The sequence below is a fragment of the Catellatospora sp. NPDC049133 genome (assembly GCF_040648455.1).
GTDB lineage: Bacteria > Actinomycetota > Actinomycetes > Mycobacteriales > Micromonosporaceae > Catellatospora > Catellatospora aurea.
This window is the reverse complement of record NZ_JBEZDT010000022.1, coordinates 1-56796: the sequence shown is the minus strand read 5'-3', so window position 1 is coordinate 56796 and position 56796 is coordinate 1. Positions and strand designations below refer to the sequence as shown.

Here is a 56796-nt window from a genome sequence, read left to right as displayed (position 1 = left end):
ACGGGCTGTTGGCGTGGCTGGCCTTCACCGGCCGCCGGGGCTGGCGGACCGGCACGGTGCTGCTGGTCCCGCTGAACCTGCTCGGCTACGTGATCGTGCTGCTCCGGGGCGGTGAGGAGGCCGACCAGGTCGGCATCGCCGCCGCCCTGGTGGAGTTGGTCGCGTTCGGGCTGGCCGCCGTGCCGCAACGGGTTCCGGGTCGCCCGCGCCGACTGCTGCGTGGGCTGGGCTCGACGTCCACGGTCGCCGGGGTGCTGCTGACCGGTCTGGTCATCTGGCTGTCGACGCTCCAGGCACACCAGTCGGCCGGGTCGGCGGCGAGCGCGGAAGAGGCCCCGGCGGTGGGGCACAGCCACGCGGGCGGTCACGAGCACCTGGCCCGTGCCCAGGCCGGGGTCATCATGCGCCCGCTGCCGGGTGACCACCACCCGACCGCCGCGCAGTCGGCGGCCGCCGCCCGCCTGGCGTCGGCGACCAGGGAGTCGATGCGCCGGTTCGCCCGCCTGGCAGACGCCCTGGCCGCCGGATACCGGCTGCCGATCACCGGCCGGACCGGCACCGATGTGCACCTGGAGCATCCGGGGTTCAAGGCCGACGGAGCCGTGCTCGATCCGGCCCGCCCGGAGATGCTGGTGTTCGCCATCGAGGACGGGCGGGCAAGCCTGCTCGGTGTGGTGTTCGTGATGGAGCGCGCCGGTGCGGCGGGCCCCGATCCGGGCGGGCCGGTGACCCGCTGGCACGCGCACAACCTGTGCCTGTCGGTCGCGCCGCCGGGCATCGGCGTGGTCACCCCGTACGGCGGCTGCCCGGCGCTGGCCGTGGCGGTCACCGTGCCGGAGATGATGCACGTCTGGACCTCCGACCCGCCCGGTGGCGCGTTCGCCGAAGGAGTCGAGCAGGTTTGGGCGCGGGACTACCTCCACAGGAACGGTCTGCCCACTTAAGGTGATCGCCATGGGGAGGATCTTCACCGCTCGTATGACGACGGTCGCCGTGCTCACCCTGGCCCTGGCCGGGTGCGGCACGTCCGAGCAGCCCGAACAGCCGCAGTTCCAGCAGGCCGCGTCGCCGCAGGCGATGCCGTCCGCGGAGCCCTCGGCCGCGGAGCCGTCGCCGTCGGTGAAGCCGTCGCCGAAGCCGACGAAGAACGCCGCGGTGCTGGAGCGGGGCGAGGGCACGTTCGTCACCGCGGCGGGCAGCTCGCCGATCGTCGGCGACGCCGGCACGCTGCGCCGGTATCAGGTGCAGGTGGAGGAGGGCATCACCGCGTTCGAACCGGACGGGTTCGCGGCTGTGGTCGAGGAGGTGCTGGCCGACGAGCACAGCTGGATCGCCTCGAAGAAGTGGCGCTTCCAGCGGGTCGCGCCGGGCGCCGCCTCGAACTTCCGGATCATGCTGTCCACCCCGGGCACCACCGACCGGCTCTGCGCCAAGGCGGGTCTGCAGACCAACGGCATCTTCTCCTGCCGGTACGGCGACAACGTCGTGATCAATCTGCGGCGCTGGACCAACGGCGCGGACGGGTTCACCGACATGGAGGTGTACCGCCACATGGTGATCAACCATGAGGTCGGTCACTTTCTCGGCAAGGGCCACGTCAACTGTCCGGGCAGCGGCAAGCTCGCGCCGGTGATGCAGCAGCAGACCAAGTCGTTGCAGGGCTGCAAGCCCAACCCGTACCCGTACCCGGACGGGGTCCACTACGTGGGGTGACCTGCGTCGCACCCTAAGATTGACGTCATGACGACGCCTCGCCCCGTCCTGGTGGTTGACTACGGTGCCCAGTACGCCCAGCTGATCGCCCGTCGGGTGCGGGAGGCGCGGGTCTACTCCGAGATCGTGCCGCACTCCATGCCGGTCGAGGAGATGATGCGCAAGAACCCTGCCGCGATCATCCTGTCCGGCGGCCCGTCCAGCGTGTACGAGCGCGGCGCTCCGCAGGTCGACGCGACGCTGTTCGAGCAGGGTGTGCCGGTGTTCGGCATCTGCTACGGCTTCCAGGCGATGGCCGCCGCGCTGGGCGGCACGGTCAGCCACACCGGCCTGCGCGAGTTCGGCGGCACCGTGGTCGAGGCGCAGCCCGAGGCGGGCGTGCTCTTCGCGGGCCTGCCCGCGCGCCAGGACGTGTGGATGAGCCACGGCGACTGCGTGAGCGCCGCTCCGGCCGGGTTCACCGTCACCGCCGCCTCGCCGGGCGCCCCGGTCGCCGCGTTCGAGGACGTCAGCCGCGGTTTCGCCGGGGTGCAGTTCCACCCCGAGGTGGCGCACACCCCGTACGGCCAGCGCCTGCTGGAGAAGTTCCTGCACGAGGTGGCCGGCATCGAGCCGGTCTGGACCATGGGCAACGTCATCGACGACCAGGTCGCCGCGATCCGCGCCCAGGTCGGCGATGCCGAGGTGATCTGCGGCCTCTCCGGCGGCGTCGACTCGGCCGTGGCCGCGGCGCTCGTGCACAAGGCCGTCGGTGACCAGCTGACCTGCGTCTTCGTCGACCACGGCCTGCTGCGCGCGGGCGAGGCGGAGCAGGTCGAGCGCGACTACGTGGCCGCGACCGGCATCAAGCTCAAGGTCGTCGACGCGACCGAGCGCTTCCTGGGCGCGCTGGCCGGGGTCACCGACCCCGAGCAGAAGCGCAAGATCATCGGTCGGGAGTTCATCCGGGTCTTCGAGGCGGCGGCCCGCGAGATCGCCACCGCCGGCGACGTGCGCTTCCTGGTCCAGGGCACGCTCTACCCGGACGTGGTGGAGTCCGGCGGCGGCACCGGCACCGCCAACATCAAGAGCCACCACAACGTGGGCGGCCTGCCCGACGACCTCAAGTTCGACCTGGTCGAGCCGCTGCGCATGCTGTTCAAGGACGAGGTGCGGGCGCTGGGCCAGAGCCTGGGCCTGCCCGAGGAGATGGTCTGGCGGCACCCGTTCCCGGGTCCGGGCCTGGCCATCCGCATCATCGGCGAGGTCAACCAGCACAACCTCGACATCCTGCGCGCGGCCGACCTGATCGCCCGCCAGGAGCTGAGCGCGTCGGGGCTGGACCGCGACGTGTGGCAGTTCCCGGTGGTGCTGCTGGCCGACGTGCGCTCGGTCGGCGTGCAGGGCGACGGCCGCACCTACGGCCACCCGGTGGTGCTGCGCCCGGTCTCCAGCGAGGACGCGATGACCGCCGACTGGTCGCGGCTGCCGTACGACCTCATCGCCCGGATCTCGACCCGCATCACCAACGAGGTGCGGGAGATCAACCGGGTCACCCTGGACGTGACGAGCAAGCCGCCGGGCACCATCGAATGGGAGTGAATCCCGCTTTTCTCTGATCAAGGCCTCACCCTTACCGGGTGGGGCCTTTGATCACTTCTGGGGTAGGCCGAACGGCCGGTACAAACCATCGTTTAACGGTGTAAACATGATCGTAAAATCGGACATCTTGTCGTGATCTTCGTGCCGGGGGAGAATGGTTTCTCGTGACCACCGCGCTGGAGCCGTTGCGGCGGATCGCCGCATACGCCGTCATCACCAACGAGACCGACCAGGTGCTCCTGGTCCGGGCCTCGATGCAGTCCGGAACACCGGGCGTGTGGTCCCTGCCTGGCGGGGCAGTGGACCACGGCGAGCATCCCAATGACACCGTCGTCAGGGAGACCGCCGCAGAGACCGGATTGAGCGTGGCCGTGACCGGGCTGCGCGACGTCCTGGCCGACATGCGGGCGCTGCCGCACCGCGGCGTCACCATCCACACCGACCGCGTCATCTACGCGGCCCGGGTTCGCGGCGGCGCGCTGCGGGAGCGCGTCGACCAGCCCACCGACCTGGTCGGCTGGTTCACTCCCGAGGAGGCGGCGAAGCTGCCGCTGCGGCCGTTCACGGCGGGCGCGCTGGGCATCACCGAGGCGGCGATCGACCTGCTGCCCGACGAGGTGCCCGACTTCCCGTCCTTCTTCGCCGCGCCGGGGCCCGACGGGCTGCACCGCGCGCAGCGCTTCGCGGCGTACGCCGTGGTCACCGACCGGCTGCAGCGGGTGCTGCTGACCCGGATCGCGGCCAACTATCCCGGCGCGGGCAAGTGGCACCTGCCCGGCGGCGGCACCGACTACGGCGAGCAGCCCGGGGTCGCCCTGATCCGGGAACTGGTCGAGGAGACCGGCCAGCGCGGCCGGCTCGGCGAGCTGCTCGGCGTGGCCAGCCACCGCGACCCGGCCTCGCTGGGCCCGGAGGGCTACCCCATCGACTGGCACGGCGTGCGGGCCTTCTACCGGGTCCGCGTCGACCGGGCCACCCAGCCCAAGGTGTACGACGTCGGCGGCTCCACCGCCGAGGCCCGCTGGGTCACCTCCGACGAGCTGGGCGAACTCGGCCCGGAAGACGTCACGGAGGTCACCGCCGAGGCCCTGAAGGCGGCGTCGCTGACCCGGCACGCAGCCTGACCTGCCCCGGGCCCGCCGCTCGGCGGGTCCGGGCGGCACCGGCCGGACGTGCCACGGGGGCGGCCGTGGCACGCGGCGGTCGTGTCGGGCGCGCCCGATAGCCTGTCCTGGTGAGCGGGGGCAGCGGGCGAATCGTGACGCTCGGGCGAGCCGCCGACGAGCGCGGCAAGGAGCAGGCGTGGAGAAGCGGCGGCGTATCGGGGCCTACGGCATAGCGCACGACGAGCAGGGCCGGTTACTGCTGGTCCGCTCGTCGGCCAAGTCCAACTTCCCCGGCGTCTGGTTCCTGCCCGGCGGCGGTCTGGAGCACGGCGAGGACCCGGCCGAGGCGGTGGTCCGCGAGTTCCGGGAGGAGACCGGCCTGACCGCCCGGATCGCGGGCCTGCGCGAGGTGACCTCGGACCTGGTCGAGTTCCCGTGGCGCGGGGTGCTGCTGCACCACGACCGGATCATCTACGACATGACCGTCACCGGCGGCGACCTGACCGTGGAGGCCGACGGCACGTCCGACCTGCCCGCGTGGATCGAGCCGTCGCGCCTGGGCTCGCTGGACCTGATCCCGTTCGCGGCGCGCACGCTCGGGCTGGACGCCACCGGCCCGGCCAGCGGGCAGCGCCCCGCCCAGCCCGACGAGGCGGGGGAGACGGGACCGAACGGCCGCCACCTCGGCGGCGGGCGCAAGGTCTCCCGCTTCGGGGCGTACGGCGTGGTCACCGACCCGGCCGGCCGGGTGCTGCTGTCGCTGATCGCGGAGAACTACCCGGGCGCGGGCAAGTGGCACCTGCCCGGCGGCGGCACCGACTTCGGCGAGACCCCGGCCATCGGCCTCGTGCGCGAGATCTACGAGGAGTCGGGGCAGGTGGGCGAGGTGACCGAACTGCTCCGGGTGAACTCGGCGCACAATCCCGCCGCGATGGGCCCCGAGGGCGAGCCGTACGACTGGTACACCGTGCGGGCCGTGTTCCGGGTGGAGGTGCCGGAGCCCACAGTGCCGTCGGTCACCGAGGCGGTCGGCGGGTCGACCGCGCAGGCGCGCTGGTTCACCCCGGCTGAGCTGGACGGTATTCCGCTGACCGAGTCGGCTCACCGAGAATTGCGACATATTTCCTGATTGCCGCTGTCGGGTAGACTCGGACGCTGACAAGACGAACAGCCCCCGGAGCGCTGCTGCCCTCCGCCGGGCGGATTGCCCCCGTCAGCAGGGACGGCGCACGAAGATCGCGCCGGGTATCGCCAAGGCACGCGGACGTGTGCGATGGTGTAGGCCGCAAAAGCCGGTCGGTCCGCTGAGGCGGCGGAAAGGAACCGAAACCGGTATGGAGGGACGACACGTGCCGAGAGCCTTATGGCGTCGGCGTCGCTTGACGGACAGCCCGCGCCCTGCGGGCCGCCAGTGGACCGGCCGCTTGCGTGCCGGTGGCTCCTTCGCCCGGCAGATGCTGCTGGTGCCGGTGGGCCGCCTGCGCAAGGCCGACCCTTCCGTTGCGACGAGCACCGCGCTGCCTGGCCTTGACCCGGTCGAACTGCGTTCCATCGAGCAGGCCGCCACGGCCGAGCCGGTGGAGCAGCCGACCCCGACGACGGTCCCGCTGCTGCCGGGCGAGCGCACGCTCGACCGCCGCATCAAGTTCGCGCTCGTACAGGCCTGCACGCTGAGCAGCCTGATGCTCGGCATGACCGCGATCTTCCTCGCGGTCATCGGCCGGCCCGACGGCCGCGCCCCGATGTACGGCGCGCTGTGCCTGCTGGCCTGCATCACCTTCGACGGCCTCGACGGCGCGCTTGCCCGCAAGTTCGGCGTCGCCAGCCCGTTCGGCGTGCAGATGGACTCGCTGGGCGACATGACCTCGTTCGGCATCGCAGCGCCCGTCGTCGTGTTCGCCACACTCCGGGGCAGTGTGCCCACGCCCGTCCTGATCGCGGCCTGCGCCATGGTCGCCTGCTGCGCGGCGATCCGGCTCGCCCGGTTCAACGTCTCGCCGAAGGACGGCCGCTTCTTCTGCGGCGTGCCGACCACCATGGCGGCGACCGTGCTGGCCGTGACGGTGCTGCTCAAGACCACGATGGGCAGTGCGCTGCCGGCCGAGGCGCTGGTGTTCGGGGTGGTGCTGCTGGCCATCGCGATGGTCTCCAGCTTCCCGTACGCCAAACTCGCGAAGGTGGTCAAGCTGCCGCCGACGCTGTTCCTGCTGCCGCTGGTCGGCCTGGTCTGGAACACGCAGGTGACCTTCGGCCTGCTGGTGCTGGTCTACCTGCTGAGCGGCCCGGTCATCTGGGCCCGCCAGCGCCGCGCCACCGCCCGCATGGCCTGATCACAGCTCCACAGAGCGCCGCCCCGGTCCACTGGACCGGGGCGGCGCTCTTTTGCACCCTCCCTGTGCCGCGCCCGCCCATGGAAAACGGCCCGGGGCCCGCGCCGCGTCGTGCGGCGGGGCCCCGGGCCGGGGAAGTGCTTCAGGTCAGCGCAGGCGGGCGATGACCGTGGAGCCGCCGGAGACGCGGTCGCCGGGGGCGACCAGGGCCTCGGCCTTGTCGGCGGGCAGGTAGACGTCGGTGCGCGAGCCGAAGCGGATCAGGCCGAAGCGCTCGCCCTTGGCCAGCAGCGCGCCGATCGGGGCCCGCTGCACGATGCGCCGGGCGATCAGGCCGGTCCGCTGGGCGACCACGACCCGGCTGCGGTCGGGGGTCTCCAGCACGGTGTACGCGGCGACGTTGTGCTCGGCCTCCGGCTTCATCGCGTTGGCGTACCCGCCGTCCTCGACGAAGTAGTCCACCACCTTGCCGGCCACCGGGGCCCGGTTGACGTGCACGTCGAAGACGGACAGGAACACCGCGATGCGCAGGAACTCCTCGTCGGCGAAGCGCTCGTCGTAGATGTGCTCCACGCTGAGGACCTTGCCGTCGGCCGAGGCGACGACCGCGCTCGGGTCGGCGGGCACCTCGCGCTCGGGGTCGCGGAAGAACGCGGCCACGGGGGCGGCCAGCAGCGCCGGCAGCACCCACGCCTTCGACTTCGGGCGGGTGGCCTTGAGGAACGCGGCCGCGCCCAGCGCGATGCCGGCCGCCGCGACGCCGTTGGAGTCGATGTTCATGGTGCCGTAGAGCGGCACGCTGGACGGCCGGAACGCCGGGCTGAGCTTGGCGGCCACGGCCGGGTCGACGTCGGTGAAGCGCAGGCGGTGCACGCGTACCGGCGGGGTGTTGCGCAGCACCAGGTCGGAGCCGACACCCTGGCGGGCCGCGATGCGGTCGAGCTCGTCGGTCGCGCCGCCGGACAGGCCGGGCAGGGCCACCGCGGCGATGATCAGCAGACCGCCGTCGGCGACGTACTTGCTCAGCTGCTCGACGGTGTTGCGGGCCTCCTCGCCGGAGCCGACCACCGGCTCGGCGACGATGACCAGGTCGGCGGCCTCGGCCGCGGCCAGGTCGTCGACGACCTTGACCCGCTCGGCGAGGAAGCTGCCCAGGGTGGCCAGGTGGCCCGCGACGCCCGCGTCGGCGGCGACGACGGTGAGCTTGTCGCCGGGCAGCAGCGCGTCCAGCGCCTCGGCCAGCACCAGCGAGTCCGCGGACGCGCCGACCAGCAGGGCCGTCTTGGGGCCGGCGTGGCGGGCCAGCTCGGTGGTCAGGGTGCGGGCGGCGCGGTCGCCGATCCGGATCTGGCCGAGCGGGCCCAGCGCGGGGGCGCCGGGACGATCGGTCGGGTGCTGGCTCATTCCTTCTCCTCAGTGCGCTCTTCGGCGGCGTGACCGGGCGTCGTGGTCGGTTCGCTGCGCTCGCTCACGCCTGCTGCTCGCTGCGCTCGTCGGCAGCCTGGCCGAGCGGGTCGTGCTCGCTCACGGCGGCTGCTCCTCGTCGTCGTCGACCGGTGTGTCTCACCGGTCAGCATAGAGCGCCCCCCACCGCGGGCTCGCGCGGTGAGGGGCGCTTGGTCGGGGGATGCTCAGGCGGCGTGCTCGGGCTCGGCCCGTTCCGCCTGCTCCGCCTCGTCCGGCGCGGGCTCGACCGCGGCCGGCTCGGCGGCCCGCCGGGGCGACAGGGCCCCGAGCACGGCCAGCACACCCAGGATCATCAGGCCGCCGGCGATGAACCAGCCCAGCGAGGGCAGCTCCACGTCGATGACCTCGCGGGCCAGGAACGCACCCGCGACGAGCAGGAAGACCAGGCCGAAGAAGAGCGAGACCGAGTCGGTGCGGTGGTTCTTCACCGGATCACCTCCGCGTGACCGAGGTTGACGTCGAGTACGAGCTTGAGCTTGCCGGGGCCCGGCTTGCCGTCGTCGCCGAGGCTGGTCTGGGTGTCGCGCTGCCCGGCCCCGCTGATGCTGCGACCGAACACGTCGGCGTCGGCCAGGTTGACCTCGGTGACGACCGTGACGTCCACGTCCGGCGGCACGATCACCTTCAGGTCGCCGCCGGTGATCTGAGCGGTGACCTGGATGTCCTTACCGGTCAGGTCGAGCCCGGTGAGGTCCAGGGTGGCCTCGCCGAAGCGGTGCTCGTACCGGTCGTGCAGGTCGTCGAAGGTGGTCGGGGCCCAGGTCACGCTGCCGGCCTGGGTGCGCTCGCGGCTCCAGTCGCCGCCCGCGGCGGCCATCGGCAGCGCCAGGGCGAGCGCGATGCCGATCACGATGTAGCCGCGGGCCCGGCCGAACCACGCGCCGATGACCAGGCCGACGCCCACCACGGCCAGCGCGGCGGCGACGTAGGTGCTGCCCGGCACGGACCGGCCGGTCATGTCGATCATGGCCAGGGCGCCGAGCGTGAGCATGGCCAGCCCGAAGATCAGCCGGCCGAGGCGGGACGGCTCCCGCTTCACCTTCGGCGCCTTGAGCGGGGGCGGCGGCGGAGGCGGGGCGGCGGGGGCGTACGGCCCGTGCGGGGCGAACGGGGGCCGGTAGCCGGTGGGCTCCACCGGCGGCGCCGGCACGGTCACCGCGGCCGGCGCGGCGGCCGGCACGGTGACCGGCGCCGCCGCGTAGTCCGGGGGCAGGTAGGTCGCGCCGGGGCGGCTGCGCGGCTGCTGGCCGGCCGTGTTGCGGCTCACCACCAGCGCGGCGATGACCAGCCCGATCGCCGCGATGACGGCGACCTCGAAGCTGTTGGTCACCGCCCCGATGAGGATCACCGTCAGCACGCCGATCACCAGCGTCAGCGTGGACGAGGTGCTGGAGTAGCCGCGGCCGAACAGCGCCTCGACCGGCGAGGAGCTGTCGCCCTCGGCCGGGGTGAGCAGCCAGGCCGCCAGGTAGATGACGACGCCCACGCCGAACACGCACAGCACGCCGATCAGCACCCGCCACAGCAGCGGATCGGTCTTGGTGGCGCGGCCCAGCGCGCCGCACACGCCGGCCAGGTAGCGGCCGTGGCGCGGCCGGATCAGGCCGTACGGCGCCGCCCAGGACACGTACGGGGAGGTGGGCTCGCCCTGGGGAGGGGGCGGAGCCTGCGCCGCGGGCGGAGCCTCCGCAGAGGGCGCCGCGCCGGGGGGCGTCGGGGTCTCATCGCTCATGCTGTCGATAGTCCCGCTGAGCAGGCCTGACCTGCCTCAGGCGGCGACCCTGAGCAGACCCTGAGAATGTCGCGTGGCCCATCTCCGGGGCCTCACCCGTGGGCGATGGCGCACCGATCGTGAAACCATCGGTGCTGTGCAGCCCTCCGTGCCGGAATACCCCCGCCTGACCCGCTCCCGCTCCGACCGTCTGGTCGCCGGGGTGGCCGGGGGCATCGCCGCGAACACCCGGCTGTCGCCGACGCTGATCCGGATCGCCTTCGTGCTGCTGCTGCCGATCAACGGCCTGGGCGCGTTGCTGTACGCCGCCTTCTGGGCCGTGCTGCCGGCCGGGCCGGGGGAGACCCGGCCCCGCTCGCTGCTGCGGCTGGCCCCCTTCGTGCTGGCCGGGCTGGCGCTGATGACGGTCAGTACGTTGATCAACCACAACGGCGGGATCGGGATGACCGTCGGCTGGCTGGTCGCCCTGGTCGCGGTCGGCGCGGGCATCATCTGGCACCAGAGCGACCCGGACCGCCGCCAGCGCTGGTCCGACGAGTCGCCGTCGGCGCCCTGGCTGGCCGCGCTCTCCGACGGTGACCGCCGGATCTACCTGCTGCGCTTCCTGGCCGGCGGGGTGCTGGTCGCGGTGGGCATCCTCGGGCTGGTCTTCCTCTACTCGCCGGTCGCCAACGTCTCCTGGGCCGACATGTGGCGGGCGATCGCGTTCGCGCTGGTGGCGCTCGCCGGCGTCGGCCTGGTGGCGGCCCCGGTGCTGTGGCGCACGCTGACCGCGCTGCGCGCCGAGCGCGAGGGCCGCATCCGTGAGCAGGAACGCGCCGAACTGGCCGCCATGGTGCACGACCAGGTGCTGCACACGCTGGCGCTGATCCAGCGCAACGCGGGCGACCCGGCGGCGGTGCAGCGCATCGCCCGCGGTCAGGAGCGCAGTCTGCGCAACTGGCTCTACCAGCCCACCGGGTCGCCGACCGAGCATTTCGCCGCCGCGCTGCAGCAGGCGGCCGCGGAGGTGGAGGACACCTACGGCATCGCCGTGGAGGCGGTGGTGGTCGGCGACCGCATGGTGGACGACAAGGTGGCCGCGATCGTCGCCGCGGCGCGCGAGGCGCTGGTCAACGCGGCCCGGCACGCCAAGGTCAAGACTGTGTCGTTGTACGCCGAGGCGGAGCCGACGATGCTGAGCGTGTTCGTCCGCGACCGGGGCGTCGGGTTCGACCCCAATGGTGTCGAGGAGCGGCGGCACGGCGTCCGTGGTTCGATCATCGGGCGCATGTCGCGGCACGGCGGCCACGCGGAGATCCGTAGCGAGGTCGGTGAGGGCACCGAGGTCAGACTGACCATGACGGTCACCTCCCCGAAGGAGCCCAAGGAGACGCCGGCATGAGCGGGCAGCACGAGCTGAGCGAGGAGTGAACATGACCACCGAGGACGGGCAGCGGTTGCGGGTGTTCCTGGTCGACGACCACGGGATGTTCCGGGCGGGTGTGCGGGCCGAGCTGGGCGCGCACGTCGACGTGGTCGGCGAGGCGGCGACGGTGGCCCAGGCCGTGTCGATGATCGGGTCGGTGGTCCCGGACGTGGTGCTGCTGGACGTGCACATGCCCGACGGCGGGGGCCGCGCGGTGCTCGACGCGGTGCGCAAGACCCAGCCGCAGGTGCGTTTCCTGGCGCTGTCCGTCTCCGACGCGGCCGAGGACGTGATCGGCCTGATCCGGGCGGGCGCGCGCGGTTACGTCACCAAGACGATCTCCCCGGACGACCTGGTGGACGCGATCCGGCGGGTCGCCGACGGGGACGCGGTCTTCTCGCCGCGGCTGGCCGGCTTCGTGCTGGACGCCTTCGCGGCCCGCCCGGACGCCCCCGTGGCCGACCCGGAGCTGGACCAGCTGACCAACCGGGAGCGCGAGGTGCTGCGGCTGCTGGCGCGGGGGTACGCGTACAAGGAGATCGCCAAGGAGCTGTTCATCTCCATCAAGACGGTGGAGACCCACGTGTCCAATGTGCTCCGCAAGCTGCAGATGTCCAACAGGTATGAATTGTCGCGTTGGGCCGCAGATAGACGCCTCGTGTAACTCTCGGTATCGCCCACAGGCTGGGATGCCAGTTACCATCGTGTTTCGTTCCTCGATCGACTACGGCGCTGACCAGCACAAAAACCGCTGGTCAGGGGGCGACGTAGAGATGTGAAGCATTTCTTTGCGGGATATCGGCGTCGTCCCGTCTCGGTAACGGGTTGGTATCAGGCCCTTCCGGCGCGTGCTCGCGGGGTGCGAAAGTGTGGCCACCTCACACCCCCTCGTGAGCGCCTGAGGAGGCACACGCATGCGTGGGATTACCCCATGGAAGGTGGCAGTCGGTCTGACCGCTGTCGCCCTGGCCGCGGCTGGTTGCACCAGCACGCCTGAGCCGGAGACCCCCAAGAACGACGGCTCGTTCATCATCAGCTGGGGCGAGCCCCAGAACCCGCTGGTGCCGGCCGGTACCTCGGAGACCCAGGGCGGCGTGGTCGTCGACGCGCTCTTCACCGGTCTGACGAACTACGCGGCTGCCGACGCCAAGACCGAGATGGCGAACGCCGAGTCGATCACCTCCGCTGACGGCGGTACGACCTGGACCGTCAAGCTCAAGTCGGGCTGGAAGTGGCACGACGGCACCCCCGTCACCGCGAAGAACTACGTCGACGCGTGGAACTACGCCGCGTACACCCCGAACGGCCTCATCAACGGCACGTTCTTCGGTGACATCAAGGGCTACGCCGACGTCACCAGCGAGGACCCGGACGGCGAGGGCCCAAAGGAGGCTCCGAAGCCGGCCAAGGACAAGATGGACGGTCTGAAGGTCGTCGACGACACCACGTTCGAGGTGACCCTGGGCGGCCCGTCGAACCTGTGGCCGATCAAGGTCGGTTACTCGGCGTTCATGCCGCTGCCGGACGTGTTCTTCAAGGACCCGGCCGCCTTCGGCCAGAAGCCGGTCGGCAACGGCCCCTTCAAGCTCGAGTCGTGGACCAAGAACGTCGAGCTGAAGGTCACCCGTAACGACGACTACCAGGGCGCCGACAAGCCGAAGGTGAAGGACGTCATCTTCCGCGTCTACACCGACGACTCCGCCGCCTACGAGGACGTCAAGCAGGGCCAGATCGACTTCCAGCAGCAGGTTCCGTCGGCCAAGCTGATCGGCGACCTGTACAAGACGGACTTCCCGTCGGCGTCGAGCAACAAGCCGGTTTCGACCTCCGCGTTCATCGCGATGCCGACCTGGCTGCCGGGTTACAACGACCCGAAGGTGCGCCAGGCGCTGTCGATGGCGATCGACCGCAAGCTGATCACCGAGAAGATCTTCAACAAGACCCGTATTCCGGCCAACGGCTGGGTCAACCCGAACATGGCCGGCTACAAGGCCGACGTGTGTGGCGAGTTCTGCACCTTCGACGCCGCCAAGGCCAAGGCCCTGTTCGAGTCGGCGACCACCAAGCCGAAGGAGATCTCGCTGGCCTACAACGGCGACGCCTCCCACAAGGACTGGGTCGACGCGGTCTGCAACAGCATCCAGACCTCGCTGGGTGTGCCGTGCGTGGGCAAGCCGTTCCCGACCTTCGGTGAGTTCCGCACCCTGGTCACCACCCAGAAGATGACGGGCATGTCCCGCGCCGGCTGGCAGGCTGACTACCCGCACATCGAGAACTGGCTGAACCCGCTCCTCAAGACGGGTGCCTCGTCCAACGACGGCAAGTTCTCCGACGCCGCCTTCGACGCCAAGCTGAAGGAGGCCGACAGCACCGCCGACCTCGCGGCCGCCGAGAAGCTCTACCAGGAGGCCGAGGCGATGCTGCCGGCGCTCATGCCGACCATCCCGCTGTGGCACTCGTCGCAGCAGTCGGTGTGGTCCGCCAAGCTCGGCACCGTCACCATCAACACCTTCGGCGAGCTCGACCTGGCCACGGTCACGGTCAAGTGAGCTAGACACCGGATATGAACCGGCGTGCCGGGCCTTCGCGGGCACGGCACGCCGGCGGGTCCGACCCCAGGTGACGCGGCGGGTGACCGCTGTGGCATGTGGGGTCGGCCCTATCTCGGCGAGGCTCAGTGAGGAGTAGTCATGGGGCGATATGCCCTCCGCCGTTTGCTGCAGGCGATCCCTGTCTTCATCGGCACCACCTTTCTCATCTGGTTCCTGGTGTGGGGACTACCAGGTGACCCGTTTGCAGGACGATGCGGCGAGCGGCAGTGCCCGCAGGCGTACGTCGACTTCATGACCGACAAGTTCGGCCTGGACGACCCGCTGCCGATCCAGTACCTGAACTATCTGACCAACCTGATGCAAGGCGAGTTCGGCCAGACCTTCAACGGCACCGAGATCGGCGAGCTGCTGGCGCAGGCGTTCCCGGTGTCCATCAAGCTCGCGCTGGTGGCCGTGGCCGCGGAGGCCCTGATCGGCATCACCGCCGGTGTGCTCACCGGCCTGCGCCGGGGCAGCTTCATCGACAACCTGGTGCTGGTGTCGACGCTGGTCCTGATCGCGCTGCCGATCTTCGTCATCGGCCTCGTGGCCCGCTACTCGCTGAACCTCTCCTCGGTGTCGCCGGAGGCGCCGCTGGTGGAGCTGATCATTCCAGGACTCATCCTGGGCAGCGGGTCGCTGGCCTACATCACCCGGCTGACACGGGTGAACCTGGTCGAGAACCGGCGGGCCGACTACGTGCGGACCGCGGTGGCCAAGGGCCTGACCCCGAGCCGCGTCACCGGTGTGCACACGCTGCGCAACTCGATGATCCCGGTGGTCACCTGGCTCGGCCTCGACCTCGGCTCGCTCATGGGCGGCGCCATCGTCACCGAGGGCATCTTCAACATCCGCGGCATCGGCGGCCTGCTGTTCGACTCGATCAACCGTAGGCAGTCCGGCGTCGTGGTATCGATCGTGGCGATCCTTGTGCTCGTCTACCTCGTCGTCAACCTGCTCGTCGACCTTCTGTACGGGGTCCTGGACCCGAGGATCCGCTATGAGTAGCCCCGAAGTGGCCACCCCCACGGCCGAAGCCGTCCCGATGCCGGTGACCCCGGCCCCCGTGGAGTCGGCTCCCAAGAAAGACAAGAAGGACAAGCCCCGTAGCTTGTGGACGGACGCCTGGTACGAGCTGCGACGCAAGCCGCTGTTCGTGATCTCGGCGATCCTGATTATGATCTTCGTGCTGATGGCGGCGTTCCCGTCGCTGTTCAGCTCCGTCGACCCGGCCGCGGCGGACCTCAACCGGAGCCTGACCAAGCCCGACTTCGGGGCCTGGTTCCAGTTCGGCAAGGGTGGCCAGTTCGGCTACAACGTGCAGGGCCAGGACATCTACGCCCGCACGATCTACGGCGCCCGCGCCTCGATCGTGGTCGGTCTGTCCGCCGTCATCGGCAACATGCTGCTCGGCGGGTTCTTCGGCATCCTGAGCGGCTACCTGGGCGGGTGGACGGACACGCTGCTGGCGCGGTTCGGCGACATCTTCCTCGGCCTGCCGTTCGTGCTCGGCGCGCTGGTGATCCTGTCGACCTTCGCCCCGGTGCAGAGCAACCCGAGCGCGTTCCGCATCACCAGCCTGGTGATCGCCACGTTCATCGCGCTGGGCTGGCCGTCGTTCGCCCGCATCATGCGGGCGGCGGTGCTGTCGACCAAGCAGCTGGACTACGTGCACGCCGCGCAGGCGCTGGGCGCCCGGCCGGGCCGGGTCGTCTTCCGGCACGTCCTGCCCAACTCCGTCGCCCCGATGGTGGTCGTCGGCACGATCACGCTCGGCGCGTACATCGGCGCCGAGGCGACGCTGTCCTTCCTCGGTGTCGGCCTGCGGGAGCCGGTCGTCTCCTGGGGCATCATGATCGGGCAGAGCCGGCAGTTCATGGAGGCCGCTCCGTACATGATGGCCTTCCCGGCCGCATTCCTGGCCATCGCGGTGCTCAGCTTCGTCATGCTCGGCGACGCCGTGCGCGACGCACTCGACCCGAAGCTGCGCTAGGAGAGCGACGTGAGTGACATCAAGGTGAAGACGGCGCCGGTCCAGGGCGTCGACGGCCGCTCCGGCGGCCACCTGCTGGAGGTCGAGAACCTCCACGTGGAGTTCCGCACCCGCGACGGCGTCGCGAAGGTGATCAACGGAGTGTCGTACCACGTGGACGCGGGTGAGACGCTGGCGGTGCTCGGCGAGTCCGGGTCCGGCAAGAGCGTCACGGCGCAGACCATCATGGGCATCCTCGACACCCCGCCGGGCTTCGTGACGGGCGGTTCCATCCGCTTCCGCGGCAAGGACCTGCTCACCATGGGCAAGGACGAGCGCCGGCTGGTCCGCGGCGAGGGCATCGCGATGGTGTTCCAGGACGCGCTCTCGGCGCTGAACCCGGTCTTCACGGTCGGGTTCCAGATCGCCGAGCTGTTCCGCAAGCGGCGGGGCATGAGCCGCGCCGACGGGTACAAGCGTGCCGCGGAGCTGCTGGACCTGGTGAAGATCCCGGCAGCGAAGACGCGCCTGAAGGACTTCCCGCACCAGTTCTCCGGCGGCATGCGCCAGCGCGTCATGATCGCCATGGCGCTGGCGCTGGACCCCGAGGTGCTGATCGCGGACGAGCCCACCACGGCGCTCGACGTGACGGTGCAGGCCCAGATCATGGACCTGCTGGCGGAGATCCGCCGCGACCGGAACATGGGCATGATCCTGATCACCCACGACCTCGGCGTGGTCGCCGACGTCGCGGACCGGATCGCGGTCATGTACGCGGGCCGGATCGTGGAGCAGGCCGACGTGCACGCGCTGTACGGCAAGCCCTGCCACCCGTACACGCTGGCCCTGCTGGACTCGCTGCCGCGCCTGGACCTCAAGGGCCAGGAGCTCAACACCATCAAGGGCCTGCCGCCCAACCTGCTGCGCATCCCCTCGGGCTGCGCGTTCCACCCGCGGTGCCGGATGGCGAAGGACATCTGCTCGAGCGAGCGTCCCGCGCTGATCGAGCTGGGTGGCGTCCGGGCCAGTGCCTGTCACTTCGCAGAGGAGCTGTACGGCCGTGAGTGAAGTGATCCTCGAAGTACGCGACCTGGTCAAGCACTTCCCGATCCGCCAGGGCATCGTCTTCAAGCGCACCATCGGGCAGATCAAGGCGGTCGACGGCGTCTCGCTCGACCTGCACAAGGGTGAGACCCTGGGCATCGTCGGCGAGTCGGGCTGCGGCAAGTCGACGCTGGCCAAGCTGCTGATGAACCTGGAGAAGCCGACCTCGGGCGAGGTGCGCTACCAGGGCCGGGACGTGCTGCGGCTCAGTCCGGCGGACCAGCGCAAGCTGCGCCGCAACATCCAGCTCGTCATGCAGGACCCGTACACCTCGCTCAACCCGCGGATGACCGTGGGCGACATCATCGGGGAGCCTTTCGAGATCCACCCCGATGCCGCGCCCAAGGGCGACCGGCGGCGCAAGGTGCAGGAACTGCTCGACGTGGTCGGTCTCAACCCCGAGCACATCAACCGGTACCCGCACCAGTTCTCCGGCGGCCAGCGCCAGCGCATCGGCATCGCCCGGGCCCTGGCGCTCAAGCCGGAGGTCATCGTCTGCGACGAGCCCGTGTCGGCACTCGACGTGTCGATCCAGGCGCAGGTCATGAACCTGCTGGACCAGCTCCAGAAGGACTTCAACCTGTCGTACATCTTCATCGCCCACGACCTGTCGGTGGTGCGCCACATCGCCGACCGGGTCGGTGTGATGTACCTCGGCAAGATGGTCGAGGTCGGCACGGACGACGACATCTACACGCGGCCGACGCACCCGTACACGCAGGCTCTGCTGTCCGCGGTGCCGGTGCCGGACCCGACGGTGCGTCAGCACAAGGCGGTCATCCGGCTGGAGGGCGACGTCCCGTCGCCGGCCAACCCGCCGTCGGGCTGCCGTTTCCGCACCCGGTGCTGGAAGGCCCAGGAGATCTGCGCGACGGAGCCGCCGCTGCTGCAGATCCGCCCCACCTCGGGGCACCCGAGCGCGTGCCACTTCGCGCAGGAGAAGGACGTGGTGCACGCGGGGTAGGAGTGTCTCCCGGTGGCGAACGGTCAGGTGGGGTTGAGCCTCCGGCCGGACCGCCCGCCACCGGGTCAACATAGAGCAGGGCACCGTCCGCGTAGCGGGCGGTGCCCTGTGCATGTGGGGTCAGGCCGGGGAACAGGTCATCGTCGCCCGCGGTAGCGGCTGCTCGGCGTCATCCGGAGCGCAGCGGAGATGACGTCGATTAAGGCCGCGGTAGCCGGCGAGCATGTCACAGTGGGCCGCGGCCGGCGCGGAGGATGAGGAGGGCCAGCTGGGTGCCGTCGGGGCCGAGTTCGGCGCGGAAGCGGTCCATGATCTCGCGCTCGCGGCTGAGCACCAGGCGGGTGCCGCCGGAGGCGACGCGGGTCTTGCCGACCTGCTGCGAGATCTCGGCACGCTCCTTCCACAGCGCGATGAGGGCGGCGTCGATCTGGTCGATGCGCTCCCGCATCGAGGTGATCTCGGTGGCTGCCTCCGGCGCGGTGGTGCCGGTCTCGTGGGCGATGGCGCTCATGTGGGACTCCTCAGTGGGATTGTCGCTCACCAGTGGCCGGGACAAAGGCGAAAGCCCCGGGCTCTGGGAGCCCGGGGCTTTCGTGAGGTCTGTGTGCTCAGGCGCGACCTACGACTGCCGGGTTCCCGGAGCCATAGGTAAAGTAGAACGCCTGGTTGATCACGTTGCCAAGTATGCCACGGATACCTCGCTGCGCAAGCACGTCGACCATCATGTGAGACCTTGATCTATCCGCGCCGCGCTCAGCCGAGCTTGGTGATGCGGTTGGCCGGCCCCGGGTTGACCGGGCCCGTGGCCAGGTACGCCACCAGCGCGTCGACGTCGAAACCGGGCGCGTAGACCCGGCCCGTCCCTGCGGTCAGCGCCGTGAAGTTGTCGCCGCCGTTGGCCAGGAAGTCGTTCGTGGTGACCTTGTAGGTCGCGGCCGGGTCGATCGGCGTGCCGTTCAGCGTCAGGCCGGAGACCCGGCTGCCGAGCGGCAGAGTGCTGTCGTACGAGTACGCGAAGCCCGCCGAGATCTGAAGGATCTTGGTGGTGTTCTGCCCGGCGTGGCCTGCGAACTGCTGCTCCAGTACCGCGTCGAGCTGCGCCCCGGTCAGCGAGTAGGTCACCACCAGGTTGTTGAACGGCTGGACGGTGAACGCCTCGCCGTACGTGACCTGGCCGGGGGCTTCGCCACCGGGCGAGTTCGCGTAGGTGATCGCGGCCCGGATGCCGCCCGGGTTCATCAGCGCGAGCTGCGCCCCGGCGGAGGCGGTGTAGGCCAGCTGGGCGTCGGCGATGACATCGCCGAGCGGGCTCTCGCCGCTGGGCTGCACGTCACGCACGATGTCGGCGGAGACGCTGCCGACGACCCGGTTGGCCAGCGGCGCCACGGCGGTGCGGTACTTGTCCGCGATCACCTTGGCGGCCGGGTCGACCAGCGCGGGGTTGCGCACGAACACGCCCGGCGCGGTGGTCTGCCAGGTGCCGTCGGCGTTGCGCACACCGTTCTCGGTCACGACGTTGTGCGCCTCGATCGAGGTGAAGGTGCGGCTGCGCCGGTCCATGGTCAGCGTGATGTCGGTGACCAGCTGGCCGTTGGTGCCGGCGCTGGTGACGACGACGGGCTTGCCCGACTTGTTGGGCAGCGAGCACGAGTAGAAGCGGTGCGTGTGGCCGGAGACCACGACGCCGATCTCGTCGCGCAGGCCGGCCACGATCGGGGAGATCACGCCGGTGAACCCGTCACAGGTGGAGACGTTGCCGGTGGCGCCCTGCTGGCCGCCCTCGTGCAGCAGCAGCACCTGCGCCTTGACGCCGAGCAGGCGGAGCAGGCCGCTCCACAGGTTCGCGGTCTCGACCTCGTCGCGGAAGTCGACCGTGGTGATGCCCGCCGGGTTCACGATGCCCGGGGTGCCCTCCAGCGTCATGCCGATGAAGCCGACCGGCACGCCGTCGATGATCTTCACGTCGACCGGCGGCAGGATGGGCAGCTTGGTCCGCTTGTCGGTGACGTTCGCGGCGAGGTACTGGAACTCCGCGCCGTCGAAGCCGTCGCCGGCGAAGCAGCCCTCGACCGGGTGGCAGCCGCCGTGCTGCATGCGCTTGAGCTCGGTGACGCCCTCGTCGAACTCGTGGTTGCCGACCGAGGACACGTCCAGGCCGAGCTCGCTGAGCAGCTCGATGGTGGGCTCGTCGTGGAACGCCGCGCTGACCAGCGGGGTGGCGCCGATCATGTCGCCGGCGCCGACGGTCACGACCTCCTGGCCGGCCGCCTCGCCCTCGGCGCGCAGCTTCTTGACCCAGTGGGCCAGGTATTCGACACCGCCCGCGGGGGTGCCGAGCACCGCCGCGCCGCTGCCGGTCGGCGGGTCGATCGCGCCGTGGAAGTCGTTGAACGCGAGAAGGTTTCCGTACGCCGTGTGGCCGGCCGGAGCCGCCGCGGCCATGTTCACCGACACGGGCGTGAGGGGGTTCCACGCCGGGGTGGAAGAAGCGCTCGAACCGCTGCTCAGCGGGATCGTCGCGACTACGGCCAGCGCCAGCGCCGGTAGCGCCAGGTGCCGCATTGTGCCTGCCCAGCCCCGAGAACGGGGGTGATTCATGGGGGGCCTCCAGAGTCGGCATCGCGCGGGGGTGCGCGATGATTTATGAAGGCATCCTTGCGTATGCGTATCCGCCGCGCCACCGCCCATCGGTGACACCTGCACGACCGTCTCGCTACGGACCGGTTTCACGCTCACCGGTGGCGGGCTGGGTCGATGTCGGTGGGGGCGCATAGACTCTCCAGACGATGCATGCGCTCTTCGATCTCCCCGAGATGACGCCGTCCGAGACGACGCCCGGGGCCAGGCCCGCCACCGCGAAACCGCCCGCCGAGAAGGCCTCCGGCGGTTCCTGGCCGTCCCAGGGCGACCGCGCCCCCACCGAGTCCGGCCCGCGTGTAGCGGCGCTCCTGGAGGGCCTCAACGAGCCCCAGCGGGCGGCTGTCACCCACGAGGGCACACCGCTGCTCATCGTCGCGGGCGCGGGCTCCGGCAAGACCCGGGTCCTCACCCAGCGCATCGCCTACCTGCTGGCCGCCCGGGGCGTGCACCCCGGCGAGATCCTGGCCATCACGTTCACCAACAAGGCCGCCGGCGAGCTGCGCGAACGGGTCGCGGCGCAGGTCGGCAACCGGGCCCGGATGATGTGGGTCTCCACGTTCCACTCGGCCTGCCTGCGCATCCTGCGCGCGGAGCACGAGCACGCCGGCCTCAAGTCGTCCTTCTCGATCTACGACGCGGACGACTCGCGCCGGCTGATGCAGCTGGTCGCGCGCGAGCTGGACCTCGACCCCAAACGCTACCCGCCGCGCAGCCTCGCCGCGCAGGTGTCGAACCTGAAGAACGAGCTGGTCGACCCCGAGGCGTTCACGCCGCACGGGCCCGCCGAGCGGGTGCTCGCCGAGGCGTACACGCTTTACCAGCAGCGTCTCCAGCAGGCCCAGGCGCTCGACTTCGACGACATCATCATGCGCACCGTTCACCTGCTGCAGGCCAAGCCCGAGGTGACCGAGAAATACCGGCGGCGCTTCCGGCACGTGCTGGTCGACGAGTACCAGGACACCAACCACGCGCAGTACGTGCTGGTCAAGGAGCTGGTCGGGGACACCGGCGAGCTGTGCGTGGTGGGTGACGCGGACCAGTCGATCTACGCGTTCCGCGGCGCGACGATCCGCAACATCCTGGAGTTCGAGCGGGACTACCCGCAGGCGCGCACCATCCTGCTGGAGCAGAACTACCGCTCGACGCAGACCATTCTGTCGGCCGCCAACTCGGTCATCGACCGCAACAGCGACCGCAAGCCCAAGCGGCTGTGGAGCGACCAGGGCGCGGGCGAGCAGATCGTCGGCTACGTCGCCGACAACGAGCACGCCGAGGCCGACTGGGTGGCCCGCGAGATCGACCGGCTCACCGACGCCGAGTCGGCCCGGCCGGGCGACGTCGCGGTGTTCTACCGCACCAACGCGCAGTCCCGGGTCTTCGAGGACATCTTCATCCGGCTGGGCCTGCCCTACAAGGTCGTCGGCGGGGTGCGCTTCTACGAGCGCAAGGAGGTCCGCGACGCGCTGGCCTACCTGCGCGCGGTGTCCAACGAGGACGACACGGTCAGCATGCGCCGGATCATCAACACGCCCAAGCGCGGGCTCGGCGACCGCGCCGAGGCCGTGGTGGAGGCGCTGGCCGCCCGCGACCGGGTCTCCTTCGGGGCCGCGCTGCGCCGGGCCGCGGACGCGCCGGGCATCTCGACCCGCGCGGTCAACTCGATCGGCGAGTTCCTGACGATGATGGACTCCGCGCGTGAGCTGGCCCGCACCGCGCCGCCGGAGCAGGTGCTGGAGCTGCTGCTCACCGAGTCCGGCCTGCTGTCGGAGCTGGAGGCGAGCCTCGACCCGCAGGACGAGGGCCGGGTGGAGAACCTCCAGGAACTCGTCAGCGTGGCCCGGGAGTACGCCGAGCGCACCGCAGCGGCCGACGAGACGCCGACCCTGGCCGGGTTCCTGGAGCAGGTCGCGCTGGTCGCCGACGCCGACCAGGTGCCCTCGGACGATCCGGAGCACCAGGGCGTGGTCACGCTGATGACCCTGCACACGGCCAAGGGTTTGGAGTTCCCGGTGGTCTTCCTCACCGGCCTGGAGGACGGGGTCTTCCCGCACCTGCGCTCGCTGGGCGAGGTCAAGGAGCTGGAGGAGGAGCGGCGGTTGGCCTATGTCGGCATCACCCGCGCCCGCCGGCGGCTCTACCTGTCCCGGGCGGTGACCCGCTCGGCGTGGGGGCAGCCGCAGTACAACCCGGCCTCGCGCTTCCTGGAGGAGCTGCCGCCGGAGCTGCTCGACTGGCACCGCACCGAGGGGGCGTACACCTCCTGGGGTTCGCGCGGCGGCGGCATCGGCGGCCGGGAGCGGGCGCAGGAGCGGGGGAGCGGCAGTTTCGTCGGCGGCACCGCCCGCGCCGCGGCACTCGCCAGCAAGATCGGCATTGACCCGAGCAAGCTGGCCACCGCCAGCGATCTGGCCGCCGCGCCGTCGCTGTCGGCCGGCGACCGGGTCAACCACCAGCGCTACGGCCTGGGCCGGGTGCTGGCAGTGCAGGGTGCCGGAGCCCGCGCGCAGGTCCAGGTCGACTTCGGCGACCAGGTCCTCTGGCTGGTCCTGCGGCACGCCCCGATCGAGAAGATCTGACCCGGCCGCGCCCTGACCGGCGTTGCCCTGACTCGGCCGCGCCCTGACCGGTCCGGCCTCTGCCGGGCCCCGCCGCCCCGTGATCGGTTCGGCCCTGGTCGGGCCGCGCCCCTTGATCATTCGACTTGCCGGGCAGGTGTGCGTATCTTGATCGCGCTTTCGCACAGGTGCCTGGCAAGTCTGACGATCAAGGGGCGCCGTGTCGCGACGGGTGTGCGAATACGTGTGGCCCGGATCGCGAGATCCGGGCCACACGTATTCGGGGGGTGGGGTTACCGCTGGGGGGACGCGGTGCGCGCGTGGGCGCGCACCGGCGTCCGGGATGGGTGGGCTGGGTCAGCAGTTGATCGGCACGCCGCGGGCCTTCAGCCACGCGCTGGGCTCGATCTGGTTCCACATGCCCTTGTGCACCTCGAAGTGCAGGTGGGGGCCGGTGGAGTCGCCGGTGGAGCCCTCGTAGCCGAGCAGGTCGCCGGCCTTCACCTTCTGGCCGATCTGCACCGCGTCGCGGCTCATGTGGGCGTAGTGGGTGAAGTAGCCGTCGCCGTGGTCGATGACCACGGAGATGCCGTAGCCGCTGTAGGCCCAGCCGTTGCTGAACACGGTGCCGGGGCCGACCGCGCGGATCGGGGTGCCGGCGGGCTCGGCGAGGTCGACGCCGGCGTGCAGGACGCCCCAGCGCTGACCGAAGCAGGAGGTGACCTGGGCGCCCGGCATGGGGCTGCCCCAGACGGGGCGGACCTTGACCGGCGCGGCGGCCTTCGGCGCGGCCTTGGGCACCGAGGTGCCGGCCTTCGCCTTGGCTTGCGCGGGCTGGACCGCCTTGGGGGCGATCGCCTTGGGCGCGGCCTTCGGCGCCGCCTTGGGCGCCGCGAGCTGGGTCTTGGCGGTGGCCCGCGCGGCGCGGTCCGCGCGGTCGGCGGCCGCCTCCCGGTTGACCGTGGACGTCGCCGCCACGGGGGTGACCTCGGTGGGTCCGTTGTCGATGTTGGCTGCGACCAGGCCTACAGACGCGATGCCGGCCATCGCCGCGATGGCCACGACATGACGCGAGCGGCCGCGAAGGCCGCTTCGGATCTTGTCGTTCACCACGTCGAACTTGGCGCGGGCTGCCTTGAGGATGTCGGTACTGCTGCCTTGCATGAGGTGGGAACCTCCGGGTCTACGTTGACACGGGCTCGAGCTATGTTGCCTGGTCAAAGCAGGTATGGCCAGCCCGGCCAAAAGCCGGAACGGACATCCGGGCAGGTAGCACTCGGGAGTTATGTACCTTTTACGTCCTCGCACCGACCCTGAGTCCCGTCAGGGTCGAGTGACCTGCGCCACCGTATTCGGGTGACCGGGGCCACCGGCCGAGGTGTTCGAATACGACAAAGCCGCCCGGATCTGGCGATACCGGGCGGCTTTGCGGAGGAAAATCAGCTCACCGAGCCGTCGTAGGCCTGTTCGATCTCCAATTCGAGGTCGACGCCGTGTGCCTTGAACCACGGGAGGGGGTTCACGGCCACGTCGTTGACGTGGATCTCCAGGTGCACGTGCGGGCCGGTGGAGTGGCCGGTGCTGCCGGAGATGGCGATGATGTCGCCTGCCTTGACCCGCTGGCCTTCCTTGACCATCAGCCGGCTGTTGTGTCCGTAGGTGGTCTTGATGCCGTTGCCGTGGTCGATGATCACCTGGTTGCCGTAGCCGCCGTTGTACGCGGCCAGCACGATGATGCCCTCGTGCATCGCGGCGACCGGGGTGCCCTCGGGGACCGCGATGTCGACGCCCTTGTGCGCCTTGCCCCAGCGCTGACCGAACAGGGAGGTCAGGCGGTAGTCGTGGTTCGGCAGGACCCAGGCGTTCGGGGACTGGGCGATCGAGGTGGACAGCGAGCGGTCCTCGCCGCGGCCGGCGCGCTCGGCGGCCTCGAGGCGGGCGCTGCTGAGTTCGGAGGCGGCGGTCTCGCCGACGAGAGCGTCGGTCTTCGCGTCCTTGATGCCGGCTCCGGCACCGAAAGCGACAACCCCGGCACCTACGAAAGCGGTCGTGACTACGGCGAGGTATCTGCTCCGGGGCGGGGCGGGAGCCCGTCGGCGGCCGCGGTAGCGGTCACCCTCCCGTAACAGTGTTGGCCTGTATTGCACGTACAGCCTCCGTCATCGGTGGCGCCGCGGACTCCGACGCTCTGTCACCCATTTTTGGATGGCACTTCTGGTTGGCACTTCTGGTTGGCACTGCGGCACAACTTAACCAACCCGTAGGGGTAGGCACAAGCTCCTGTACGGCATCTCTTCGCTATGAGTGCGACTGTCCGGCCCGTAATGCCCGATAGCGCCATTAATTGTCCAGATATGCGATACATACGCTGCGTAATGGGCCCCCGGGCGGCGCGTATATATAGGTGTCGCGGACAGAGACCGCTGGACCGCTGGCGGTGACCGCCGGTGGGTGGGTTACCGTTCGTTAAGGTCAGTACGGCGGAGAGGTGAGCACTGATGGGCACTCGTATTCGCGTGGTCGTCGCCAAGCCCGGGCTCGACGGGCACGACCGCGGCGCGAAGGTGGTGGCCAGAGCCCTGCGCGACGCGGGCATGGAGGTCATCTACACCGGCCTGCACCAGACCGCCGAGCAGATCGTGGAGACCGCGATCCAGGAGGACGCCGACGCCGTCGGCCTGTCCGTGCTGTCCGGCGCGCACATGACCCTCTTCCCGCGCGTGGTCGAGCTGCTGCGCGAGCGCGGCGCCGGCGACATGGTGGTGTTCGGCGGCGGCATCATCCCCGACGCGGACATCCCCGAGCTGGAGCGGCTCGGGGTGGCCAAGGTGTTCACGCCCGGGGCGACCACGCACGCGATCGTGGACTGGGTGCGGGCCAACGTGGCGACCGCGCAGCCTGCCTGACCGCCCACCCCTGAAGACTTCCGCACCCCCGCGCCGGAACGGCTCGGGGGTGCGTGCCTTGCGGATACGCAAAAAGGGAGGAGCCGGACGCACCCCTCACACGTCCGGCTCCTCTATGCACGATGCCCCGCCGCCACCCCTCGACCGACAGGGCATCGGCCGTTTGTGTCATCCTGCCTCGGCCGTTCCGGCCTCAGCTCTCTGACATCAGACTCAACGACGCCCCGAGCCCGGGGTTACGGGCATTCGCAGGGTCACCGAAAAGAGTGACGGACTGCTAGGTTCACGCGCCATGACCAGCCCCCACACCCCGGCGGGCACACCCGCCCCCACGCCGACCATCCGGCAACTCATCCCGACCGGCCTGCCGGTCACGGTCCAGCTCTCCGGTGCCGGGCGGCACCTGCTGGCCCACCGCCGCGGCGAACTGGTGATCCTGACCCTGCTCACCCTCTTCATGGTGCCCACCGGGGTGTACATGCTGCTGCACTCCGCGGAGACGGTGCACAGCAACAGGTACGGCGACATGAACAGCGGCCTGGTCGGCGGCGCCGCGCTGCTGCTCGTGCTGGGCCTGCTGGCCTGGCTGCCGTTCTCGGTCGTGCGCCAGCTGCGCCCGGTGCAGCTCGCCGCCGACGCCGACGGGGTGTACGTGCGGCCCTTCCTCGACAAGGCCCGGGTGCTGCACCTGCCGTGGGCAGACGTCGAATCGGTGTACGTGCGGAACTGGCACGGCCCGCAGCTGTGCGTGAAGCCCCGCGACGCCCGCATCGAACCCCAGTTCAACCTCGCCAAGCAGGGCGACGCGGGCAGCCGGGCGGGTGTCGCCGTCGCGCAGAAGCGGCGCATGAAGAAGCTGGGCACCAACGTCCACGTGCCGATCGGCGCGGCGCCGGGCACCGCCGCCGACCTCCTGGCCGCGCTGCGCTACCAGTCCGCCGGCCGGGTGCCGGTCGAGACGTCCGCCTGAGCGGGGACCCGGGACGGGCGGCTGTCGAGCTACCCCGTCCCGGGCGCGGAGGTGGTGTGCAGTTGGGCACACCGGGCGGTCGTGCCGATACGTTGCGCTGACCGACCGTTAGGCTGCGCGGAAGGCCCAGCCAGCGGAGGATGGGCAATGGTCCCTACGCGTCGCAGCGGGCGTCCGGCCCGCGACGCCATGGGCTGGACACACGAAGAGGTATCGGTGGACCTGTACGAGTACCAGGGGCGCGATGTCTTCGAAAAGCACGGCCTGCCCGTGCTCGCCGGTGGCGTCGCCGAGACCCCGGAGGAGGCCCGCGCGATCGCCGAGCGACTGGGCGGCCGGGTCGTCGTCAAGGCGCAGGTGAAGGTCGGCGGACGCGGCAAGGCCGGTGGCGTCAAGCTCGCCGCCGACGCGACCGAGGCGTACGACCGCGCGAACGACATCCTCGGCATGGACATCAAGGGCCACACGGTCCACAAGGTGATGCTGGCCGAGACCGCCGACATCGTCGAGGAGTACTACTTCTCCTACCTGCTGGACCGGGCGAACCGCACCTTCCTGTGCATCGCCAGTGTCGCCGGCGGCATGGAGATCGAGACCGTCGCCGAGGAGCAGCCGGAGAAGGTCGCGAAGATCGCGATCGACGCCAACCGCGGCGTCGACGAGGCGCTGGCCCGCGAGATCGTCACCGCCGGCCACTTCCCGGCCGAGGTCGCCGACCAGGTCGTGGACATCGCCATCAAGCTGTGGCAGACCTTCCGGGCCGAGGACGCGACCCTGGTCGAGGTCAACCCGCTCGCGAAGATCAGCTCCGGCAAGGTGCTGTGCCTGGACGCGAAGGTGACGCTGGACGAGAACGCCGGCTTCCGCCACGCCGACCACGAGGCGCTGGAGGACAAGGCCGCGGTCGACCCGCTGGAGCAGGCCGCCAAGGCCAAGGACCTCAACTACGTCAAGCTCGACGGCGAGGTCGGCATCATCGGCAACGGCGCGGGCCTGGTCATGTCCACGCTCGACGTGGTCGCGTACGCGGGTGAGCAGTTCGGCGGCGTCAAGCCCGCGAACTTCCTCGACATCGGCGGCGGCGCGTCGGCCGAGGTGATGGCGAACGGTCTGGAGATCGTGCTGTCGGACCCGGCCGTGAAGAGCGTGTTCGTCAACGTCTTCGGCGGCATCACCGCGTGCGACGCGGTCGCCAACGGCATCGTGCAGGCGCTGGCCATGCTGGACAGCCGCGGCGAGACGGTGACCAAGCCGCTGGTCGTACGCCTCGACGGCAACAACGCCGAGGCCGGTCGCGCGATCCTCGACAGCGCGAACAACCCGCTCGTCGAGCGGGTGGACACCATGGACGGCGCCGCCAAGCGCGCCGCCGAGCTCGCTGCGGCTGGGAAGTGATCTGAGACATGGCTATCTGGCTCACCAAGGACTCCAAGGTCATCGTCCAGGGCATGACCGGCTCCGAGGGCTCCAAGCACACCCGGCGCATGCTGGCGGCGGGCACCCAGATCGTGGGCGGCGTGAACCCGCGCAAGGCGGGCACCTCGGTCGACTTCGACGGCACCGCGGTGCCGGTGTTCGGCTCGGTCGCCGACGCGATGAAGGAGACCGGCGCGGACGTCACGGTCATCTTCGTGCCGCCGGCGTTCACCAAGGACGCCGTCGTCGAGGCGATCGACGCGGGCATCGGCCTGGCCGTCGTGATCACCGAGGGCGTGCCGGTGCACGACACCGCCGCCTTCTGGGCGCACGCCGTCGAGACCGGCAACAAGACCCGGATCATCGGGCCGAACTGCCCCGGCGTCGCGTCCCCGGGCGCCAGCAACGCCGGCATCATCCCGGCCGACATCTCCGGCTCGGGCCGCATCGGCCTGGTGTCGAAGTCCGGCACGCTGACCTACCAGCTCATGTACGAGCTGCGGGACATCGGCTTCTCGACCGCCGTGGGCATCGGCGGCGACCCGATCATCGGCACCACCCACATCGACGCGCTCGCGGCCTTCCAGGACGACCCGGAGACCGAGGCCATCGTCATGATCGGTGAGATCGGCGGCGACGCCGAGGAGCGCGCGGCCGAGTTCATCAAGAACCACGTGACCAAGCCGGTCGTCGGCTACATCGCCGGCTTCACCGCCCCGCCCGGCAAGACGATGGGCCACGCGGGCGCGATCATCTCGGGCTCGTCCGGCACCGCCGACGCCAAGAAGGCGGCGCTGGAGGCGGCCGGGGTCAAGGTCGGCAAGACGCCGTCGGAGACCGCGCGCCTGATGCGCGAGGTCATGTCCGGCCGCTGACGCCGCACGCACACGAAACGGTGGGCGTCCTCCCGATCGGGGAGGGCGCCCACCGTTTGCGTTCGGCGTCAGTAGCCGCGGTTGACCGACATGCTTCCGCTGAACGCGCCTGCGACACAGGCCAGGATCCCGGCGATCACCTGTAGCGCGGTGAACGCGATGCCGAGCCAGAAGGCGACCTTGCCCAGCGTCTGGTCGGTGCCGCGCTCCCGGGCCTCCTTCATGGACAGCCAGCCGAACAGGATGCCCAGCGGGGCGCAGCAGAACACGGCGGTGACGATGCCGATGATGCCGTAGATCAACGGCATGTCCTTGCCGCCGCCGCCCGGCGCGGGCGGCGTCACGCCGTACGGCGGAGGCGGTGGTGGCGGTGGTGGCGGCGGGTTGAGCGGCGGCGGCGCCGGTGGAGGAGTCACCGGTGGCGGCTCGTACGGCGGCAGCGGGTCGTTCGTCATGGGTTTCCCCTATCCCGACTAGGTCAGTTGAACTTCATCCCGCCGCTGGCGTAGCGGATGCCGTAGATGATGTTCCAGATGATGCCGATGACACCGATGGCCATCGCGATGTAACCCAGCGTCGGCTTCTTGCCGACCTTCTTCGCCTCCTGAACCGACAGCCAGCCCAGGATCAGGCCGATGATGCCGCAACAGCAGAGGCCCAGGACGATGCCGAGCACGCCGTACAACGTCACCTTGTCGCCGCCGCCCCGGGGTGGCATGCCCGACGGCGTTCCGTACGGCGGCGGGCCCGGCGGCGGTGGCGGGACCGGCGGTGGCGGAGGGGGCGGCGGCACTGAGGGCGGTGGCGGTGTGTAGGTCACGGCAAGCCTCCTCGATGAACGACCTTGTTCGCAGCGTAACCCTCCTAACTCGCATATCGGGTCGAAATGGCCACGGGGTAGGGTTCGTAGTCAACCCGGCTCGTTTGTGGTTAGGTAGCGCCTGATGACGGAGCAAGGTGAGACCCTCGGCGTGCAGCCTGAGCTGCGGCGCGCTGCGCCCGGCGAGGGTCCGGACGCTTACTCGCGCCCGGATTCCGGCGGTTCGCGCGCGACCGCGCCCCCCACTCGTGTGCCCGGCCCGGACCCGTCCGAACGCGATGCCGCCGCGCCGGACACGACGCGCGTCGACACGCCGGACGAGACCGAAGCCGACACCGGGCCGCCCGGGCACGAGGCCGCTGCCGGCCCATCGGAGCACGCCGCCGACGCCCGCCCGTCCGGCCGGGCTGTGGACGCGGGGCCGTCCGCGCGTGAGTTCCACGGCGCGGACCCGGCTGCGGATCAGGACGCCGATACGAGCGCTCGGCATGACGACACTTCTGATCACGGCGTCGCCGAGGCCGATCCCGACGCCGCCGGGTTCGATGACGACACCGCGTACCTGGCCACTCGGGACACCGTCAAGATCGATCTGGCGCAACTGGCGGCGCGCGACACCGTCAAGATCGACGTGGGGCGGCCCCTGCAACGCGAGCCGGTCGACGACGAGATCGCCACCATGGACACCGTGCTGCTGCCGCGCGGCCGGCCGGCCGGCATGCTGCGCCCGCGGGGCGCGCCGCTGCCGGTGGCCGCACTGGTCAACACCGGCTGGGCGGCGTTGCTGACGCTCGGGCCGCTGCTGCTGCTGACGGTCGCCGCGCGCTTCGCCGAGGGAGCCGTCGACTGGGGACTGTCGGTGCGGCTGATGCTGGCCGGCTGGCTGCTCGGGCACGGCGTGCCGATCACCGTCGGGGTCGACGGCCGGCTGGGCACCATGGAGCTGGCGCCGCTGGCGCTCACCGCGTTCGCGCTGTGGCGGGTCAACCGGGCCGGGGTGCACACGACCCGGGCGATGGGAGCCCAGGGCAGCGGCTCGATCCGGCACGCGGTGCAGGGCACGCTGGCCGTCGCCGCGGTGTACGGCTGCTTCGGCGTGCTCGCCGCGGTGCTGGCCGACGGTCCGGGGCTGTTCGTGACGCCGTGGCGGGCCGGGTTGCACTGCGCGGTGCTGGGCGCGGCCGCGGGCGCGATCGGGGTGCTGCGCAGTGGAGGAGTGCTGCGCCGGCTGGCTCGGCGTACGCCGGTGGTGCTGCGCGACGGCGTACGGGCCGGGGTGGTGGCCGCGCTGCTAGTGCTGGCCGTCGGCGCGGGCGCGGTGGGCCTCGCGGTGGCCATGAACGGCGCACAGGCCACCCACGACCTCGCGGGCTTCGACACCGGGGTGCTCGGCCAGGCCGGGCTGACCCTGCTCAGCCTGGTGTACGGGCCGAACTTCGCCGTCTGGGCGGCTTCCTATCTGCTCGGCCCCGGGTTCGCCGCGGGCACCCTGCCGCTGACGCAGTTGCCGGTGTTCGCCGGTGTGCCGACCGGACCGCTGCGCGGCCTGGGCTGGCTGCTCACCGTGCTGCCGCTGCTGGGCGGCGTGGCCGCGGCGGTGCTGATGGCACGGCGGCGGCTGCGCCCGCGCCGGAACCGGCGTGGTGACGTGCTCACGCCCGAGCCGCGCTGGCTGCGGCTGTGCGGTTCGGCGCTGACCGCGGGGCTGGTCGCCGGGGTGCTGCTGGCGGCTGCCGCGTACGCCTCCGGCGGGGCGCTGCCGGTGTCCGGCCCGGTCCGCACCGGGCCGGTGGTGTGGCAGGTCGCGACGATGGCGGCGCTGGTGGTCGCGCTGGGCGGCCTGCTCGGCGTCGCCGGGTTCTGGGTGCTGCGCGGTCTGAAACAGACCGAAGGGCGGCCCGCCGTGCGGACCGCCCGTCAGCTGGTGCAGTAACTGCTGATCACATGCCCGCGGCGCCGTTGGCGCCGATCACGAACACCTGCAGGGCGCAGCAGATGCAGCCGAGCGCCCAGCCGATGCCACCGACGATCAGGGCGAGCTTCGACCACTTCTTCGACTCGGCCGCCGCGGCCTGGGCACCCGCGTAGTCGCCCGCCTGCAGCAGCGGGTTGACCTTGTTGGCGTTGATGATGGCCGGGATGGCCAGCGGCCAGAAGAGGAAGATCGAGACGATCGACATCGTCAGGTTGTTGTCGATCTGCGGCTGCGGCTGCTGAGAACCGTAGGTCATGGAGACTCCAGGGGTGTTGGGGTGGTGGCTCGGAGTGAGCCGTTGCCAAACGTGCGGAGTCTAATAGCAAGTTGTGACGGACGTGACTGGTGGGACAGCTGATATCCGCTGTCCCACCAGTCGGCGCGAGTCGATCAGTTGAACTGCTGGTACTGGTCGTAGATCCGATCCTGCCAACCGGTCGCGATACCGCAGATGGCGGCGATCATCGCGATGACGCCCAGCGCGATGGCGACCCAGCCGAGCCAGGACATCGAGGCGGCGCCCTTCTTCACCTTGTTGAGGTGCATCGCGCCGAGGATGACCGCAGGAATGCCGCCGATGAACGGCGCGCCGTTGAGCCACGGGCAGCAGCAGCAACCGGTGCCGATGATGCCGCAGGCCAGCGCGATCCAGCCGAACAGGTTGTTCTGCCCGCCCGCCTTCTGGTAGACGGTGCCCTGGGCGGGGCCCAGCGGTGGTGGCGGCGGTCCGCCGATCGGCGGTGGCGGCGGGACAGGCGGCAGCGGGGTGCTGCCCGAGGTGTAGACCGTGCCGCCACCGGCGCCGTACGGACCGGGCACCGGCGGTGGCGGCGCGGGCGCCGGGTACGGCTGCTCCGCGGGCTCGGGCCAGCCGGGCGGGGTGGGCGTGCTCGCGCCGATCGACGGCGGTGGAGGCACCGGCGGCATCGGCGGCGGCGGTCCCGGCGGCGCGGGCGGCGGTGGGGGAGTCGGCGGAGATGGCGCGGTCGGGTCGCTCATGGCGGTCGGCGGTGGCCCGAACTCGGGCGCGGGTGGCGGGCTGAACGGGTTGTCCACGCTGGCCGGCGGCTCAGGCAGGCTGCTGGGCGGCTCCGGCCAGACCCCGCCGGCGGTGCCCGGCGAGCCGGACTCCGGTGCGGGCTGCTCGCGGGTGGTCGGCGGTTCGAACTGGGGCGCGGACGGTGCCTCGGCGGCGGTCGGCAGGTACGCCGGTTCGGCGGCCGGGGAGACCGGCTCGGAGTGCCCGGTCGCCCCTTCGGGGGGTGCGGGAACCGGCTCGCCCGGCGGTGGCGGCACATCCGGCGAGGGCGGCGCGGGCGGCTGGTCCTCGCGCGACGGCGGCTGCGGCGGCCACGACGGCGGCTCCTCCGGCGGCTCCGGTGGTGTCGGCGGTTGCGTCAAGATCGGCTCCTCGCGTTCGGCAGCACGTGCGGGGTGACGGGCACCCGGTGTCCGGGTGGGGTCGGCACGTTCTGGAATGCAGTTCTTCGCCCAATATCTACTTTATTTTCTCGTTTGTCGGGCAAAACGCCGTAAGTGCGCGCCGCACCCGACGCGAGCAGCGTCTGCGCTGCCCGATAGGGTGCAGAGGTGACCGCTCGCCTCGTCGTCCTGGTCTCCGGTTCCGGTACCAATCTCCAAGCTCTGCTCGATGCCTGTGCCGACCCCGCATACGGGGCGGCCGTCGTCGGCGTCGGCGCGGACCGCCACGGCATCGCGGGCCTGGCCCGTGCCGAGGCCGCGGGAGTGCCCACCTTCGTCGCCCGCGTCCCCGACTTCGCCACCCGGCAGGAGTGGGACGAAACGTTCACCGAGCTGACCGCGGCGCAACGGCCCGACCTCGTGATCGGCGCGGGCTTCCTCAAGCTGGTGGGCAAGGCGTTCCTGGACCGGTTCGGCGGACGTTATGTCAACACCCACAACGCGCTGCTGCCGGCGTTCCCGGGCATGCACGGCCCACGCGACGCCGTCGAGTACGGCGTGAAACTCGCCGGAGCCACGCTGCATTTCGTGGACGGCGGCGTGGACACCGGGCCGATCATCGCGCAGGTCGCGGTGCCGGTGCTCGACGACGACACCGAGGACACCCTCTCCGAGCGCATCAAGGACGCCGAGCGTGCGCAGCTGGTCGAGTACGTCGGCCGCATGGCGCGTGACGGCTGGACCGTCAACGGCAGGAAAGTGATCGTCGGCTGAACGGCCGCCCTCCCGCGCCGTGACAGCCGGCCCGGGACGGCGACGACCGGGCGCGACGAGCGGACCACGGGGCCGGCGGTTCAGACCGGCCCTGAATTAGCGAGGAGAAGGCATGAGCGAGCCTGAGCGCAAGCCCATTCGACGCGCGCTGATCAGCGTGTGGGACAAGACCGGGCTGGAGGCCCTCGCCGCGACGCTGCGGCGGCACGGGGTCGAGATCGTCTCGACCGGCAGCACGGCGCAGCAGATCGAGACCACCGGCTCGCCGGTGACCCGGGTCGAGGAGTTGACCGGCTTCCCGGAGACGCTGGACGGGCGGGTCAAGACGCTGCACCCGAGGGTGCACGCGGGTCTGCTGGCCGACGTGCGCCTGGAGACGCACCGCGCGCAGCTCACCGAGCTCGACATCGAGCCGTTCGACCTGCTGGTGTCGAACCTGTACCCGTTCACCGAGACGGTGGCCTCGGGCGCGTCCATGGACGAGTGCATCGAGAAGATCGACATCGGCGGCCCGGCCATGGTGCGCGCGGCGGCCAAGAACCACGCCAACGTCGCGGTGATCACCTCGCCGGCCGACTACCACCTGATCGCCGCGGCGCTGGAGACCGGCGGTTTCACGCTGGGCGAGCGCCGCGCGCTGGCGGCCCGCGCCTTCGCCGACATCGCCGACTACGACGTCGCGGTGGCCAACTGGTGCGCCCAGGAGCTGGCCCCGGCGCAGACGGAGGGCTTCGCCTGGCCCGAGTACGCCGGTCTCGGTCTGTGGCGCGGCAACGTGCTGCGCTACGGCGAGAACCCGCACCAGGCGGCGGCGCTGTACATCGACCCCGTCGCCGCGCCCGGCCTGGCCCGCGCGCAGCAGCTCGGCGGCAAGGAGATGTCGTACAACAACTACATCGACGCCGACGCCGCCTGGCGCACCGTGCACGACTTCGAGGGCGTGTACGCCGCCGCGGTGATCAAGCACGCCAACCCGTGCGGCATCGCGATCTCGTCGGCCTCCATCGCCGACGCCCACGCCAAGGCGCACGCGTGCGACCCGCTGTCGGCGTACGGCGGCATCATCGCGGTCAACAGCGAGGTCACCGCGGAGCTGGCCAAGCAGATCGCGGAGATCTTCACCGAGGTCGTGGTGGCCCCCGCGTACGCGCCGGAGGCCGTGGAGATCCTGACTGCGAAGAAGAACCTGCGGGTGCTGCTCGCCCCGCCGTTCCGGCCGAACACGGTCGAGCTGCGGCAGGTGTCGGGAGGCATGCTGGTGCAGACCCGCGACGACTTCGGCGCCGAGGGCGACGACGCGGCCAACTGGCGGCTGGCCACCGGCGAACCGGCCTCCGAGGAGCTGCTGCGCGACCTGGAATTCGCCTGGGGCGCGATCCGGGCCGTCAAGTCCAACGCGATCCTGCTGGCCAAGGACGGGGCCAGCGTGGGCATCGGCATGGGCCAGGTCAACCGGGTCGACTCGTGCCGCCTGGCGATCTCGCGGGCCGGTGACCGGGCCGCCGGTTCGGTGGCCGCCTCGGACGCGTACTTCCCGTTCGCCGACGGCCTGCAGCTGCTGCTGGACGCGGGGGTGACCGCAGTGGTCCAGCCCGGCGGCTCGATCCGCGACGAGGAAGTGATCGCCGCGGCCAAAGCCGCCGGCATCACCCTCTACCTGACGGGCTCCCGCCACTTCGCCCACTGACCAAGCGCTGTTCGCCCCGGTATCGGCAATCGATACCGGGGCGTCCTCTTTTCAGTTGACAGTTACTCCAGTTTCAGTTGACACTTCAGTTGAATTCGAAGACGTTCAACTGAAGTGTCAACTGAGGGGATGCGGTGGACGCCGACGCTGTGCTGGAAATGATCGAAGACCTCCGGCGACGGGGGTCTGATCATGCTGACGTGGAGGTGAAACGTGCACAGCGAGGGCTACCCCAAGATCTTTGGGAAACAGTCAGCGCCTTCGCCAACACCTCTGGTGGCACCATTCTGCTGGGAGTCGACGAAACTTCCGGATTCATGATCACCGGGGTCGAGGACCCAGCGGCCTTGGAGAGGCAACTCGCCGGTGTCTGCAATGATGTCGAGCCGCCGATCCGGGCTGCCATCGAGACGACCCTTATCAACGGTCGGAACGTGATCTCGGCTGTCATCCCGCCCGTTGTGCGGGATCGGCGACCGTGCCATCGCCGGGCGCTCGGGCCGTTCCTCGGATCGCGTGTACGCGTCGCTGACGGAAACCGAAAGCTCACGGAATATGAGGTCGGGCTTCTTCTGTCCGGCCAGGGTGAGCCTCGCGACGATCAAACGCCAGTGCCTGAGGCGACTATCGAGGATCTGGATACCGGTCTGGTCGCCGCGTACCTCGAACGGCTGCGCGTCACGCGCCCGTCTGCCTTTTCGGGCCGTCCGGATGAAGCGGTTCTGCGAATGACCAACGTTGTGGCTGTCATCGATGACCGCGCTGTCCCGACCGTCGCAGGATTGTTGGCCTTCGGTGTCTACCCGCAGCAGTTCTTTCCGCAATTGAATGTCTCTCTGGTCCGTTACCCCACCACGGTCGCTGGTGCGCTGGGCCCGCAGGGCGAACGCTTCCTCGACAGCGTGGTCATCGACGGTTCGATCCCAGTGATGTTGCGGGACGCGGTGGCCGCCCTCAAGCGGAACATGCAACGGCGGAGCCTCATCATGGGCCTGTTTCGGCAGGAGCAGTGGGAGTATCCCGAGGTGGCACTGCGCGAAGCGCTCGTGAATGCGCTGGTGCACCGAGACCTCTCCGTCGGGGCACGAGGTACCCAGGTACAGGTCGAGATGTACCCTGACCGGCTACTCATCCGGAACCCGGGTGGGCTGTACGGCCCGGTCGGTATCGAAGATCTCGGCCTGACGGGTACGAGCGCGAGCAGAAACCGCTCCCTGTTGAAAATCCTTGCTGATGTACCCGTCGAGCGCGGCCAGACGGTATGCGAGAACGTGGGCTCCGGCATCTTCACGATGCGGAGAGCCCTGGCTGACGCGGGCCTGGAGTCGGCAGAGTTCCATGACAACGTGTCGACGTTCGAGGTCGTTCTTCCTAATCACACGCTCCTTGACCAGGAGACCCTCAACTGGATCTCAGAGCGCGGGGCGGAAGGGCTCAGCGGCCCGCAGATGATCGCTCTGGCGTTGGCAAGGCGGGGGCAGCCGTTGACCAACCGAACGTTCCGGATGGCGACCGGAGTGTCCGACAGCCGTGACGCCACGAAGTACATGCGCGACCTCGTTGATCGTGGCCTGCTCGCCATGGACGGCAACCGCGGTTCGGCGACCTACCGACTGCCCCCGTCGGCAATACCGGAGAAGCTTGACACCCCTGCAGATCCTGAGCGGAACATTCTTGCAGTGCTGAGGGACGGCCCGCGTACTCGACGTGAGGTCGAGATCGCCACCGGACTGCCGAAGAACACCGTGATTTACCACCTTCGGCGGCTACGCGACGCGGGCAGCGTGGAGATGGTCGGTAACGAGCGGAACAAGGCTACGGTCTGGCGTGCAGCGTAGAGCTTCAACAAGAAGGGTGCGTGCCGACGGTCGGCACGCACCCTTCTGCATACAAGAAATCAGCCGACGACCTGGCGCAGCTCGGCGAAGTGGCACGCGCTCGGGTGCGGTTCCACACCCCGGCGGATCAGCAGCGGCTCCTCCACCGAGCAGCGCTCCTGCGCCTTCCAGCAGCGGGTGCGGAAGCGGCAGCCCGACGGCGGGTTGGCCGGCGACGGCACGTCGCCGACCAGGCGGATGACGTCGCGGTGGGCGCGGGCGTCCGGGTCCGGCACCGGCACCGCCGACAGCAGCGCCTGGGTGTACGGGTGCGTCGGCCGCTCGTAGATCTCCGCGTCGGTGCCGACCTCGACCATCTTGCCGAGGTACATCACGCCGACCCGGTCGGAGATGTGCCGCACCACGGACAGGTCGTGCGCGATGAAGATGTAGGACAGGTCCAGCTCGCCCTGCAGCTTCTCCAGCAGGTTGATGACCTGGGCCTGGATAGACACGTCCAGCGCGGACACCGGCTCGTCGCAGACGATGATCTCGGGCTTGAGGGCCAGCGCGCGGGCGATGCCGATGCGCTGGCGCTGGCCGCCGGAGAACTGGTGCGGGTAGCGGTTGATGTGCTCGGGGTTGAGACCGACCAGCTCCAGCAGCTCCTGCACCCGGCGCTGGCGGTCGCCCTTCGGCGCCACCTCGGTGTGGATCTCGTACGGCTCGCCGATGATGTCGCCGACGGTCATCCGCGGGTTCAGCGAGGTGTACGGGTCCTGCATCACCATCTGGATGTTGCGGCGCATGCGGCGCAGCTCGGACCCGGACACCTTGAAGATGTCCTTGCCCTTGAGCATGGCCCGGCCGCCGGTCGGCGTCTCCAGCCGCATCAGCAGCTTGGCCAGCGTCGACTTGCCGCAGCCCGACTCGCCGACGATGCCCAGCGTCTCGCCGCGGTGCAGCTCGAAGCTGACCCCGTCGACCGCCTTGACCGCGCCGACCTTCTTCTTGAAGAGGATGCCCTGGGTGATCGGGAAGTGCTTGACCAGGTTCTCGACCCGCAGCAGCGGCTCGCCGGCCGGGCGCACGCCCGCGACGTTCTCAGCGGAGTGTGCCATCGAGCATCTCCTTCGCGAAGTGGCACGCGCTGGTCCGGCCGTGGCCGAGGTCCAGCGAGAGGGGTGTTTCGGTGGTGCAGACCGCCTTGGCGTACTTGCAGCGCGGGTGGAACGCGCAGCCCGTCGGCGGGCGCATCAGGTTCGGCGGCAGGCCCTTGATGGTCGCCAGCTCGGTGCCCTTGGAGTCCAGCCGCGGGATCGAGTCGAGCAGGCCCTCGGTGTACGGGTGCGCCGGGTGCTTGTAGACGCTGCGCACGTCCGCGTGCTCGACGATGCGGCCCGCGTACATGACCGCGATGCGGTCCGCGACGTCGGCGACCACGCCCAGGTCGTGCGTGATCAGGATCAGGCCCATGTTGAGGTCGCGGCGCAGGTCGCCGAGCAGGTCCATGATCTGGGCCTGCACGGTCACGTCGAGCGCGGTGGTCGGCTCGTCCGCGATGAGGACCTTGGGGTCCATGGCCAGCGACATCGCGATCATGACGCGCTGGCGCATACCGCCGGAGAACTGGTGGGGGTAGTCCTTCACCCGGGCCTTGGCGGCCGGGATCTTGACCAGGTCCATCAGCTCGACGGCCCGCTTGAGCGCGTCCTTGCGGGACAGGCCGGCCCGGGTGCGCAGCGTCTCGGAGATCTGCCAGCCCACCGGGAAGACCGGGTTCAGGGCCGACAGCGCGTCCTGGAAGATCATGGAGATCTCCTTGCCGCGCACCTGCCGCCGCTTCTCCTCCGGCATGGCGAGCAGGTTCTCGCCCTGGTAGAGGATCTGCCCGCTCGGGATCTTCGCCGGCGGCATGTCCAGGATGCCCATGATCGCCTGCGCGGTCACCGACTTGCCGGAGCCCGACTCGCCCAGCACGGCCAGGGTCTCGCCCGGGTCCAGGTGGTACGACACGCCGTTGATCACACGGGCGACGCCGTCGCGGGTGTGGAACTCGACGTAGAGGTCCTTCACCTCGAGCAGGTGCCGGCCGCCGCGGGTCGGGGTCGAGGAGGTGACGTGGATGTCGGTCATGTGCTTCACCGCAGCTTCGGGTCGAAGGCTTCGCGGATCGTGTCGCCCAGGATGACGAAGGCGAGCACGGTCAGCGCCAGGAACGTCGACGGCACGATCAGCGGGAGGGCGTTCTCCCGCATGTACGCCCGCGCGGTCGAGATGTCGATGCCCCAGGACTGGGCCGGGGGCCGCAGGCCGATGCCCAGGAAGGACAGCGTGGCCTCGGCGGCGATGAACGAGCCCAGCGCCATCGTGATGATCACGATGAACGGGGCCAGCGAGTTCGGCAGGATGTGCCGCCACATGATGCGGCCGCTGCCCGCGCCCAGCATCTTCGCGGCGTGCACGTAGTCCTGCTGCTTCGCGGTGATCACCGAGGAGCGGATGACGCGGGCCGCGGTGGTCCAGCCGAGCAGGCCGAGGATCGAGATCAGGGCGATCAGGATGGCGGTCTGGCCGCCGCCGGCGTTGGTGACCCGCTTCATGAACACGATGCCGGCCAGCAGCAGGGGCAGGCCCAGCACGATGTCGATGATCCGGGAGACGGTGACGTCCCACCAGCTGCCGAAGTAGCCGGCGGTGACGCCGAGCAGCATGCCGAGGATCCCGGCCAGCAGTGCCGCGCCCGTGCCGACCAGCAGCGAGTTCTTCGTCCCGTAGATGGACTTGGCGAACACGTCGCAGCCCTGGACGTCGTACCCGAAGATGGCCGCTCCCGACGGGGCGCCCATGCGGTTGCTCAGCGAGCACGAGGTCGGGTCGGCCGAGGTGAACAGCGACGGGAAGGCCGCGATCAGCAGGACCAGCGCGACGATGACGAGCGCTACCCAGAACAGTGGGCGGCGGCGCAGCTCGCGCCAGGCGTCCGCGCTGGCGCTGCGGGGCTTGGACACCTCGAGGGTGTGTGGCTGGCCCGGTGCGTTGGGCGCTCCGGCCGGACCGGGGGTGGCCGTGTGCAGCTCGGTCGCGGCCACGGATTCGAAGTCACTCATGTCAGGAAACCTCTTACTCGTACCGGATCCGCGGGTCGAGCACCGCGTAGAGCAGGTCGACGATCAGGTTGGCCACCAGGAAGACGATCACCAGCACGCTGACGATGCCGATCACCAGCGGGGTGTCCTCCGTCTTGAGGCCGCGGGCCAGCTGGAAGCCGACGCCGGGGACGTTGAAGACGCTCTCGGTGACGATCGCGCCGGCCATCAGGCTGCCCAGCTCGACGCCGAGGAAGGTCACGATCGGGATCAGCGAGTTGCGCAGCACGTGGATGCCGATCACCCGGCGGCCGGGCATGCCCTTGGACCGGGCGGTGCGCACGAAGTCGGCGCGCAGGTTCTCGCTGACCGAGGCGCGGGTCAGCCGCATCGCGGTGGCGACGGACAGCGAGCCCAGCACGATGCCGGGCAGCAGCAGTTCGTACCACGTCGGGTTGCCGCTGGCAGTGGTGGGGAAGATCTTCCACTGGATGGTGAAGAGGTACTGCGACAATGGCGCGAGCACGACCGAGGGGATGCCGATCACGAGCAGCGTCAGCACCAGCGTGGCGTTGTCGAAGATGCTGCCGCGCCGGATGCCCGCGATGACGCCGGCGGTGACGCCGAAGACGATCGTGACGACGATGGCGATGAGCGCCAGTTGCATGGTGATCGGCCAGGCGTCCACCAGGATGTCCTTGATGGGACGTCCGGTCAGGGTGGTGCCGAAGTCGAGGTGCAGCAGGTCGGTCAGGTAGTTCCAGTAACGCTCGTAGAACGGCTGGTCGAGTCCGTAGATCCTCGTCAGCTGGGCGCGCTGGAGGTCGCTGACCGGCTTCTCGCCGGCCAGGGCCTGGATGGGGTCGCCTCCGGTCCAGTACATCAGCGAGTACACGATGAACGTGGTCGCGATGAACACCATGATCATCTGGAGGAAGCGCCGCACAAGGTAGCGGAACATCGTCGATTTCTTCTCTCACCAGGCAGCCCGATTGGCACGAAATATCCGTGTTCTTCGTACCATGGGGGCCGCGGTCGACGTGGTGGTGGTGCGCCTAACCGGGTCGGAGGACGCGGGGGCGAGGGGTCTCGGCGCGATGGTGGTGCCGGCCCGAGCGGACCGGCACCACCACCGTCAGTCGACCGTCAGGCTTTTCAGCCGGCGATCTGGATCTTGTTGAGGTCGACCCGGTTGAACAGGTCGATGTGAACGTCCTTGACGTTGGTCGAGTGACCGTAGACGTTCTGGCCGAAGCGCAGCGGAAGCACCGGCATGTCCTTGGCGAGGATGTCCTCGGCCTCCTGGTACTTCTTGATGGCCTCGTCCTGCGTCGCCGCGGCCGAGCCCTCCTTCAGCAGGTTGTCGAAGGTGGGGTTGCTGTAGCCGTAGTAGTTCGAGGAACCACCGGTCGAGTACAGCGGGCCGAGGTAGTTCTCCATGGACGGGTAGTCCATGACCCAGCCCATGCGGAACATGCCGACGTCCTTCTTCGCCTTGGCCTTGGTGAGCAGGTCGGCGAACTTCGGCTCGGGGGTGCCCACGCACTCCACGCCCAGGTTGGTCTTCAGCTGGTTGCAGGTCGCGTCGACCCACTCCTGGTGGCCACCGTCGGTGTTGTACGTGATGTTGATCGACTTCGGACCGCCCGCGGCGTCGTACTGCTTCTTGGCCTCGGTCGGGTTGAACTCGCACGCCGCGCCACAGGTCTTGTCGCGGTAGCCCGCGACGACCGGGGAGACGAAGGAGTAGGCGGCCTTCTGCGAACCCTGGAAGACCTTGTTCGCGATCTCCTCGCGGTCGATCGCCATGGAGATCGCCTTACGGACCTCGGGCTTCTCGAAACGCTTGTCGAAGGTCGGGAAGGCCAGCACCTGCAGGGTCGACGCCGGGCTGGTCTGGTAGCGGTCACCCAGGTCGCCGGCGGCCGTGGACAGGCTGGCGGTCGGGATCTGCTTCACCACGTCCAGGTTGTTGGCCTGGAGGTCGGCGTACTCGGCATCGCTGTTCTGGTAGATCTTGAACAGCGCGCCGCCGACGGTCGGCTTGGTGCCGGCGAAGGCGTCGTACTTCTCGACCTCGACCTGGGCGTCGTGCTGCCACGAACCCTTGATCTTGAACGGGCCGTTGCCGATGGGGGCGTCCTCGTAGGCCTTGGTGACGACCAGCGGCGAAGCGGTCGCGCTCTCGAACGCGGCGTTCGGCAGGGGGTAGAACGCGGTGTAGCCCAGCAGCGCCTTGAACTCGCTGAACGGCGCGTTCAGGGTCACCGTGAAGGTCTTGTCGTCGACCTTCTTGAGACCGGTGAGGGCGGTCGCGGTGGGGGTGGCCTTCGCGTCGGCGGGGTTGAGGTCCTTGTAACCCTCGACCTTGTCGAAGAAGTAGTTGTTGTCCTGGGCGTTCGGGCCGTAGGCCGCGTAGTTCCAGGCGTTGATGTAGCTGTCGGCGGTGACCGGCTCGCCGTTGTGGAACGTCCAGCCGTCCTTCAGCTTGATCGTCCAGGTCTTGTTGTCGGTGGTGCTGATCTCCTGCGCGGCCACCTCGAAGGGCTTGTTGGCCTCGTCGAAGTCGACCAGGGGGGCGAACAGCGCGGCCAGCACCTGGGAGCCACTGGTCTCCGAGGTGTTGGACGGGATCAGGTGCTTCGGTTCGGCGATGCCGATGGAAACCACACCATTGGGGTTGGCGCTACCCGAGTCGCTGCCACCGCTCTTGCCACAGGCCGACAGGCCGAGAGTGACAGCAAGCGGGAGAGCAGCCCAGGCTGCGAGCCTACGGACCTGCATTGAGCCTCCTCATCTCCTACGTCGCACCTCACGACGGCAGGCTGACCAGCCGTTGTCACGCAGTGCAACGTCCGGCAAAGGTAGGACGAAGCTCGGCCCGGCACCAAACCCACGGGTTGCAGATTCGCAACAGTCTACGGGTGGAGTACTTGCGGATCCTGTCCCGACTCTGGTATTAGAGAGCAGCCTGTCATATGGGCGGAACTAAGTCAGTATGCCCGATTAGGGCCGTGACCCGGGTAATAGTCGCCGGTCACATAGTGGGACTGTCGGGAGCCCGATTTGACCCCTTATGGCGTCCCGGATGCTGGAAGATCCTGCAACCAAGGCCACGCGGTGATCTATCCCACTGTCACCCACAGTTAGTTCCCCAGCTAAAGGGCCAAATGATCGACGCCGGTCATCGCAGCCGCTAGCCCCCCAGTACGCCATGATCCTCGGATTTGCCTGGCAAACGGGCGTATCGCTGCGACGCATTCGCCCCATTGCCCGGCAAGTCGGTCGATCATGGCGAGCGGTGCGTCGAACAGGATGTCCTGGTTTCGGACGGTCGAAGGGGTGATGGCAGGATCGACGGCATGACGGCGACGATCCTCAACGGCACCGAGACGGCAGCGGCGATCAAGGCGGACCTGCGGACCCGGGTCGCCGCGCTGCGAGCGCGCGGCGTGACCCCGGGCCTGGGCACGGTGCTGGTCGGCGACGACCCGGGCTCCCGGTGGTACGTCAACGGCAAGCACAAGGACTGCGCCGAGGTCGGCATCGCCTCGCTGCGCCGCGACCTGCCCGCCGACGCCACCCAGGACGATGTGGAACGTGCCGTCGCGGAGCTCAACGCCGACCCCGCCTGCACCGGCTACATCGTCCAGTTGCCGCTGCCCAAGGGCCTGGACGAGCAACGGGTGCTGGAGCTGATCGACCCGGACAAGGACGCCGACGGGCTGCACCCGGTCAACCTCGGACGGCTGGTGCTGGGCGTGCCCGCTCCGCTGCCGTGCACGCCGCGCGGCATCGTCGAGCTGCTGCGCCGGTACCACGTGCCGATCGCGGGGGCGGAGGTCTGCGTCGTCGGCCGCGGTGTCACCGTGGGCCGCCCGCTGGGACTGCTGCTCACCCGGCGTACCGAGAACGCGACGGTGACCCTCTGCCACACCGGGACCAAGGATCTGGCCGCGCACACCCGCCGGGCCGACATCATCGTCGCCGCGGCCGGCGTGCCGGGCATCATCACCCCGGGCATGGTCCGGGCCGGCGCGGCCGTGCTCGACGTCGGTGTGTCGCGGGTGGAGGGACCGGACGGCAAGAAGCACATCGTGGGTGACGTGCACGCCGACGTCGCCGACGTGGCCGGGTTCGTGTCGCCGAACCCGGGCGGGGTAGGGCCGATGACGCGGGCCATGCTGCTCACCAACGTGGTCGAGAAGGCCGAGTCGGCGCTCTAGCCCACACCCGCCGCACCCGACCGGCCGTCGATAGACGCAGCGGACTATGGTGCGGATCGTTACACCTTCGTCACAGGGCTGTGCTGGTCACCACCAGACATCCGCCAGCAGGGAGTATGTGCCAATGGGCAAGAAGGTCACCGTCGTCGGCGCCGGTTTCTACGGCTCGACCACCGCGCAGCGCCTCGCCGAGTACGACGTCTTCGAGACCGTCGTGCTGACCGACATCATCGAGGGCAAGCCCGAGGGTCTCGCCCTGGACCTCAACCAGTCCCGCTCCATCGAGGGCTTCGAGACCAAGGTCGTCGGCGCCACCACGGGTGTCGACGGCTCGGGCTACGAGGCCATCGCCGGTTCCGACATCGTCGTGATCACCGCCGGCCTGCCGCGCAAGCCGGGCATGAGCCGCATGGACCTGCTCGGTGTCAACGCCAAGATCGTCCGCGGGGTCGCCGAGCAGGTCGCCAAGCACGCGCCCAACGCCGTCGTCATCGTGGTGTCCAACCCGCTCGACGAGATGACCGCGCTGGCCCAGATCGCCACCCAGTTCCCGAAGAACCGGGTCATCGGCCAGGCCGGCATGCTGGACACCGCCCGCTTCACGCACTTCGTCGCCGAGGAGCTGAACGTCCCGGTCGGTTCGGTGAAGACGCTGACCCTGGGCTCGCACGGCGACACCATGGTCCCGGTGCCCTCGCGCTGCACCGTCGACGGCAAGCCGCTGTCCGACCTGCTCCCGGCTGACAAGATCGAGGAGCTGGTCACCCGGACCCGCAACGGCGGCGCCGAGGTCGTGGCGCTGCTGAAGACCGGCTCGGCCTACTACGCCCCGTCGGCCGCCGCCGCCCGCATGGCCAAGGCCGTGGCCGAGGACTCCGGCGAGGTCATGCCGGTCTGCGCCTGGGTCGACGGCGAGTACGGCATCTCCGGCGTCTACCTGGGCGTCGAGGCCGAGATCGGCGCCACCGGCGCCCGCAAGGTCGTCATCACCGACCTCACCAAGACCGAGCTGGCCGGCCTGAACGAGGCCGCCGAAGCCGTCCGCGCCAAGCAGGCCGACGTAGCCGGCATGTGATCGCCCAAAGGAAGGGCACCTTCTTAACGCGCCGCGTTGTAGAAGGTGCCCTTCTTAACGCCCGGTGGTGGCTGACCTGCGGCCGGGGTGCCGGCCGTGAAGTCCGGATAGGGCGGCAACGTATGCGCGACGATGGATACTCGCAGGCCAGCCCGGTTGAACCGGCAGGGCGGGGCTTAGCCGCGCGGTTGTCGGACGCGGGCACTATGGTGTCCCGCATGGCATTGGACCTGCTCGACCTGCTGCCCACTGAGTGGTGCGACGTGATGAAGCCGCACCTGGACCTCGACGCCACGGCCCGGCTGTCGTCGTTCGTGGAGAACGCCTACGCCACCGAGACGGTGTACCCGCCCCGCGACGACCTGTTCACGGCGTTCCGGCTCACCTCGCCCGCGCACACCCGGGTGCTCGTCCTCGGCCAGGACCCCTACTTCAAGCCGGGCCAGGCGCACGGCCTCAGCTTCAGCGTGCGTCCCGGCGTGGCCGTGCCGCCGAGCCTGCGTAACGTGTACAAGGAGCTCAAGGACGACCTGGGCGTCGAGCCGCCGCGCAACGGCGACCTGACCGGCTGGGCGAGCCAGGGTGTGCTGATGCTCAACGCGGTGCTCACCGTGGGCGTCAAGCCGGGCAGCCACGCCAACCAGGGCTGGGAGGCGTTCACCGACGCCGCGATCAAGGCCGTGAACGACTCGCCGTACCGGGTGGTCTTCGTGCTGTGGGGGTCGTACGCCCGTAAGAAGGCCGCCCTGGTCAGCAACCCTCATCACGTCGTGCTGGAAGCCGGGCACCCGAGCCCGATGAACCCGAAGGGGTTCCTGGGCAGCAAGCCGTTCTCGCAGATCAAGGCCGCGCTGCAGGAAGCGGGCCGCGGCGAGATCAACTGGAGCTGATCAGTCCTCCGCAGCGCCCGCCGCAGTACGCGGCGGGCGCTCTGCCTGGTGGGCTGGGTCACTGCGTGCTCAGGGCGGCGGCCAGGCCCGCGGACACGCTGATCGCGGCACCCACAGTGAACAGCCGCCACCGCACGGGGGCGATGCCCCAGAGGCTCTGGAAGAACTTCGACCGCTCGCCGCGCAGCCGCTGCCGGGTCCAGCGGACGCCGGAGAAGACAAGCGCCCACAGCACCAGCAGGGCCATCGTCCAGAGCAGCCCGTGCGCCAGCGCCTCGCAGGCGGAGGACTCGGCGGCGACACGGTGGTCCAGCGATTCCCGCACGGGCAGCCCGCTGCTGCGAGGGCTGCGCTGCGGTCGGCTCACCATGATCACGATCTGTGCCAGCAGGAGCAGAAAACCGGCGCCCGCGAGCCCGCCCCAGGGGCGGCGGAGCGGCCTCGCGGACAGGTCGAGGGAGCCCAGCGCCATGGAGACGATGGGGAACGCGACGACCGCCCAGGCCAGCGCCACCGTGACCGCGATCGGCGCGTCGGCCAGGAGCTTGGTCTCGGCGATGAAGAGCGGGTCTCGGAACAGGTAGACCGCGCCCCAGGTGATGAAACAGGCGGCCAGGAAGATCAGGAACGCCGGCGTGATCCGTTGCGGCGGCGCGGACTCGTAGGCTGTCACGAGCGCGCAGCGTAGTGGTGTGACGCCAGTTTCGCGGGCCGTGGCGAGAGGCACCTCACCCTGGCGGTTGCGCCTGGTGGATCTGGCAGTACGCTCGTACTGCTAAACGAGACCGCCGCCCGGCCTTCCGCGCCGGACGCCGAAGGTTTTAAGGAGCGCCCTCGCGATGGCGAAGATCAAGGTAAACAACCCGGTCGTCGAGCTCGACGGCGACGAGATGACCCGGATCATCTGGAAGCAGATCCGGGAGCAGCTGATCCTGCCCTACCTCGACGTGGAGCTGGAGTACTACGACCTGGGCATGGAGCACCGCGACGCCACCGACGACCAGGTGACGATCGACGCCGCCAACGCCATCAAGCGGCACGGCGTAGGCGTCAAGTGCGCCACCATCACCCCGGATGAGGCCCGCGTCGCCGAGTTCGGCCTCAAGAAGATGTGGAAGTCGCCGAACGGCACCATCCGCAACATCCTCGGCGGCGTCGTCTTCCGTGAGCCGATCATCATGAGCAACGTGCCGCGCCTGGTGCCGGGCTGGACCAAGCCGATCGTCATCGGCCGTCACGCCCACGGCGACCAGTACAAGGCCACCGACTTCGTGGTCCCGGGCCCGGGCAAGGTCACCATCACGTACCAGCCGGCCGACGGCTCGGAGCCGATGGAGCTGACCGTCGCCGACTTCCCCGGCGGCGGCGTCGCCATGGGCATGTACAACTTCGACGAGTCGATCCGCGACTTCGCGCGTGCCTCGCTGCGCTACGGCCTGGCCCGCAACTACCCGGTCTACCTGTCGACCAAGAACACCATCCTCAAGGCGTACGACGGCCGGTTCAAGGACATCTTCGCCGAGGTCTTCGAGACCGAGTTCAAGGCCGACTTCGAGGCCGCCGGCATCACCTACGAGCACCGCCTCATCGACGACATGGTGGCCGCGGCGCTGAAGTGGGAGGGCGGGTTCGTCTGGGCCTGCAAGAACTACGACGGCGACGTGCAGTCCGACACCGTGGCGCAGGGCTTCGGCTCGCTCGGCCTGATGACCTCCGTGCTGATGACGCCCGACGGCAAGACCGTCGAGGCCGAGGCCGCGCACGGCACCGTCACCCGGCACTACCGCCAGTGGCAGAAGGGCGAGAAGACGTCGACCAACCCGATCGCGTCGATCTTCGCCTGGACCCGGGGCCTCGCGCACCGCGGCAAGCTGGACGGCACCCCGGAGGTGACCAACTTCGCGGACGTGCTGGAGCAGGTCATCATCGAGACCGTCGAGGGTGGTGCGATGACCAAGGACCTCGCGCTGCTGATCTCGCGCGACGCGCCGTGGCAGACCACCGAGGAGTTCATGAACACCCTCGACACCAACCTGGCCCGCCGCCTGGCCGCCTGATTTTCACCGGGTACGGCGGGTAGCCGTCTCCTGGCCCGCCTGCGATCGTTTGACCAGGTGAAACAGCAGAAGAATCCCGCCTGAAAGTCCCTTCCCGAACAGTGCCGACCCGCGTTTCGCGGGTCGGCACTGTTTTTTGCGCCGGGCCCTCCCATGATCGCCGTTTCCGGTCAGAACCTCGGGTCTCACCGCAGATCCTGACCGAAAACAGCGATCATGTTGCGGTTGCGGTTGCGGTTGCGGTTGCCGGGCCGGGCCGGGGCCGGGGGTCGGGTCAGGGGGTGCGGAGCCAGACGGGGCCGTCAGGGGTGTCGCGCAGTTCGATGGAGGCGGCGGCCAAGGCGTCGCGGACCCGGTCGGCAGCCGCCCAGTCGCGCTGCTCGCGAGCCTTCTCCCGGAGGCCGATCAGCGCGTCCACCAGCGGGGTGAGCAGCGGCGTCGGGTCCGCGGCACCGGCGAGCGCGCCGAGCCGCACGATCATGCCGCGCAGCAGGCCGTGCGCGTGCTCGCCGGAGTCCGAGGTGAGGGTGTCGGCGCTCCAGTCGGTGATCGCCTGCTCCAGCTCCAGCACCGCCGCGACGCAGCCGTCCACGTCCCGCTCGGCCAGCGCGGTCGAGAACCGGGCCTCGGCCTCGTCGGCGGCCTCGCGCAACGTGGCCGCGACACCACCGGGCACGGCGCTCCCGCCGCCGACCCCCTCGGCCGGGACGCCCGCGGCCGCGATACCTCCGGTCGCTGCACCTCCAGCCGCTGTACCTCGGCCCGGACCACCTCGGCCCGGACCAACCCGCCCCCTGCCGCTGCCCGTCACACCGTGCCCGACCCCGCCAACGCCCCCGACCTCGCCTTCTGCGTCATCAGCGTTAAGAAGGTGCCCTTCCTCTACGAAAAACGATAAGAAGGTGCCCTTCCTTTCTGTGGTGGGGAGGGGGAGGACGGAGCCGGTGGGGTAGGTGCGGGTGCGGGTGCGGTGGCGGAGGGTGAGGGTGCCGTTGCCGAGGACGGTGGCGGTGCGGGTTTCGAGGTCGCAGACCAGGGCGGTGTGCTCGTCGATGCCGATGATGACGGTGTCGTCGGGCAGTTCGCGTTCGAGGCGGGCGAGGCGGGGTTCGCCGAGGTAGCAGAAACGGGTGTCGTGGTGGCCGCCCTCGGCGTTGTCGTAGTGCGGGATGACCACGGCGGGGATGCCGGTGAGCTGCTCGAACAGGTTGAGGCCGGGCTCCCAGCGCGGGTCGGCACCGGCCTTGTAGATCTCGTACACGGGGATGGTGTGCGAGCCGAGGGTGAGTGCGGCGGCGCTGGCGAAGACGAGCACCTCTGTCTGGACCAGCAGGGACGGCAGCTCGGTGTCACGCCATTGGCGCAGGGCGTACGTCGGAGAGCCCGGCCCCGCGAAGATCCAGTTCGCGCCGCGCAGGGCGGCCAGCGCGCGTTCCCGGTCGAGGCCGGGTGCGGGCGTGGTGCGCCAGGAGACGACGTCCACGGTGCGCCCGACGCTCTGCGCGAAGTAGCCGACGGCCCGCGCGCTGATCTCGTCGGCGTTGAGCTGGAACCCGTACGGCGTGTCCAGCAGGGCCGCCCGGTCTCCGCCGCCCAGTGCGGCGAAGAACTGCCGGTGCGGCTTGATCATGGTGGGGGTGGTCTCGCCGGACCCCATGATCACGAGCAGCTTCGTCACGTCGCCTCCTTACGCCGGTCACGGGCCAGGGTGAGCAGGTCGGCGGCGACCATGGCCGGGTGCTGGGCGTGCAGGTCGTGGTCGCCGCCGGGATACCAGCGCACGGCCGCGTCGGGCAGTGCCGCGGCGGCGCGGCGGACCGGTTGCGCCCGCTCGTCGTCGGGCCCGAGCGCGGGCAGCAGCAGGGCGGGCACGGCGACCAGGGGCAGGTCGGGGCCGGGCGGGCCGTCCCACATCGAGCGCAGGATCTCCAGGTGGTGCGGGATGGTCAGCCGCCGCTCCATGGTGCCGTCGGGGCGGACCCGCATGTTCGCCAGCGTCGCCGCGCGGGCCGTGTCCGACCAGTCGGGGTGTGCCGAATCCAGCCACTGCCGCATGGTGGCGGCGGGGCGGCCGTCGATGTCCTGCGGGCGCAACGCGCGCTCGCACGACTCCCAGTCGGGGAAGGCGGCGTGCAGATCGATCCAGCCGCCGTCGACCAGCCCGAGCGCGCCGGGCAGTTCCGGATGCTTGGCGGCCAGCCGCACCACCACGTTGCCGCCCCACGACTGGCCGGCCACCACCGGGCGGCGCAGGCCCAGCGCGGTGATGACCGCGGCCAGGTCCGCGGCGGCGGTGCCGGTGTCGTATCCGGACTCCGGCGCGTCGGACTCGCCGTGCCCGCGCAGATCCACCGCCCAGCTCGGGTGCCCGGCGGCGGCCAGTGCCCCGGCCACCTCGTCCCACAGCCGGGCGTTCGACGACAGCCCGTGGACCAGCAGGAACGGCACCTGCCCCGGGCCGGGACCGGCTGCGGCGCGGTGGCGCAGGCGCAGCCGGACGCCGGGTTCGACCTCGACTTCCCTGACCTCGTAGTCGTTCACATGTACGAACTTAGAGGGAAACCGCCCTCAGCGCAGCAGCGGCCTGCTCCGGCGCGATGTCGTTGACCCACGCGCCCATCGCCGACTCCGATCCGGCCAGGTACTTCAGCTTGCCCGGTGCGCGCCGGGAGCTGATCAGGCGCAGGTGCAGGTAGCCGAGGTCACGGTCGGCGTGCACCGGGGCCTGGTGCCACCCGGCGATGTACGGCATGGCCACGCCGAACAGCCCGTCGAGCCGTCGCGTGATCTCCGACCACAGCGGCGCGCACGCGTCCAGCTCCGCGTCGGTGAGCGCGGCCAGGTCGGGGACCTGCCGGTGCGGGGCGAGGTGGATCTCGTACGGCCAGCGGGCCGCATACGGCACGAACGCCGTCCACAGTTCGTTCGAGGCGACGACGCGGGTGCCCTCGGCGCGCTCGCGGGCCAGCAGGTCGGCGTACAGGTTGCCGCCGTGCTCCGCCCGGAACTTGCGGGCCGCCTCCAGGTAGCGCCGGGTGACCGGAGTGACGTACGGGTACGCGTAGATCTGCCCGTGCGGGTGGTGCAGCGTCACGCCGATCTCGACCCCCCGGTTCTCGAAGCAGAACACCTGCTCCACGCCCGGCTGGGCGGACAGCTCGGCGGTGCGGTCCGCCATCGCGCCCAGCACGGTGCGCACCCGCGACACGGGCAGTTCCCGGAACGACGAGTCGTGCTGCGGGGAGAAGACGACCACCTCGCAGCGCCCGGCGTCGCCGGAGAACGACGGGAAGCGGTTCTCGAACACCACCACGTCGTAGTCGTCGGCGGGCACCTCGGTCAGGAACGCGCTCTTCGTGGGGCAGAGCGGGCACTCCTCGGTGGGCGGCAGGAAGGTGCGGGCCTGCCGGTGCGCCGCGACGGCGACCCAGTCCTCGGTGAGCGGGTCGAAGCGCAGCTCGGCAGGCGCGGGCGGCGGGGGCAGCTCCCGCTTGTCCACGGTGGCGCGTACCGCGTCGTCGTGCTCGTCGAAGTAGATCAGTTCGCGGCCGTCGGCCATCGTGATGCTGGTGCGTTTCATGGGGTGATCTCCACAAGGGTGAGCTCGCTGATGTCGACCGGCGGCTCGGCGTCGGTGATGAGCAGGTCGACGGCGCTGAGCGGGACGATCGACGCGATGCCGAGCGTCTCCCACTTGGTGTGGTCGGCGAGCACGATCAGGCGGCGGGTGGCCGCGATCAGTGCCCGGTTCGTCTCTGCTTCGAGCAGGTTCGGGGTGGTCAGCCCGGCTTCGACGCTGAGCCCGTGCACGCCGAGGAACAGCTGGTCGACGTGCAGGTCGCGCAGCGAGGCGACGGCGATCGGGCCGACCAGCGCGTCGGAGGGGGTGCGGGTGCCGCCGGTGAGCACGACGGTCTGGTCGGGGCGGCCGGCGCGGTAGAAGACGTCGGCGACCGGAATCGAGTTGGTGACCACGGTCAGCCCGGGGACCTCGACCAGGGCCTGCGCCAGCCGCACCGTGGTGGTGCCCGCGGACAGCGCGATCGCGCTGCCGGGGGCCACATGGGCGGCGGCGGCTTCGGCGAGCTTCGCCTTCTCCGTACGCTGGCGTTCGGCTTTCGCGGCGAAGCCGGGCTCGTCGGCCACGCCGGACGGGGGCGCGGTCGCCCCGCCGTGGACCTTGACCACCAGGCCGCGTTCGGCGAGCACCTCCAGGTCACGGCGGATGGTCATGTCGGAGACGCCGAGCTCGGCGACGAGGTCGGCCACGCGTACGCCGCCGGAGCGGCGCACCTGGGCGAGGATCGCCTGCTGGCGTTGCGGGGCGAGCATCCCGTCTCCTCACCTGCCGGCTCCCGAGGGAGCCTAAGTCACCGAAATCCAACAAGGTTCAACACCGTATCGTACGCGGACGCGCACGGGCAACGGTGGAACGTGGTGATCGGTGCAGGTGTGACTGTGTGAACGCGTTCAGATGCCGTGGCCGCGCCGGTGCAGGGCGGTCAGCACCGTCTCGACCTTGACCGCCCCGGTGAGGGCGGCCAGGGCGATGGCGGCCCGCGGCTCGCGCCAGTTGTTGCGTACCGTCTCCCGGGTCCAGCGCCAGGCCTGCCGCTTGTCTCCGGCCGCCGCCGACCAGCAGGCCAGCTGGCCGTAGACCCGGGCCGCGCCCGGGCGGCAGCCGGAGATCTCCGGGTGGCGGGCCATCATCCAGCGCAGCGAGGAGATCTTGGTGGAGTACTCGTACGCGTAGAAGCTGCTGCGGCCCCAGAGCACCCGCACCAGCGGCTCGTCCACGTGCACGATCGGGTGCCGGCGGGCGGCCCGCAGCAGCAGGTCCCAGTCCTCGTTCTGGCTGCCCGGGGCGTCCTCGGAGACCGGGCCGATGACGCCGGACTCCAGCAGCGTCTCGCGCCGGGCCAGGAAGCCCGACGAGTGCAGCATCGACATCCGCGAGCGGGCCAGGTGTTCGACGGTCACCGAGCCCGTGCCGGCCAGCCGGGGGTGGGCGGTTCCCTCGAACTCCACCTCGATCGCACACGTCGCGAACTCCGCGTCCGGCGTGCGGACCAGCGCGCCGACCTGGCGGCGCAGCTTGCTCGGGTGCCAGAGGTCGTCGTCGTCGCAGAACGCCACCAGCTCGGTGTCCAGCGCCGCGATACCGGTGTTGCGCGCCCCGGCCAGGCCGGGCTGCCGCCAATTGGCCAGCACCAGCACCGGGCGGTCGTCGGTGGTGGCCAGCTCCGGGTCCGGCTCGGCCTGGTCGAAGACCACGATGATCCGCAGTGGGCCGGGGTAGTCCTGGGCACGTACCGCGTCGAGGGCCTTGCGCAGCAGCTCCGGGCGGTTGCGGGTGGGAATGACCACGCCGACCGCAGGCCACTCGCGGCGCTGCGGCATCGCGTCGTGTGCCGGACCGTCGATCACCGACGGCGTGCCTGCCGATGCGCCGTCGGTCTGCGCGCGTCGTGCCGCCGTGCCGCCGGCTGGTGAGGTGCCCGCAGCCGTGCCGACCTGTGGGGCGGCCGCCTGCGCGGTGCTGACCTGGCCCTCGGCGGGCGGCTCGCCGGAGACGGCGGCGGTGGTGCGCTCGGTGCCGGCGGGGCGGGCCCCGCGCGTGCCGTCGAACCGGCCAGTATTGACCTTGACCCTCATCGGTGTGCTCCCACTATCTCAGCGGTACTGCTCAGCGGGTACCCGTACGCCCGCAGCAGCGGCGCGCACACGGCCCCGACCAGGGCGCGCTGGCGCGGCGGCAGTTGCCGGCGCCAGGCGTCGTCGCGGCGCAACTCGATGCGCCCGACCGTGAACCGCATCGGGTTGCCCGCGGCGCTGTGGCCGAGCGACAGCTCGACGGCCTCGTCGTCGACGAAGCCGAGGTCCATCATGGACGGGTCCAGCCCCATGAACGCGGCGATGCGCTGCACGCTGCTGCGGGGCCGGGCCAGGAACTCCTCGTACCGCACCCGGCGCACGGCCACGCCGCGGCGGCGCAGCAGCCCGAACGCCGCGTTGTGCGCGTTCCAGAGCAGCGCGCTGCGCGTCGGGGCATACCGGGTCATTTCCTCGGCGCCGTCGGTCTCCGGCCGCGACACCGTCTTGGTCCACGAGTACGCCACCCCGCGGGCGTCGCGCACCACGTGCAGCACGCGCAGGTCCACCGCGTCCGACCAGCGCAGGCAGTGGGCCAGCGCGCTGTGCTTGGACGAGTCGATCACGACACTCGCCCCGGAGGTCTCGGCCGCCGCGGCGTAGATGCGCGCGTAGTAGTCGGCGTACTCGGTGACCAGGGCAGCGAAGTCCTTGGCGGCCAGCCGGCTCGACCCGGCCAGCCGGGGGATGTGCCGGGTGCGTTCGACCAGATCGCGCAGGGCCAGGATGCGGTGCACGTCGACGCGGTGCCAGCCGCCGAAGGCGACCTTGCCGACGCGCTGCCAGAAGTCGCAGCCGCTGAACCGCTCGCCGCAGCCGCAGCGCTCGTCGTCGCGCAGGTCGCGCTGCCACAGGTGGACGATCTCGCCCAGGGCGCACACGCCGGGTAGCTCGCCCAGCACGCGTTCGATCAGGGTCGTGCCGCTGCGGCCGAGCCCACCGACGAAAAGAACCCTGGTCGTCATACATCCCCCACTGCGGCGTCGCGGTGCGACGCGCCCTCGTGCGGTATAACGACCGAACAGTGTTGTTGGTCTGTATTGTCTGAATTCATGGCTTTTACGGGGACTGTTTATGGCCGAAAGGTCCACCTCGCCGGCACCTGGTTCGACGCCGTCACCGAGGAGGCCGTGGCCGAAAGAGTGATCGCCGCCCTGGAACGCGGCGACGGGGGACGCATCCTCACCCCGAACGTCGACATCATGCGGCTGGCTTCAGGGCGCGGCGTGCGCGCCGCCGAAGTGCGCGGCTTCCTGGAGGACGCGACCCTGGTCGTCGCCGACGGCATGCCGCTGGTCTGGGCCAGCAAGCTCTCCCGCACCCCGCTACCCGAACGGGTGACCGGCTCCGGTCTCATCTGGAGCCTGTCCGCCGCCCTCGGCCGCGCCGGGCGCTCGGTCTACCTGCTCGGCGGCACGCCTCCCGACGAGACCGGCACCGACGGCGCGGTCAAAGCGGCAGCGGTGCTCGCCGCCGGGTGCCCCGGCCTGCGCATCGCCGGACAGGTCGCTCCGCCGTTCGGGTTCGACCTCGACCCGGACACGTGCGCGCAGGTGTACACCGACGTCATCGAGGCCAAACCCGACTTCGTCTTCGTCGGCCTGGGCTTCCCCAAGCAGGAGCGCGTCATCTCCGACCTGCGCGCCGAGCTGCCGTTCACCTGGTTCATCGGCTGCGGCGCGGCGATCGGCTTCGTCGCCGGGGAGCTGCACCGGGCCCCCATCTGGATGCAGCGCAGTGGCCTCGAATGGGCCCACCGCCTGGCCCAGGAGCCCGGCCGTCTCGCCGGCCGCTACCTCGTCCACGACCTCCCGTACGCCGCCCGCCTCCTCGCCGGCGCCGCCCTCCGCCGCCGCTAGGGACGAAGGAAGGGCACCTTCCCATCGCCTTGGGTTCTAGGCGTCGTTGCAACACCTGATCATTTCAGGGGTTGCAGTGTTCGAGATCCGCGCCGGCCGGGTTCCGCAGGGCCGTAAGAAACT

At 70.3% G+C, this 56796-nt stretch carries 50 protein-coding genes (1 of these 50 only partly in view); 27 read left to right on the top strand and 23 right to left on the bottom strand.

The features are described from left to right. The 6 genes from AB0B35_RS24305 to AB0B35_RS24280 all read left to right on the top strand — a co-directional run. Nucleotides 1–944 carry the 3' portion of a hypothetical protein gene (locus AB0B35_RS24305; RefSeq protein WP_361049199.1) on the top strand. The gene continues 235 nt to the left of window position 1, outside the view, so only the last 944 of its 1179 coding nucleotides appear in the window; its start codon lies beyond the left edge, outside the window; it ends in the stop codon at nucleotides 942–944. Between the two features lie 10 nt (nucleotides 945–954). After that, nucleotides 955–1713, top strand: coding sequence for a DUF3152 domain-containing protein (locus AB0B35_RS24300; protein WP_361049197.1), 759 nt, complete (start codon nucleotides 955–957; stop codon nucleotides 1711–1713). 27 nt (nucleotides 1714–1740) lie between these two features. Next, nucleotides 1741–3294: a glutamine-hydrolyzing GMP synthase gene (gene guaA / locus AB0B35_RS24295; RefSeq protein WP_361049195.1), complete on the top strand. Its 1554-nt coding sequence runs from the start codon at nucleotides 1741–1743 to the stop codon at nucleotides 3292–3294. A gap of 164 nt (nucleotides 3295–3458) precedes the next feature. Further along, on the top strand, nucleotides 3459–4418 hold the full coding sequence (locus AB0B35_RS24290) for an NUDIX domain-containing protein (RefSeq protein ID WP_361049193.1): 960 nt from the start codon (nucleotides 3459–3461) through the stop codon (nucleotides 4416–4418). 178 nt (nucleotides 4419–4596) lie between these two features. After that, a complete protein-coding gene (locus tag AB0B35_RS24285; RefSeq protein WP_361049191.1) occupies nucleotides 4597–5529 on the top strand; it encodes an NUDIX domain-containing protein in 933 nt (310 codons plus the stop codon). 295 nt (nucleotides 5530–5824) lie between these two features. Next, nucleotides 5825–6730 carry a CDP-alcohol phosphatidyltransferase family protein gene (locus tag AB0B35_RS24280; RefSeq protein WP_361049189.1) on the top strand — a complete coding sequence of 302 codons (906 nt, stop codon included), beginning with the start codon at nucleotides 5825–5827 and terminating at the stop codon, nucleotides 6728–6730. Between the two features lie 147 nt (nucleotides 6731–6877). On the opposite strand, the gene AB0B35_RS24275 is transcribed toward AB0B35_RS24280, so the two are convergent. The 3 genes from AB0B35_RS24275 to AB0B35_RS24265 all read right to left on the bottom strand — a co-directional run bounded on the left by AB0B35_RS24275 (nucleotide 6878) and on the right by AB0B35_RS24265 (nucleotide 9929). Beyond that, complete coding sequence (locus tag AB0B35_RS24275) at nucleotides 6878–8134, bottom strand: phosphatidylserine decarboxylase (protein ID WP_361049187.1); 1257 nt, start codon at nucleotides 8132–8134, stop codon at nucleotides 6878–6880. A 227-nt stretch (nucleotides 8135–8361) separates the two neighbouring features. After that, a complete protein-coding gene (locus AB0B35_RS24270; RefSeq protein ID WP_361049185.1) occupies nucleotides 8362–8625 on the bottom strand; it encodes a hypothetical protein in 264 nt (87 codons plus the stop codon). Beyond that, a complete protein-coding gene (locus AB0B35_RS24265) occupies nucleotides 8622–9929 on the bottom strand; it encodes a PspC domain-containing protein (RefSeq protein ID WP_361049183.1) in 1308 nt (435 codons plus the stop codon). Before AB0B35_RS24265 ends, AB0B35_RS24270 begins: the two co-directional genes overlap by 4 nt. Before the next feature lie 148 nt (nucleotides 9930–10077). Between AB0B35_RS24265 and AB0B35_RS24260 the strand changes: the two genes are divergently transcribed. The 7 genes from AB0B35_RS24260 (at nucleotide 10078) to AB0B35_RS24230 (ending at nucleotide 17968) form a co-directional block, all read left to right on the top strand. Then, nucleotides 10078–11313, top strand: coding sequence for a PspC domain-containing protein (locus AB0B35_RS24260; protein WP_361049181.1), 1236 nt, complete (start codon nucleotides 10078–10080; stop codon nucleotides 11311–11313). A 31-nt stretch (nucleotides 11314–11344) separates the two neighbouring features. Further along, complete coding sequence (locus AB0B35_RS24255) at nucleotides 11345–12001, top strand: response regulator transcription factor (RefSeq protein WP_361049179.1); 657 nt, start codon at nucleotides 11345–11347, stop codon at nucleotides 11999–12001. Between the two features lie 274 nt (nucleotides 12002–12275). Continuing rightward, nucleotides 12276–13886, top strand: a complete 1611-nt coding sequence (locus AB0B35_RS24250; RefSeq protein ID WP_361049177.1) for an ABC transporter substrate-binding protein — start codon at nucleotides 12276–12278, stop codon at nucleotides 13884–13886. A 141-nt stretch (nucleotides 13887–14027) separates the two neighbouring features. Further along, nucleotides 14028–14936, top strand: a complete 909-nt coding sequence (locus AB0B35_RS24245) for an ABC transporter permease (RefSeq protein ID WP_360521813.1) — start codon at nucleotides 14028–14030, stop codon at nucleotides 14934–14936. Continuing rightward, a complete protein-coding gene (locus AB0B35_RS24240) occupies nucleotides 14929–15921 on the top strand; it encodes an ABC transporter permease (protein WP_360521816.1) in 993 nt (330 codons plus the stop codon). The genes AB0B35_RS24245 and AB0B35_RS24240 overlap by 8 nt, the downstream gene beginning before the upstream one ends. Before the next feature lie 18 nt (nucleotides 15922–15939). Then, on the top strand, nucleotides 15940–16968 hold the full coding sequence (locus AB0B35_RS24235; protein ID WP_361049333.1) for an ABC transporter ATP-binding protein: 1029 nt from the start codon (nucleotides 15940–15942) through the stop codon (nucleotides 16966–16968). Then, a complete protein-coding gene (locus AB0B35_RS24230) occupies nucleotides 16961–17968 on the top strand; it encodes a dipeptide ABC transporter ATP-binding protein (RefSeq protein ID WP_361049175.1) in 1008 nt (335 codons plus the stop codon). The genes AB0B35_RS24235 and AB0B35_RS24230 overlap by 8 nt, the downstream gene beginning before the upstream one ends. Before the next feature lie 226 nt (nucleotides 17969–18194). On the opposite strand, the gene AB0B35_RS24225 is transcribed toward AB0B35_RS24230, so the two are convergent. Further along, nucleotides 18195–18512: a chorismate mutase gene (locus AB0B35_RS24225; RefSeq protein WP_361049332.1), complete on the bottom strand. Its 318-nt coding sequence runs from the start codon at nucleotides 18510–18512 to the stop codon at nucleotides 18195–18197. Nucleotides 18513–18721: 209 nt separating this feature from the next. After that, the gene (locus AB0B35_RS24220; RefSeq protein WP_361049173.1) at nucleotides 18722–20530 is read right to left on the bottom strand and encodes a bifunctional metallophosphatase/5'-nucleotidase; all 1809 of its coding nucleotides are present in this window, start codon (nucleotides 20528–20530) and stop codon (nucleotides 18722–18724) included. A 224-nt stretch (nucleotides 20531–20754) separates the two neighbouring features. Between AB0B35_RS24220 and pcrA the strand changes: the two genes are divergently transcribed. Further along, nucleotides 20755–23184 (top strand): DNA helicase PcrA, encoded by a 2430-nt coding sequence (gene pcrA, locus AB0B35_RS24215; protein ID WP_361049171.1) that lies wholly within the window; start codon nucleotides 20755–20757, stop codon nucleotides 23182–23184. Nucleotides 23185–23520: 336 nt separating this feature from the next. On the opposite strand, the gene AB0B35_RS24210 is transcribed toward pcrA, so the two are convergent. Further along, nucleotides 23521–24327 carry a M23 family metallopeptidase gene (locus AB0B35_RS24210; protein ID WP_361049169.1) on the bottom strand — a complete coding sequence of 269 codons (807 nt, stop codon included), beginning with the start codon at nucleotides 24325–24327 and terminating at the stop codon, nucleotides 23521–23523. 275 nt (nucleotides 24328–24602) lie between these two features. Next, nucleotides 24603–25310, bottom strand: a complete 708-nt coding sequence (locus tag AB0B35_RS24205; RefSeq protein WP_361049167.1) for a M23 family metallopeptidase — start codon at nucleotides 25308–25310, stop codon at nucleotides 24603–24605. Nucleotides 25311–25661: 351 nt separating this feature from the next. On the opposite strand from AB0B35_RS24205, the gene AB0B35_RS24200 reads away from it, so the two are divergent. The 4 genes from AB0B35_RS24200 to sucD all read left to right on the top strand — a co-directional run bounded on the left by AB0B35_RS24200 (nucleotide 25662) and on the right by sucD (nucleotide 29330). After that, the gene (locus tag AB0B35_RS24200; protein ID WP_120317046.1) at nucleotides 25662–26069 is read left to right on the top strand and encodes a cobalamin B12-binding domain-containing protein; all 408 of its coding nucleotides are present in this window, start codon (nucleotides 25662–25664) and stop codon (nucleotides 26067–26069) included. 292 nt (nucleotides 26070–26361) lie between these two features. Further along, nucleotides 26362–27039, top strand: a complete 678-nt coding sequence (locus AB0B35_RS24195; protein ID WP_361049165.1) for a hypothetical protein — start codon at nucleotides 26362–26364, stop codon at nucleotides 27037–27039. A 216-nt stretch (nucleotides 27040–27255) separates the two neighbouring features. After that, nucleotides 27256–28434, top strand: coding sequence for an ADP-forming succinate--CoA ligase subunit beta (gene sucC / locus AB0B35_RS24190; protein ID WP_361049330.1), 1179 nt, complete (start codon nucleotides 27256–27258; stop codon nucleotides 28432–28434). An 8-nt stretch (nucleotides 28435–28442) separates the two neighbouring features. Next, nucleotides 28443–29330, top strand: a complete 888-nt coding sequence (gene sucD, locus AB0B35_RS24185) for a succinate--CoA ligase subunit alpha (RefSeq protein WP_360521836.1) — start codon at nucleotides 28443–28445, stop codon at nucleotides 29328–29330. 68 nt (nucleotides 29331–29398) lie between these two features. Here the strand turns inward: sucD and AB0B35_RS24180 are convergent, their stop codons facing one another. Together AB0B35_RS24180 and AB0B35_RS24175 are read right to left on the bottom strand one after the other, a co-directional pair. Continuing rightward, nucleotides 29399–29785 carry a hypothetical protein gene (locus tag AB0B35_RS24180; protein ID WP_361049163.1) on the bottom strand — a complete coding sequence of 129 codons (387 nt, stop codon included), beginning with the start codon at nucleotides 29783–29785 and terminating at the stop codon, nucleotides 29399–29401. Between the two features lie 23 nt (nucleotides 29786–29808). Further along, entirely contained in the window at nucleotides 29809–30150 is a 342-nt protein-coding gene (locus AB0B35_RS24175; protein WP_361049161.1) for a hypothetical protein, read from the bottom strand. Between the two features lie 124 nt (nucleotides 30151–30274). Between AB0B35_RS24175 and AB0B35_RS24170 the strand changes: the two genes are divergently transcribed. Then, on the top strand, nucleotides 30275–32083 hold the full coding sequence (locus tag AB0B35_RS24170) for a DUF6350 family protein (protein WP_361049159.1): 1809 nt from the start codon (nucleotides 30275–30277) through the stop codon (nucleotides 32081–32083). Nucleotides 32084–32090: 7 nt separating this feature from the next. On the opposite strand, the gene AB0B35_RS24165 is transcribed toward AB0B35_RS24170, so the two are convergent. Both AB0B35_RS24165 and AB0B35_RS24160 read right to left on the bottom strand, forming a co-directional pair. Then, complete coding sequence (locus AB0B35_RS24165) at nucleotides 32091–32381, bottom strand: CD225/dispanin family protein (RefSeq protein WP_360521848.1); 291 nt, start codon at nucleotides 32379–32381, stop codon at nucleotides 32091–32093. Nucleotides 32382–32515: 134 nt separating this feature from the next. After that, nucleotides 32516–33526, bottom strand: a complete 1011-nt coding sequence (locus tag AB0B35_RS24160; RefSeq protein ID WP_361049157.1) for a DUF4190 domain-containing protein — start codon at nucleotides 33524–33526, stop codon at nucleotides 32516–32518. 189 nt (nucleotides 33527–33715) lie between these two features. Between AB0B35_RS24160 and purN the strand changes: the two genes are divergently transcribed. The 3 genes from purN to AB0B35_RS24145 all read left to right on the top strand — a co-directional run bounded on the left by purN (nucleotide 33716) and on the right by AB0B35_RS24145 (nucleotide 37846). Further along, nucleotides 33716–34321: a phosphoribosylglycinamide formyltransferase gene (purN, locus tag AB0B35_RS24155; protein WP_360521854.1), complete on the top strand. Its 606-nt coding sequence runs from the start codon at nucleotides 33716–33718 to the stop codon at nucleotides 34319–34321. 112 nt (nucleotides 34322–34433) lie between these two features. Then, on the top strand, nucleotides 34434–36008 hold the full coding sequence (purH, locus tag AB0B35_RS24150; RefSeq protein ID WP_361049155.1) for a bifunctional phosphoribosylaminoimidazolecarboxamide formyltransferase/IMP cyclohydrolase: 1575 nt from the start codon (nucleotides 34434–34436) through the stop codon (nucleotides 36006–36008). 134 nt (nucleotides 36009–36142) lie between these two features. Further along, a complete protein-coding gene (locus tag AB0B35_RS24145; protein ID WP_361049153.1) occupies nucleotides 36143–37846 on the top strand; it encodes an ATP-binding protein in 1704 nt (567 codons plus the stop codon). A 59-nt stretch (nucleotides 37847–37905) separates the two neighbouring features. Here the strand turns inward: AB0B35_RS24145 and AB0B35_RS24140 are convergent, their stop codons facing one another. From AB0B35_RS24140 to AB0B35_RS24120, 5 genes are all read right to left on the bottom strand, one after another. Further along, a complete protein-coding gene (locus AB0B35_RS24140) occupies nucleotides 37906–38946 on the bottom strand; it encodes a dipeptide ABC transporter ATP-binding protein (protein WP_361049151.1) in 1041 nt (346 codons plus the stop codon). Continuing rightward, nucleotides 38930–39961 (bottom strand): ABC transporter ATP-binding protein, encoded by a 1032-nt coding sequence (locus AB0B35_RS24135; protein WP_360521863.1) that lies wholly within the window; start codon nucleotides 39959–39961, stop codon nucleotides 38930–38932. The genes AB0B35_RS24140 and AB0B35_RS24135 overlap by 17 nt, the downstream gene beginning before the upstream one ends. Nucleotides 39962–39966: 5 nt before the next feature. Further along, nucleotides 39967–40935: an ABC transporter permease gene (locus AB0B35_RS24130; RefSeq protein WP_361049149.1), complete on the bottom strand. Its 969-nt coding sequence runs from the start codon at nucleotides 40933–40935 to the stop codon at nucleotides 39967–39969. A 13-nt stretch (nucleotides 40936–40948) separates the two neighbouring features. Further along, entirely contained in the window at nucleotides 40949–41875 is a 927-nt protein-coding gene (locus AB0B35_RS24125) for an ABC transporter permease (protein ID WP_360521869.1), read from the bottom strand. A gap of 194 nt (nucleotides 41876–42069) precedes the next feature. Next, nucleotides 42070–43698 (bottom strand): ABC transporter substrate-binding protein, encoded by a 1629-nt coding sequence (locus tag AB0B35_RS24120; protein WP_360521872.1) that lies wholly within the window; start codon nucleotides 43696–43698, stop codon nucleotides 42070–42072. 578 nt (nucleotides 43699–44276) lie between these two features. On the opposite strand from AB0B35_RS24120, the gene AB0B35_RS24115 reads away from it, so the two are divergent. From AB0B35_RS24115 to AB0B35_RS24105, 3 genes are all read left to right on the top strand, one after another. Beyond that, nucleotides 44277–45140, top strand: a complete 864-nt coding sequence (locus AB0B35_RS24115; RefSeq protein WP_361049147.1) for a bifunctional methylenetetrahydrofolate dehydrogenase/methenyltetrahydrofolate cyclohydrolase — start codon at nucleotides 44277–44279, stop codon at nucleotides 45138–45140. Nucleotides 45141–45264: 124 nt separating this feature from the next. Continuing rightward, nucleotides 45265–46215, top strand: coding sequence for a malate dehydrogenase (gene mdh, locus AB0B35_RS24110; RefSeq protein WP_361049145.1), 951 nt, complete (start codon nucleotides 45265–45267; stop codon nucleotides 46213–46215). A gap of 218 nt (nucleotides 46216–46433) precedes the next feature. Next, the gene (locus tag AB0B35_RS24105) at nucleotides 46434–47105 is read left to right on the top strand and encodes a uracil-DNA glycosylase (protein WP_361049143.1); all 672 of its coding nucleotides are present in this window, start codon (nucleotides 46434–46436) and stop codon (nucleotides 47103–47105) included. Between the two features lie 58 nt (nucleotides 47106–47163). Here AB0B35_RS24105 and AB0B35_RS24100 read toward each other — a convergent pair whose 3' ends face one another. Continuing rightward, nucleotides 47164–47778, bottom strand: a complete 615-nt coding sequence (locus AB0B35_RS24100; RefSeq protein ID WP_361049141.1) for a hypothetical protein — start codon at nucleotides 47776–47778, stop codon at nucleotides 47164–47166. A gap of 166 nt (nucleotides 47779–47944) precedes the next feature. On the opposite strand from AB0B35_RS24100, the gene AB0B35_RS24095 reads away from it, so the two are divergent. Then, nucleotides 47945–49162: an NADP-dependent isocitrate dehydrogenase gene (locus tag AB0B35_RS24095; RefSeq protein ID WP_360521887.1), complete on the top strand. Its 1218-nt coding sequence runs from the start codon at nucleotides 47945–47947 to the stop codon at nucleotides 49160–49162. 274 nt (nucleotides 49163–49436) lie between these two features. Here the strand turns inward: AB0B35_RS24095 and AB0B35_RS24090 are convergent, their stop codons facing one another. The 6 genes from AB0B35_RS24090 to AB0B35_RS24065 form a co-directional block, all read right to left on the bottom strand. Further along, nucleotides 49437–50840, bottom strand: a complete 1404-nt coding sequence (locus AB0B35_RS24090) for a hypothetical protein (protein WP_361049139.1) — start codon at nucleotides 50838–50840, stop codon at nucleotides 49437–49439. Next, complete coding sequence (locus AB0B35_RS24085; protein ID WP_361049137.1) at nucleotides 50837–51703, bottom strand: alpha/beta hydrolase; 867 nt, start codon at nucleotides 51701–51703, stop codon at nucleotides 50837–50839. The genes AB0B35_RS24090 and AB0B35_RS24085 overlap by 4 nt, the downstream gene beginning before the upstream one ends. A 10-nt stretch (nucleotides 51704–51713) precedes the next feature. Next, complete coding sequence (gene galT, locus AB0B35_RS24080; RefSeq protein ID WP_361049135.1) at nucleotides 51714–52742, bottom strand: galactose-1-phosphate uridylyltransferase; 1029 nt, start codon at nucleotides 52740–52742, stop codon at nucleotides 51714–51716. Continuing rightward, nucleotides 52739–53494: a DeoR/GlpR family DNA-binding transcription regulator gene (locus AB0B35_RS24075; RefSeq protein ID WP_360521899.1), complete on the bottom strand. Its 756-nt coding sequence runs from the start codon at nucleotides 53492–53494 to the stop codon at nucleotides 52739–52741. The genes galT and AB0B35_RS24075 overlap by 4 nt, the downstream gene beginning before the upstream one ends. A gap of 138 nt (nucleotides 53495–53632) precedes the next feature. Next, nucleotides 53633–54817 carry a glycosyltransferase family A protein gene (locus AB0B35_RS24070; protein ID WP_361049133.1) on the bottom strand — a complete coding sequence of 395 codons (1185 nt, stop codon included), beginning with the start codon at nucleotides 54815–54817 and terminating at the stop codon, nucleotides 53633–53635. Then, a complete protein-coding gene (locus tag AB0B35_RS24065) occupies nucleotides 54814–55779 on the bottom strand; it encodes a sulfotransferase domain-containing protein (RefSeq protein WP_361049131.1) in 966 nt (321 codons plus the stop codon). Before AB0B35_RS24065 ends, AB0B35_RS24070 begins: the two co-directional genes overlap by 4 nt. Before the next feature lie 87 nt (nucleotides 55780–55866). Between AB0B35_RS24065 and AB0B35_RS24060 the strand changes: the two genes are divergently transcribed. Further along, complete coding sequence (locus tag AB0B35_RS24060) at nucleotides 55867–56673, top strand: WecB/TagA/CpsF family glycosyltransferase (RefSeq protein ID WP_360521908.1); 807 nt, start codon at nucleotides 55867–55869, stop codon at nucleotides 56671–56673. Nucleotides 56674–56796: the final 123 nt, after the last annotated feature.

Excerpts from the sequence above, each read along its gene's own strand:
- AB0B35_RS24300 (WP_361049197.1), top strand. The coding sequence starts at position 955 with ATGGGGAGGATCTTCACCGCTCGTATGACGACGGTCGCCGTGCTCACC.
- guaA (WP_361049195.1), top strand. The coding sequence starts at position 1,741 with ATGACGACGCCTCGCCCCGTCCTGGTGGTTGACTACGGTGCCCAGTAC.
- AB0B35_RS24275 (WP_361049187.1), bottom strand. The coding sequence starts at position 8,134 with ATGAGCCAGCACCCGACCGATCGTCCCGGCGCCCCCGCGCTGGGCCCG.
- AB0B35_RS24265 (WP_361049183.1), bottom strand. The coding sequence starts at position 9,929 with ATGAGCGATGAGACCCCGACGCCCCCCGGCGCGGCGCCCTCTGCGGAG.
- AB0B35_RS24255 (WP_361049179.1), top strand. The coding sequence starts at position 11,345 with ATGACCACCGAGGACGGGCAGCGGTTGCGGGTGTTCCTGGTCGACGAC.
- AB0B35_RS24245 (WP_360521813.1), top strand. The coding sequence starts at position 14,028 with ATGGGGCGATATGCCCTCCGCCGTTTGCTGCAGGCGATCCCTGTCTTC.
- AB0B35_RS24240 (WP_360521816.1), top strand. The coding sequence starts at position 14,929 with ATGAGTAGCCCCGAAGTGGCCACCCCCACGGCCGAAGCCGTCCCGATG.
- AB0B35_RS24220 (WP_361049173.1), bottom strand. The coding sequence starts at position 20,530 with ATGCGGCACCTGGCGCTACCGGCGCTGGCGCTGGCCGTAGTCGCGACG.
- pcrA (WP_361049171.1), top strand. The coding sequence starts at position 20,755 with ATGCATGCGCTCTTCGATCTCCCCGAGATGACGCCGTCCGAGACGACG.
- AB0B35_RS24210 (WP_361049169.1), bottom strand. The coding sequence starts at position 24,327 with ATGCAAGGCAGCAGTACCGACATCCTCAAGGCAGCCCGCGCCAAGTTC.
- AB0B35_RS24200 (WP_120317046.1), top strand. The coding sequence starts at position 25,662 with ATGGGCACTCGTATTCGCGTGGTCGTCGCCAAGCCCGGGCTCGACGGG.
- AB0B35_RS24195 (WP_361049165.1), top strand. The coding sequence starts at position 26,362 with ATGACCAGCCCCCACACCCCGGCGGGCACACCCGCCCCCACGCCGACC.
- sucD (WP_360521836.1), top strand. The coding sequence starts at position 28,443 with ATGGCTATCTGGCTCACCAAGGACTCCAAGGTCATCGTCCAGGGCATG.
- AB0B35_RS24180 (WP_361049163.1), bottom strand. The coding sequence starts at position 29,785 with ATGACGAACGACCCGCTGCCGCCGTACGAGCCGCCACCGGTGACTCCT.
- AB0B35_RS24170 (WP_361049159.1), top strand. The coding sequence starts at position 30,275 with ATGACGGAGCAAGGTGAGACCCTCGGCGTGCAGCCTGAGCTGCGGCGC.
- AB0B35_RS24165 (WP_360521848.1), bottom strand. The coding sequence starts at position 32,381 with ATGACCTACGGTTCTCAGCAGCCGCAGCCGCAGATCGACAACAACCTG.
- purH (WP_361049155.1), top strand. The coding sequence starts at position 34,434 with ATGAGCGAGCCTGAGCGCAAGCCCATTCGACGCGCGCTGATCAGCGTG.
- AB0B35_RS24140 (WP_361049151.1), bottom strand. The coding sequence starts at position 38,946 with ATGGCACACTCCGCTGAGAACGTCGCGGGCGTGCGCCCGGCCGGCGAG.
- AB0B35_RS24135 (WP_360521863.1), bottom strand. The coding sequence starts at position 39,961 with ATGACCGACATCCACGTCACCTCCTCGACCCCGACCCGCGGCGGCCGG.
- AB0B35_RS24130 (WP_361049149.1), bottom strand. The coding sequence starts at position 40,935 with ATGAGTGACTTCGAATCCGTGGCCGCGACCGAGCTGCACACGGCCACC.
- AB0B35_RS24125 (WP_360521869.1), bottom strand. The coding sequence starts at position 41,875 with ATGTTCCGCTACCTTGTGCGGCGCTTCCTCCAGATGATCATGGTGTTC.
- AB0B35_RS24120 (WP_360521872.1), bottom strand. The coding sequence starts at position 43,698 with ATGCAGGTCCGTAGGCTCGCAGCCTGGGCTGCTCTCCCGCTTGCTGTC.
- AB0B35_RS24115 (WP_361049147.1), top strand. The coding sequence starts at position 44,277 with ATGACGGCGACGATCCTCAACGGCACCGAGACGGCAGCGGCGATCAAG.
- mdh (WP_361049145.1), top strand. The coding sequence starts at position 45,265 with ATGGGCAAGAAGGTCACCGTCGTCGGCGCCGGTTTCTACGGCTCGACC.
- AB0B35_RS24105 (WP_361049143.1), top strand. The coding sequence starts at position 46,434 with ATGGCATTGGACCTGCTCGACCTGCTGCCCACTGAGTGGTGCGACGTG.
- AB0B35_RS24095 (WP_360521887.1), top strand. The coding sequence starts at position 47,945 with ATGGCGAAGATCAAGGTAAACAACCCGGTCGTCGAGCTCGACGGCGAC.
- galT (WP_361049135.1), bottom strand. The coding sequence starts at position 52,742 with ATGAAACGCACCAGCATCACGATGGCCGACGGCCGCGAACTGATCTAC.
- AB0B35_RS24075 (WP_360521899.1), bottom strand. The coding sequence starts at position 53,494 with ATGCTCGCCCCGCAACGCCAGCAGGCGATCCTCGCCCAGGTGCGCCGC.
- AB0B35_RS24070 (WP_361049133.1), bottom strand. The coding sequence starts at position 54,817 with ATGAGGGTCAAGGTCAATACTGGCCGGTTCGACGGCACGCGCGGGGCC.
- AB0B35_RS24065 (WP_361049131.1), bottom strand. The coding sequence starts at position 55,779 with ATGACGACCAGGGTTCTTTTCGTCGGTGGGCTCGGCCGCAGCGGCACG.
- AB0B35_RS24060 (WP_360521908.1), top strand. The coding sequence starts at position 55,867 with ATGGCTTTTACGGGGACTGTTTATGGCCGAAAGGTCCACCTCGCCGGC.